This is a genomic window from Mycobacterium syngnathidarum, assembly GCF_001942625.1.
GTDB lineage: Bacteria > Actinomycetota > Actinomycetes > Mycobacteriales > Mycobacteriaceae > Mycobacterium > Mycobacterium syngnathidarum.
Genome location: NZ_MLCL01000023.1, coordinates 56,919 through 114,238, shown reverse-complemented (window position 1 = coordinate 114,238; position 57,320 = coordinate 56,919). Strand labels below are relative to the sequence as shown.

Sequence of the window (57,320 nt, the reverse complement as noted above, 5' to 3'; positions counted from 1 at the left end):
CGCTGCCGAGGCCGTCGGCCGTCACCTCGACCCGGCCTACGTGGGCCGGGTGTTCCGGGATCAGATCGACGCGACCGTGGCCGTGGAGTACGGGCTGTTCTCGCAGTGGAAGCTGGATCCGGCCGCTGCTCCGGTGAGCGCCCCCGACCTGGCTGCGTCGAGAACCACCATCGACGGGCTCAACCACACGATGGTGAACGAGATCGCCAGCCAGTGGCCGACCCTGCACTCACCGTCGTGCCCGGCCGACCTGGCGAGCGCGGTCGATGGTGTGGCCGCGGCGCGACATCTGGATCCGCTGTATCGGCGGGCGCTGGAGCACGCCACTCGGTCCTATTGCCGCTGACCAGCCACCACATCCGGGTATTGACGTTTCTGTCGACATCAGGCGGGTATCCATGGCCGCAGGAGGTCAGGAAATGCCTACATGGAGTTGGATCGTCATCGTCTTCGTTGCCGTGATCATCGTGCTCGCGGTGGTCGTGGTCGCCGCGATGATGCGTCAGAAGCGCAGTGAACGACTCAAAGAACAGTTCGGGCCGGAGTACGAGCACGCGGTCGAATCGGCAGGCGGTCAACGTGCCGCGGAGCGGGAATTGCTTGCCCGCGAACGGAAACACAACAAGCTCAAGATCAATGAGTTGACGCCGGAATCCCGGGCGCGCTACGTCGAAGCGTGGGGCCAGACCCAAGCCGGATTCGTCGACGATCCGTCGAAGTCGGTCAGCGAAGCGGATCGCCTGGTGACCGAGGTCTTGCGGGAACGCGGATATCCGGTCGACGATTTCGAGCAACGCGCGGCCGACATCTCGGTGGACCATCCCAAGGTGGTCGAGCATTACCGCGCCGCCCACATCCTGCGCCTTGCCCAGGATCAGGGCGAGATCGGTACCGAGGCGCAACGTGAGGCGATCGTGCACTATCGCGCGCTGTTCGAGCAGCTGGTCGGTGCGGTCCCCGGAACCCAGCCGGCCACCGACACCCGGGCCGCCGACACCCGGGCCGAACACGCCACTCCTGTCCAGCGTGAGGCGGGAAAGCACGAGCGAGAGGCGCGAGCATGACCTCTGGGGGGTAAACCCAAGACCTTCGCGTGGCTCTCACGCGCTACCGCGATTTCTTCCAGCGCCTGCTGTCGGTGTGAGCCTGCTGTCTACAAGCTGTCGACGATGGCGTTCTTCAGTGCCTCGGAGCTGGTGCCGAACACCGCTTGAACACTGTTGCCCACTTCGATGACACCTGCGGCACCGAGGGCCTTCAGTCGGTCCTGGTCGACCTTGCTCGTGTCGGCGACCTCCATACGGAGCCGGGTGATGCAGGCGTCGACGTTGACGAGGTTCTCCCGTCCGCCGAACGCGGCGATGAGCTGCTCCACCTGCGTGTCGGGCCGCGCAGGTGCGGTGAGGGTGCCGGTGCCGCCGGCGGTGATGGCGGTCGTGGCCTCGGCGTCCTGGCCGAGGTTGGCTTGCTCCTCGGCCTCGAACTCGGCTTCGGGTTCACGTCCAGGCGTGCGCATGTTCCATCTCGTGATCGCGACGTAGAACAACACGAAGTAGATGACGGCGAACACCGCTCCCACCGCGATCAGGAGCCAGATGTTGTGCGCAGCGGGCGCACCGCCGTAGAGCAGCAGGTCGAGGAGGCCGGCCGAGAACGAGAATCCCAGGTGGATGTCGAGCAGGTAAGCGATCGCCAGGGACAGCCCCGTCAAGAGCGCATGAATGACATAGAGCGGGAACGCCACGAACATGAAGGCGAACTCCAGCGGTTCGGTGACACCGGTCAGGAATGCCGTCAGCGCGGCCGCCGAGAGGATTCCGAACGCAACCTTGCGTTGCTTCTTTTTGGCGGCGAGGATCATCGCCAGCGCCGCGGCAGGCAATCCGAACATCAGTATGGGGTAGAACCCCGAGGTGAGGATGCCCGCGGACGGGTCGCCTGCCGCGAACCGCGTGAGTTCGCCGGTGACCACGTTGCCGTCGGCGGTCTGATAGTCGCCGTAGATGAACCACACGTATGAGTTCGGGATGTGGTGCAGGCCCAGGGGAATCAGCATGCGGTTGGCGAACCCGTAGACGAATGCGCCCAGTGCGCCACTGCCGCCGATGAACCGGCCCAGCCCGGTCAGCCCGGCATCGAAGATCGGATAGAAGTAGCTCATCAGGAAGGCGATGAACAAACTCGCCAGCGACACCACGATCGGCACGAATCGGCGCCCTCCGAAAAATCCGAGATAGGAGGGTAATTGGATGGTGTGGTACCGGTCGAACAACCACGCTGTCACCAGACCCACCACGATGCCGGCGAACACGCTGTAGTTGATCTGAGCCTGGTCGCCGGCCTTGTCCACCTCGCCGGCCAGCACGATGGGAGACATCGTCTTGAACACCGCGGACATCACCAGGTAGCCGACCACTGCGGCCAGGGCCGTCGAGCCGTCGGCCTTGCGGGCGAAGCCGATCGCGACGCCGACCGCGAAGAGCAGGGGCAGATTGGTGAACAGGGCGTCGCCGGCCGCGCTCATCGCCTTGAAGAACGGGCCGATGACGGGGGAGTCGATGCGGCCCAGCAGGTCGGGTTGGCCCAGCCGCAGCAGGATGCCCGCGGCGGGCAACACGGCGATGGGCAGCATGAGGCTCTTGCCGAGCCGTTGCAGTTGCGCGAAAGCGGGTATGCTCAGACCGGACTTCTCCTGTGTACCTTCAGTTTTCGTCGTACCGCTCATCGCCCACCGTCCTCCTGGCCACCCGGGGTGAACCGCCGTAAAGCTGTGCGGAAGCTTAGACGAGAACCTGTGAACTCGCGGCCGTCTTCCGGTCACACTCGTATTGTTGGGGACACGAACGCCCCGCGCCGGTAAGGAGCCAGCACAGTGAGCAGCACCCGAGTTCTCGCCCCCGTTGCCGGGCGCGCGGTGGCACTACAGGATGTGCCGGATCCGGTGTTCTCGGCCGGCATGGTGGGGTACGGCGCCGCCGTGGACCCGCCGCGTGGCGTGATCGACGCGATCGCCCCGGTCAGCGGCAAGTTGTTGAAGCTGATGCCGCACGCGTACGTCATCTTGACGGCCGACCGCGTGGGCGTGCTGGTTCATCTCGGGTTGGATACAGTCGCGCTCAATGGTGACGGATTCACCACGCACGTCAGTCAGGGAGATCAGGTCGATGTGGGCCAGGTGGTGATCACCTACGATGTGCCGGCGGTCGAGGCCAAGGGGCTCAATCCGATTGTGCCGGTGGTGGTCATGGACGAGCGTGAGCCCGATAACGTTGCCGTAGCCGCCGCGGTTGTCTCCGGAGTCGACATCGATTCGGGCGCAGAGCTTTTCACGGCGAGCACTTGAATGGAAGTCGTTATCCTGCCCGACGCGGCCACCATCGGCGGCACGGCCGCCGACGCCGTCGCCGCGCTGCTCGACCGTAAACCCGATGCGGTCCTCGGTCTGGCCACCGGCTCGTCGCCGCTGGCGATCTACGATGAGCTGGCTGCGCGATATGCCGCGGGGCGGATTTCCTTCCGGCAGGCCAGGGCGTTCACGCTCGACGAATACGTCGGCCTGCCCGCTGATCACCCTGAGCGCTACCGCAATGTGATCGACACCGTCTTCGTTTCCCGCGTCGATTTCGGCCCGGACACCGTGTTGGGTCCCGACGGCCTGGCGACCGACATTCCAGCGGCGTGTGCGGCATACGAGGACGCCATTCGGGCCGCCGGCGGTGTCGATCTGCAGATCGTCGGAATCGGCACCGACGGGCACATCGCGTTCAACGAGCCGGGGTCCTCGCTGGCATCACGCACCCGCATCAAGACGCTGACGCGGCAGACCCGCCTCGACAACGCCAGGTTCTTCGGGGACGACCTCGACGCGGTGCCGACGCACTGCCTGACCCAGGGCTTGGCCACCATCATGGCGGCCCGGCACGTGATCCTGGTGGCACTCGGCCGCAGCAAGGCCGAAGCTGTGCACCACCTCGTGGAGGGTGCCGTGAGTGCCATGTGGCCGGCGACCATCCTGCAGCACCACCCTCATGTCACTGTGCTGCTCGACGATGCTGCGGCACAACGACTTCAACTCATCGACTACTACCGTGAGACTTACCGGTCAAAACCGGATTGGCAGGGCTTCTGAATGCTGCTGACCGCGGATTCGGTGTGCCCCGGCGCCGATCTGTTGCAGCCCGGGTGGATTGACGTGTCAGGCGGTCTGGTGCGGGCCATGGGTGCGGGCCCGCCGCCCCGGCCCGCTGATCGTGATCTCGGTTCGGTGACGGTGGTGCCGGGTTTCGTCGACACCCATACGCATGGTGGCGGCGGTGGAAGCTTCTCGGCCGCATCGGAGGCCGACACAGCGGCCGCGGTGGCGCTACACCGTGGGCACGGCACTACCAGCATGATCGCCTCCCTGGTCACCGCGAGCCCCGACGATCTGTTGCGTCAGGTCGGCGCGCTCGCCGAGGCGGTTCGGGCCGGCCACCTCGACGGTATTCACCTCGAGGGCCCGTGGTTGTCGACCGTACGGTGCGGGGCACATCAACCTGCGCTCATGCGCGACCCGGATCCGGCAGAGATCGAGCGGTTGCTCACCGCCGCTGCGGGAACGATCCGGATGGTGACGATCGCACCCGAACGTCATGGTGCGCCGGCCGCGATCCGTCAGTTGGTGGACGCCGGTGTGGTGGTTGCCGTCGGGCATACCGAGGCGACCTATGATCAGACCCGCGCCGCGATCGCGGCCGGGGCCACGGTGGGCACCCACCTGTTCAACGCCATGCGCCCGATCGACCGGCGTGAGCCGGGCCCGGCAATCGCGCTGCTCGAAGATCCCTCTGTCACTGTCGAACTCATCACCGACGGGGTTCATATCGATCCGGCCATCTACCGGCATGTCACGCGTTCGGTCGGCCCGGATCGCGTCTCGCTGATCACCGACGCGATGGCGGCCACCGGAATGTCCGACGGGCGCTATCACCTGGGGCCGGTGCAGGTCGACGTGGTGGACGGGGTCGCGCTCGTCGGAGGCACCGACACCATCGCGGGGAGCACGGCGACCATGGACCGCGTGGTCCGGTTTGCTGTGGCCCATTGCGGTTTGTCCCGCGAGGAGGCGCTGCCGCTGGTCGTTCGTCAGGCCTCGCTCAACCCGGCGCGTGCGCTGGGTTTTCCCGGTGGCGGCCTGATCCCAGGTGCCGCAGCCGATCTCGCGGTGTTGGACGCGGATCTGGCGGTCACCGCGGTGATGCGTCGAGGTGTGTGGGAGCCGCGATCGGAGGACTAGGCCGTCCCGCGTCGCCGGTGTCCGAGAAGTGTTTTCTGACGCAACAATTCGTGTCGCGGCGGCGAGAATCGACCGTTACCAATTCTTGCACCGGCGTACCGTCAACCGGGTAAGCCCACAGAGTATCCGGGGGTCGTTCTTGTCGGACTGGCCGTTCGTCGCACGGAACGTGGAACTGCACGAAGCCGCGCAAGCGCTGCGGGTCGGTTCCCGCGGGGTGGTTCTGGCCGGCCAGACCGGAGTGGGCAAGTCGGCGCTGGCCCGGGTGCTGGCAGAGGGCCTGGAGTCAGAGGGTTGCCCGGTGCGGTTCGTCCTCGGAACCGAGACCGCTCAGGCGGTGCCGCTCGGCGCGTTTCGGCATGCGCTCACCCTCGCCGATGCGCGTGACCCCACGGTGATGCTCGGCGCGGCGCATGAGATGTTGGCCGCCGATCCCGACGTGGTCATCGTGGTGGACGACGCGCAGCATCTCGATCCGTTGTCGGCGCTGTTGATCCAGCAATTGGCGGTGCACGGCTCACCGCGACTGATCGTCACCATCGGCAACGGCGCAGTCGCCTCCGATGCGGTGACGGCGCTGTGGAAAGAACAGCTGCTTTTACGGTTGGACCTCGAACCCTTCACCCGGGAGCAGACGGCCGAGTTGGCAGCCGCGGTGTTGAGCGGTGCGGTCGACGATCGCGCGGTCGCAGAACTGCACCGGTTCTCCTCGGGTAGTCCGCTCTACCTCCGCGGTGCGCTCAACGCGGCCCTGGGCGATGCCGTGTTGGTCTGCGATCAGGGGCGATGGCGGCTGCGCGGCCGGCTGCGGGCCAGTGCCGATCTGCATGCATTGATCGGGTCCAGGTTCGACACCCTGACGCCGGATGAGCTCGATGTCGTCGAGGTGGTCTCCACCGCTGAGGTCATCGACTGGGACGTGCTGGTGGCAGCCTGCGACCTCGACGCGATCGGCCGGGTCGAGCGCCGGGGCGCGATCCAGGTGCTCAACGATGCGGCCTACACCCTCGTGCAGCCCGGCCATCCCATCATCGGGGAGGTGGCTCGCAGCCGATGCTCGAAAACCCGTTCCCGGCAGATCAATACGCAATTGGCCGTGCTGTTGGGAGAGCACCTGGCCTCGCCGAACAACGGCGGGCCGGCTGACGTGCGGGGGCGAATCCAGTTGGCTCGGTTCATGGCGGGAGGCGATGGTCCGGCGGATGCGGGCGTGATCGCCGATGCCGCGGCCAGTGCGGTCACGATGTCCAATCTGGCGCTGGGAGAGGAGCTCGCGCGATACGCCGTGAACCACGGCGCCGGGGCGCCTGCGGCGATCGTGCTGGCTGAGGCGATGAGCTGGCAGGGTCGTGGCGAGCAGGCCGAGGACCTGCTGGCCCGGACGGTGCCGCCGGAGGAGGACGAACCGACGCTCGCGCGCTGGGGTTGCCTGCGGGCCTCCAACCTGTTCTTCGGGTGTGCGCGTCCTGATGCCGCGCGTTCCGTACTTGCGATGGTCCGCAGGCAGCTGCACTGCCGCCAGACGGTGAGCCTGGTCGCGGCGATGGAGGCGGTGTTCGCGTTCTTCCTCGGCGAGACCGGAGAGGCGATCGCACTGAGCACCGAGATGCTCGGCACGGACCTGTCGTCGTCGAATGCGGCGACGGCGAAAGTGTGGGCCGCCCTGGCCTCCTCGAGCGCTTTGGCTTTGTCCGGACGCTGGGAGGAAGCCGCTGCCGTCGCGCAGACGGGCGAACGGGTTGCCGAGGATTGCGAGTCGGGTCCGCTGCGTTACTGGCTGGCCTTCGCACAGGTGTCGGCGGCCGCGGCAGCGGGAGAGCTGGCCCGGGCGCAGCGGGTGTGTGACCGCTATACCGTGCCGGCCGGGAGTTCCGCGCAGGCCGAGGCCGTCGTCACCGCGCTGAGTGGACGGGTGGCATTGGCCCGCGGCCACCTGTCATCGGCGTGTGAAGCGCTGCAGGCCGCGGTATGGGCGACACCTCCGGGACTCCCGCCCGGGTGGCTCATGGTGGTCGCGGCGTGGCTGGCCCAGGCCGAGGGGATGAGGGCGGACGGCCCCGCTGCGGGCGCCGCTCTGCGGCGCGCCGAGGCCGCCGCTGTCGGGTCCCTCGAGGTGTTCCGGTCAGAACTGGAGTTGGCGAGAGCCTGGACGGCGGCAGCCAACGGCGACACGAAGGTGGGGATCGGCCACGCTGCGCGGGCGGCAGCCTCTGCCAAGGCGCACGGGATGGACGCGGTCGAGCTCACGGCCCTGCACACCGCGCTGCGGTTCGGGAAAACTTCAGGTCACGGCAGAATCCGGCAATTGACGCGATGCCTCGGGGGCCCGATGGCCGAGGCCATCACCGCGCAGAGCATCGGTCTGGCCCGGCATGATCCCGATGAACTCGTCGCGGCCACCGACCGGTTCGAGGCGATCGGGGCGCTGGCGTTGGCGGCCGATGCGGCCGCCCATGCGGCCCGCCAGTTTGCCCAGAGTGGTTGCCGTGGTGGCGAATTGGAGTCCGTCGCCCGGGCACTGTGGTTGGCGGGTCGCAGTGGCGCGCGGACGCCGGCCTTGCGCTGCGCCGGCGATCCACTGCCGCTGACCGAGCGCGAGTGGGAGATCGCGAACCTCGTCGGGGTCGGGATGAGCAACCGCGCGATCGCCGACAAGTTGTGCCTGTCGGTGCGCACCGTCGACGGGCATCTCTACCGCATGTTCGCCAAACTCGATGTGGACGACCGTGATCATCTGGCCCGGCTGGCCCGCTTCGGCCCGGCGACTTGATCAGCCGAGGTGTGGTGGGTCCTCGCTGGAGCTGCGGGCACCCACGAAATCGAGCAGGCGCGGATCGGCTGAGGTGAACCGGTCCACTTCCTCGCCGCCGTCGCAGCGCAGCAACGCGATCGTGAGGCTGTCCGTGGTGCGGGTGAGCACGCGCCAGTGTGCGCCGGAATCCTCCCAGCGCTGCAAATCTGCCACCCGATCCACGCCCATGCCTCCTACCATGGCATGTGATGGCCGAGAAACACCGCGTGCGGCTGGCCCGGGTGTACACCGAACCCGAATCCGGCGAGGGGCAGCGAGTCCTCGTCGACCGACTCTGGCCCAGGGGCGTGAAGAAGACCGACCCGCGGGTCGGGCAGTGGCTGCCCGCGGTTGCCCCGTCGACTGAGTTGCGGCACTGGTACGACCACAAGCCGGAACGCTACGACGAGTTCGCCGCGCGCTACACCCAGGAATTGCAGTCCGGGGAGGAGGCTGCGGCCCTCGATGAACTGCGGTCCTTGGTCGATGAGGGCCCGGTCACCCTGGTGACTGCCACCCGTGACGTCGAACTCAGCCACCTGACCGTCTTGGCCGCCCTGCTGACCTGAGTTCGTACGGCGGGAGGAAGGTAAACCTACCCTCACTCGCTACGGTAGGCTCGGCGCTCAAATGAGCGATATCGATACCGACGTGACCGAACTGCCCGTACTCAAGCGCGAGCTGACCGACATCACCGATGCGGTCCGCGCCGTCGACGCTCCGCCCACCCCGATGTTGGCCGAGCCATACGACATCCGGGTGGCCGATGCCGGTGCTGACGCCGAGTTGGTGTCGGAGTGGATGAACCGCCCACATCTGGTGGAAGCCTGGGAGTACGACTGGGAGCCCGAGCGCTGGCGGCGCTACCTGCAGGCTCAGCTCGACGGTGAGTATTCACGGCCGTTCATCGCGAGCTTCCGCGGCAAGCCCGTCGGTTACATCGAACTGTACCGGGCGGCCAAGGATTCCATCGCACCGCGCTACGCCGCCGAACCGCACGACGTCGGCATGCACGCCGCGATCGCGGATCTGAGATTCGTCAACCGGGGCATGGGCCCGATCCTGCTGCCGCGCATCGTGGCCAACGTGTTCGAACTCGAACCGAACTGCCGGCGGATCATGTTCGATCCCGACCATCGCAACACCGGCGCCCGTCGGGTGTGTGAATGGGCGGGATGCGAATTCCTGGGCGAACACCAGATGTCCAACCGGAAGATGGCGCTCTACGCGCTGCCGCGCACACCCGGCGACGCCTTCGGCGCCGCCGGGTAACCGGTTCAGGCTCCGGCGAATTCGGCGTAGCCGTCGTAGTCGGGCTTCATGGCCGCAGCCACCAACTCCCACAGCACTTCGTCGGTGCCGCCACCGACACGGGCCAGCTTCATGTCGCGCCACCACTTGCCCAGCGGCGTCTCGTCGACGAGGTAGCCGGAGCCGCCGAAGATGTGCATGCACTCCGATGCCACTTCTTCGCCCAGGCGCGCGGCGGTCACCTTGAAGGCCGCGGCGGCCCGGAGATCGAGCTTGCCCGCAGCGGCCGCCCCGGCCAGCGCATAGCGCAGCAGATCGACGCGGGCCTGCAGGTCGGCGATCCGCATCCGCAGCGCCTGGTGCTCATAGAGGGTGTGGCCGAACTGGCGGCGTTTCATCATGCGCGCCAACGTGATCCCGAGGATTCGTTGGGATCCGGAGGCCACCTGTCCGGCGATCGACATCCGCTCGTGGGCCAGGCCCCAGGAGATCGCCGCCAGCCCGGTGCCGGCGCGAGCGACGAGATGATCGGCGGGAACCCAGGTGTCGATGTGCACCGCTGCGGTGGCCAGGGGCCCGTTGCCGACCTTGCGGTAGGGCGTCTGGATCTCGACTTGGGAGGTCGGGACCGCGACGACGACGACGTTGCCGTGCCTGCTGTTCGGGTCGTGGTCGACGTTGCGGGCCACCACCATGATGTGATCGGCGATCGGCGACAGCGAAACGAACTTCTTGACGCCCTTGATCTCGAATCCGTCTCGGGCCGTGCGGACTTCGGTCTCCACGATCTGTAGGTCCGAACCGCCGGATTCCTCGGAGGCCGCGATGCACAGCACGGCGTCGCCGTGGACAGCCTGCTCGCAGATGGTGCGCAGATGGTCGGACTTGCCAAAGCGGCGCAACAGGGCGATCGCCGAATCGTGCAGGCTGACACCCACTCCGATGCCCGACGAGCCGGTCCGGCCCAGCGCGAAGGCCAGCTCTACGAGCTTGGCCACGTCGGGTTGCTGTCCGTCGCCCCACTTCTCGCTGAACACCCCGTTGCGGCCGAGGTGCTCGATGAGCTGACGCGGAAAGCTCTCGGTCGCCTCGGCTTCGGTGGTCCATGCCTTGACCTGGTCGTCGAACACCCGATCCAGCAGGTCGCGGTACTCGTCGATGGTGGTGGTTGCCGGCGCCGGGGTAGGGGTGAGCGCGGTCATGACTTCGCTGTCTCCAATTGTTGTTTGACCTCCAGGCGGCGCAGCTTGCCCGACGAGGTGCGGGGGAGTGATCCCGGTGCCAGGAACACCACGTCGGCGGGCACGATGCCGCACTCGGAGGCCACCTGCTGGATCACTTGGCTGCGGGCGTCGGCCTCGTCGGCGCCACGGAACTCGGCCGCGATCACCAGGCCGGCGCGGACCGACTTCTCACCGGCACCCACGGCCACGACGGCGCCCTCACGAACGCCCTTGACCTGAGCGGCAACCCGCTCGATCTCTGTCGGGAAGATGTTGCGTCCGGCCACCGTGATCAGTTCCTTGGTGCGCCCGCAGACCACCAAACCGCCGTCGACGAAATAGCCGAGATCGCCGGTGGCGAACCAGTCGCCGGGCTCCAGAGGTGTCTGGCCCAGGTAGCCCGACATCATCGAGGTGCCGCGAATCTCGACCTCACCCACCTCGCGGCCCACGATGCCGGCGTTGTCTTCGCTGGGGCGCAGGCGCACTTCCATCCCGGGGATGGCGTCGCCGAGGACCGCGAGTTGCTGCCGATTGGACCCGGCGTCCGTCGTGACGGTGATCTCGTCGAGAACCACCCCGAGTCCCGGAACCGGAACGGTTACCGCGCACGATGATTCGGCCATGCCGTACGACGGTGAGAGTGCGCCGGGGTTGAAGCCGAACCGGGACAGTTCGGTGCCGAACCGGCTCGTGGCCTCGCAATCCACCGGCTCGCCTCCGTTGAGCGCGAACCGAACGGCCGACAGGTCCAGATCGGTCAGGCGCTTGGAGTACTTGCCGATCAAGCCGTAGGCCATGTTCGGGGCGGCGGTCAGGCTGGCGCGGCTCTCGGTCAGCCAGCGCACCCAGCTGAACGGCGAGGCCGCGAAGGCCATTGTCGAAGCCTGCCACACCTCGATACCGCCGAGCGCTCCGGCCAGCAGGAAGGTCAGTCCCATGTCGTGGTACAGCGGCAGCCACGAGCATCCGATGTCACTGGGCGACAGGCTGATTCGATCGCTGAGTCCACGCAGATTGGCCAGCACCGCGTCCGGCGTCAGCTGTGCGGTGCGGGGCGTGCCGGTTGAACCGGCGGTGCCTTGAAGTACGGCGAACTGGCCGGTTCCCAGCGGCAGGGTGGTGGAGCGTTGAGGGTGGGCGACGATGGCGTCGTCGTGGATCTTGAGGTCGGTCTGGACCGTGCGCAGCAGGTCCAGGTAGCCGCCGTTGCTGAACACCGTGCCGACGCCGATGCCGGAGAACCGGTTCACGGTGGATTGTGCCCAGGTATCGGCGTCCGCACCTCGGATCGGGCCGGGTAGAACGGACAGTGCCGCGCCGGCCAGCAGGGCGCCGAGGACCGTCGCGATGCTCTCCACGGTGGGCTCACCGACCACGCCCACCGCCGTCGAAGCGTCCTGGCCGATCTGCTCGGCGACGTTCTCGGCGCGCGCGTACACCTGCCCCCACGGATGGCGGGTCCAGGTGCCGGTCCCGGGGTCGTACACCACGAGGTCGGCGTCGGTGGTGGTCAGTGACGCCGACAGCGCCGTGGCCAGCACGCTCACTGGCTGCTCTGCGCGGCAGGTACTTTCGCCAGGATGGCCGCCTCGAGGTCGCCGACGGTGTCACAGCTGAGCAGGTCTTCCTCGGACAGGGCGACACCGAGCTTGTCCTCGATCGCCACCATGCCGACTGCGAACGCCACCGAGTCCAGTCCGACGTCGTCGATGAGTCGTGACTCACTGGTCACCCGGCGGACATCGACGTTCATGTCGTCGCGAAGGATCTCGGTGAGGGCGGCACTGACCGCTTCGGATGTAGTCGACTGCATGGGGTGGCACGGTACACGGCGGAGGAAAGATAGGCTAGCCTTACCCGGCCGGCTGTGAGGTCAGTAACTGAAGCGGGCCAGATCGGTACCGCCGTGCCGGTGCCCGGCCTCGACCACGGTTGCCGAAGGCACCAGCTCGGCGCTGACCACGCCGTGCTCCCGGGTGATCTCGTCGACGATTTCGAAGGACGCCGCGATGCGTTCAGGGGTGTCCACCACGATGGTGGTCACCGGAACGTGCCTGCCGAGCTGGAACAGCCTGTCCCCGTGTGGTTTTTGCCCGTCGCTGTAGCCCCAGACCCCGCGCAGCACGGTGGCACCGCCTGCCGCGCCGGTCTGCATCAGCCTGCGCACGATGGCCCGGTGAATGGGCACCCCGTCGTGCTGTGCGGTCTCGGAGGTGTGGACCATCAGCTTCTGCCACAGCGGGCGGCCCTGGCCGTCGGTGCCGGGCAGCTCGGCCGGCCGGGTCAGCAGTAGGCCGCCCAGCTTGCACAGCTGCGCCCGCTCGACGGTGAGCAGGGGGTTGTTCTCCAGCAATTCGGTGAGTTCCGCGCGGACGGCATTCAGCTGGGCTCCGGTCCCGAGCCCGACGATCATCAGCGGTACCTCGGTGTTTCGGCTGAAGAACGCGGCGCGGCGACGCTGGCCATGCGCGGTGCCGTCCACGCCGAGGAACACCGTCGTCGCGGCGAAGCCACGCCGGTGCAGCAGGTCGCACACCGCACGGTAGGCCGGGACGCCGCTCACCCGGTGGTGGCGGCCGACGTACACGGTGAGCTTGCAGACGTCGGTGACGGTTGGCTCCGGCGACTGGCGGCGGATCAGCTGGGCCCGCTCCAGGGTGATCAGGCCACGGGGAACCAGCTCGACAGTGTGTCGGGCCAGCGCGGAAATCTTGTCGGCCGCATCGACGGCCGCGATGGTGATCGGGGGGTCCTCCGACGCGGTCAGTGTCTCGTCGGTGCGCAGGTGATGGCGCGGGCCGAAGCTGGAGATCCCGCGCAGCATCACGCTGATCGCGATGTCGCTGCCGCCGTAGAGATCCAGGAGCGCATCGGCGACGAAACGTTGGTCGTGGCGCAGTCTCTCGGCGAAGTACGCGGTCAGCTTGAGGTAATCGGTGGTAGTCACAGTCGGCTCCCGACCGTCATCCCCAGCCACGCCGCGATCAGCCCGAGCGCCACGCTGACGACAATGTTGCCCACCGCGGGCCAGATCCGGCGCTCCTCGCCGAGGCGCTGGGTTTCCAGCATCCAGGTGGAGAACGTGGTGTACGAGCCGACGAACGCGGTGCCGGCCAGCAGCGCGGCGTGACGGTCCAGGGCCAGGCCGCCGAGGAAGCCCAGCAGAAACGCGCCGCTGAGGTTGACCGCCAGGGTGCCGAACGGGAAGCCACGGGTGTGGCGGGCGGACACCGCGCGGTCGAGGAGTAACCGGCAGACCGCCCCGATGCCGCCGAGCAGCATCACACCGGTCCACACCAGGGCGGTCATCGGCGCGCTCATCCGCGCACCGCGGCCCGTCGGACCAGCCCGGTCGCGATCGCGACCGCGACCACGCCTGCGGCGATGCTGGCCGCGGTGTAGCCGGCGGCCAGCGCCCAGTGACCGTGCTCGATCATGGTGATCGTCTCGACCTGCATTGTGGAGAAGGTGGTCAGCCCGCCGCACAACCCGGTACCCCACAGCGGACGGCGGTAATTGGAGACCGGCAGCCGTTCCAGCAGTCGCGTGGTGAAGTACCCCAGCAGGAAGGCGCCGACGATGTTCACGATGAACGTCGGCCAAGGCCATTGATGCGGATTGTGGGCCCCGAGCACCGCCAGACCGGCGCGCGCCAGCGTGCCGAGGGCGCCGCCGACGAATACTGCGGCCAATTCTCGGGGGTCATGGCCAAACATGAAGTAAAAGTATGGCGTCTGGCGGGCGAGTGCCGGGCACCGACATCCGATCGGGAGCACAATCGGATCCATGGCTGCCAATCCCCGCGCCGGGCAACCGGCTCAACCCGAGGATCTGATCGACATCGCCGAGGTGGTGACCGCTTACTACACCGGCCAGCCCGATCCCGATGACATTGCGCAGCAGGTGGTGTTCGGTACCTCCGGGCACCGGGGTTCCAGCCTGGACACCGCGTTCAACGAGGGCCACATCCTGGCCACCACGCAGGCCATCGTCGAATACCGCGCCGCGCAGGGCACCACCGGTCCGCTGTTCCTCGGCCGTGACACCCATGCCTTGTCCGAACCGGCCTGGACATCAGCGCTCGAGGTGCTGGCCGCCAATGATGTTGTGGCGATGATCGATTCAGCCGACCGCTACACCCCGACGCCCGCGGTCAGCCACGCCATCCTGACCTTCAACCAGGGCCGGGATGCGGACCTGGCCGACGGTATCGTCGTCACCCCGTCGCACAACCCGCCGCGCGACGGTGGTTTCAAGTACAACCCGCCCAACGGCGGCCCGGCCGACACCGACGCCACCGGGTGGATTGCCAAGCGCGCCAACGAGATTTTGCGTGACGGGTTCAGGGACGTGAAACGCATGCCGCTGTCCCGGGCGCTGCAGACGGCGCAGCGTCACGATTACCTCGACGCCTATGTCTGCGATCTGGCCAATGTGGTGGACCTGCACGCGATCCGGGCCGAGGGCATCCGCATCGGTGCCGATCCGCTCGGCGGGGCCAGCGTGGACTACTGGGGCGCGATCGCCGAGCGCTACAACCTGGATCTCACCGTGGTGAATCCGCTGGTGGATGCGACGTGGCGGTTCATGACGCTGGATACCGACGGCAAGATCCGGATGGACTGCAGCTCGCCGAATGCGATGGCCTCGCTGATTGCCAATCGCGACGAGTACCAGATCGCGACCGGCAACGACGCCGACTCGGACCGGCACGGCATCGTCACCCTGGACGGCGGGCTGATGAATCCCAATCACTATCTGGCCGTGGCCATCGACTACCTCTACACCCACCGGCCGAACTGGCCGACGGCCACCGCGGTCGGCAAGACCGCGGTGAGCAGTTCGATCATCGACCGGGTGGTGGCCGGGCTGGATCGCAAGCTGGTCGAGGTGCCGGTCGGGTTCAAGTGGTTCGTCGACGGGCTGATCGGTGGCGGCATCGGTTTCGGTGGCGAGGAGAGCGCGGGGGCGTCGTTCCTGCGCACCGACGGATCGACCTGGACCACTGACAAGGACGGCATCATCCTGGCGCTGCTGGCCTCGGAGATCCTGGCGGTCACCGGGACGACGCCGTCGCAGCGGTATGCCGAACTGGCAGAACGCTACGGCTCGCCTACCTATGCGCGCATCGACGCCCCGGCCGATCGCGAGCAGAAATCCCGACTGGCCAAACTGTCGCCCGAGCAGGTCAGCGCCACCGAACTGGCCGGTGAGCCCATCACCGCCAAACTGACCTCCGCACCGGGCAACGGCGCCGCGTTGGGCGGGCTCAAGGTCACGACGGAGAACGCCTGGTTCGCCGCCCGGCCGTCGGGCACCGAGGACGTCTACAAGATCTACGCCGAGTCTTTCCTCGGCCCCGATCATCTGGCGGAGGTGCAGGAGGCCGCCAAGGATGTGGTGAATACAGTCATCGGGTGACTGTCAAGACCACGCAGAGCCTGCCCCGCGAGGTCTGGCTGCTGGTTTGCGCGAACGTGGTGGTCGCACTCGGTTACGGCGTCGTAGCGCCGGTACTTCCGAATTACGCCCGCCATTTCGGGGTCAGTATCGCCGCGGCCACTTTCGTGATCACCGCTTTCGCGGCGATGCGTCTGGTGGGCGCGCCGCCCGCAGGGGCCCTGGTGCAACGGCTGGGGGAGCGGCGGGTCTACATCAGTGGGCTGCTGATCGTCGCGGTGTCCACCGGGGCCTGCGCGTTCGCCCAGACCTATACCCAACTCTTGCTGTTCCGCTCGCTCGGCGGACTGGGCTCGGCGATGTTCACCGTGTCCTCACTGGGCCTGATGATCCGGATCTCGCCGCCGGACGCCCGCGGCCGCGTTGCCGGGCTGTTCGCCTCCGGATTTCTGGTCGGCTCGGTCGGCGGTCCGGTACTGGGTAGCTTGACCGCCGGCTTCGGACTGTCGGCACCGTTCTTGATCTACGGCGCGGCGCTGATGGTGGCGGCCGCGGTGGTGTTCGTCAGCCTGCGGCACTCGGAGTTGGCCGCCCCGGCCGTCGACGAGTTGCCCAAGGTATCGATGCGGGCGGTGCTGCGGCATCGTGCCTATCGTGCGGCGCTGTTCTCCAACTTCGCCTCCGGTTGGTCCTCGGTCGGACTGCGCATCGCATTGGTACCGCTGTTCGTGGTCGACGTGCTGGGGCGCAGCGCGGGTGCGGCGGGCCTGGCGCTGGCGACATTCGCGATCGGCAACGTCTCGGCGGTGGTGCCCAGCGGCTACCTCTCCGACCGGGTCGGGCGGCGGATGTTGGTGATCGTGGGGCTGACGGTCTCGGCTGCGGCGACGGTGGCGGTCGGCTTCAGCAACTCGCTGCCGCTGTTTCTGGTGTGCGCCTATGTGACCGGTGCGGCGACGGGGATGTTCGTCTCGCCCCAGCAGGCCGCGGTGGCCGACGTCGTCGGCAACAAGGCGCGGGGCGGGACGGCGGTCGCCACCTTCCAGATGATGTCGGACCTGGGCGCGATCGTCGGGTCCTTCGCCGTGGGCCAGATCGCCCTGCACGTCAGCTTCGCGGTCGCGTTCGTCACCACGGGGGTCATCATGTTGGCCGCGGCGGTCGGGTGGGTCTTCGCCCCGGAGACCCGTCCGACGGCTTCGCACGAGCACACCCCGGCCCGTCCGCTCGGACCCGATTCCGCCGATGAACTGCCCTGAGCTGCCGTTTTGGGTTAGACGGCCACTGTGGTGTAACTTCGTTGAGCACGACAACGGGGCTATGGCGCAGCTGGTAGCGCACCACACTGGCAGTGTGGGGGTCAGGGGTTCGAGTCCCCTTAGCTCCACGTTTGAGAAATCCGTTCCGACCACGAGGTTGGGGCGGGTTTTTTCGTTTGCTGTCGGGTCCGCGTTGTCGCGCTTGCCGGGCGCCGATCCGTCGGGGGCTCAGACGATGCACCCCTGCGCCAGGGACACGCCAGAGCGAGTTGGTGGGTGTTGGGAGGAACGGTCAGTCGCTGACGTTACCGTCACCGGTGAAGCACGGCATCACATGTCCCTTCACGATCGTGAGGGGACATGTGATCGTGTTCGTCGCCAGCATGTCGAGAGCCGCAACCGAAGGACGTGACCGTTGCCGAACAGCTCCATAAACCATTCTCGGATCGTCGCCCTCATTTGGGGCATCGCCGACGACGTTCTCCGCGATGTCTACGTGCGTAGCAAATACCGGGATGTGATTCTGCCCTTCACCGTGCTGCGTCGCCTCGACAGCGTGCTGGAGCCCACCCGCGACGCGGTAAAACAGATGAAGGAAACCCTCGACGGTGCGAACATCGCCAACCAGGACGGTCCGCTGCGGCAGGCGGCCGGGCAGGATTTCTACAACCACTCCGGCTTCACACTGAAAGATCTCCGCAATACGGCGAACTCGACCCGGTTGCGCCAGAACTTCGAGGCATACCTCGACGGCTTCTCGCCGAACGTGCAGGAGATCATCGACAATTTTGAGTTGCGACACCAACTTCCACGACTTACCAAGGCTGACGCCCTTGGCGCGCTGATCGAGAAGTTCCTTCAGCCCGACCTCGACCTCTCCCCGGCCGGTCTGGACAACCACGGCATGGGCACGGTGTTCGAGGAGCTGGTGCGCCGTTTCAACGAGGAGAACAACGAGGAGGCCGGTGAGCACTGGACCCCTCGCGATGCTGTGCGCTTGATGACCCGGTTGATGTTCGAGCCGATCGCCGATGCGATCCCGTCGGGCACCTATCGCTTGTACGACGGAGCGATGGGCACCGGTGGCATGCTCACCGTTGCCGAAGAGACCCTCAAAGACCTCACTGAGCCTGCTGGCAAGAAGATCTCCACCCACCTGTACGGCCAGGAGATCAATGCCGAGACCTACGCGATCGCCAAAGCTGACCTGATCCTCAAGGGCGAGGGCTCGGCCGCCGACAACATCAAAGGCGGCCCGGAGTATTCGACCCTGTCGAACGACGCCTTCGCCGGGCAGGAGTTCGACTTCATGCTCTCCAACCCGCCCTTCCGTAGAATGTCGGTGTGTTGTGGCAGGTTCTGTTGCTGTGGAACAACACGACGACGACTCCCGCTGGAGGTTGTGTTGGGCGCGGCAGCCTAACCGGCCGTACACCGCGAGGTCCGATGTCCTTGCAGACTTCCCCGATCTAGCCGAGCGTGAGGCTGCGCTCGGAATCCGCCCGGGGCAGCCGTTTCTCCTGATGCCCGATGGTCGACCGGACGTTGAGGCCCTGGAATTCTTCCGCTCGGCAGCGTTCCAATCGTTGGCGGCCGGGTCGCAGGAGGCCTACGCCCCGGACATCCAGCTGTTTCTCTCCTTCCTGTCCGTTCAAGGCATCGACTGGAGAACGGCGACGTTCGAGCATCTTGCCGACTATGAGTTCTGGCGGCGACGCGACCAGAAGAACCCGTATCGTGTTGGTGCGGCCACGTTTTCACGGGATCTGGCCGCAATCAAGAAGTTCTACGACTGGCAGCAGTGGCGCGGCAACGTGGCTGTTTCTCCTGTAGCCCTGCACAAGCCCAACTCGACCGGGGACTCGGACTTCACGCGGCTGCACCCGAGTGCTGTCCGCTCGGTCCAATTGAAGTGGCTGACGCCCCGGGCATACAAGCGCTGGCGCGACGTCGGCCTCGGCGGCTACCGCGGCGACGGGCGGCGGGATGCGACGTGGCGAGGACGCAACGACGGCCGTAATCTGGCGTTCGCCGAAGTGCTGTGGTCGAGCGGACTGCGACTGCGTGAAGCCGGAACACTCGTCCTGGGAGAAATCCCCAACGCTGACAGCCAAGTGCGTTACGCCAAGGCCCGAGTCGGCCAAGCCGTCGCGAAAGGTCGCGGCCGCGATTTCTGGATCAGCACCGCAGCACTGAAACACATTGACAACTACCGGATTTCAACCCGAGCCGCGGCAGTTCACCGAGCCCGCTCCGAAGGTCGTTACGACGCACTGACCGACATCAAAATCGTCGACACGGTGGACCATCACCGCCGTGTCCACTTCACCAACCGGGACGGCAGTAAGGGGACAGTACCGCTGGACAGTCTCGACGCGAATGATCGACTCAACTTCTACATCACCACTGATCACGGGAATGAACCCTGGATGGTCTGGCTGTCCGAAGCCGGCCTGCCGTTGCCCTACCGCACCTGGGAGGCGATCTTCTCCACGGCCAACGATCGGTGTCAGACCCTTGGGGTAGACATCCATTGTCACCCGCATATGCTGCGCCACTCGTTCGCCCTGAGGATGTTGGTCATATTGATCTACGCACACGAACGCAAGATGGGCATCACCCCTGCCGAACGGCGCGAGTATCGCCACATCTTCGGGGACCCTTGGGTTTTGGTTCAAACATTACTTGGCCACGCGAACCTGGAAACTACGCGGGACTGCTATCTCGAACCGGTGTCGGGCCTGCAGGTCGACCTGTTCCTCAATGACGACATGGCCGACGACGCATCGATCGCCGACTTCATCACACACATCGCGACGGCGGCTCCCGGCATCGTCGACACCGAGGAGCAGTGAGCGGTGGCCTCGCGTAGGACAGCGGCACTCCCCACCGGCAAGTACGCCCGACCCGCAGCAGTGGACCCTGAGCTTCGAGAGCTCTGCTTCACCGACGAGGCGGGACGCACGAAGACATTCTCATTCGATGACGTCCACGGGCCCGCTGAACTGATCGACGACCTCGTCACCGCGCTGGCAAACGGGTCCCAATCCGGTGGCCGTTGGCGCACAATGGCGACCGTCGACGCGGCGGTGGGCGCCGCGCGGCAACTGATCACCTACCTGGGGACGGAGTTCCCCGACGTCCACTCGATCGCCGATTTCGGGCCCGAGGTGTGGTGGGCGTGGCGGACTGTCAAGGAAAGCCAGGCCCGTTGGCCGGGGCAAGTGAATCTCATGCGGGCCGTGCTGTCGGAGTCCCCACGACTTTCCGAAACCACACGGAAGGCGATGCGCGCGAAGGCTGTGAAGCCTCGGAAACGCCTACCGGAGAATGATTCCTACAGTCGCGACGAGTTCGGGCGGATCCGCAGTGCCGCCAAGGGCGAGGTACGCCAAGCGCTCCGCAGAATCCGGACCAACACCGAGAGGCTGTACCAGTACCGCGCGGTTGGTGATGTCGGTGACGGAATCACGTTCAAGGTCGGCGGGGAGCGGTGGAGCACAGGATCCCTGCTGGAGTATCTGTCGCGAAACGGGATGCTTCCTACTCAGTACCTCGCCAACCGGGTGGTCCTCAAGGGCTGCTTCGATCTGGCCGGTGTGTCCAATCCGGCGCAGGCACTGTTCCCGTCGATACGGGAAATCTATTGCTTGATGGTACTTCTCGTGTGCGAGCGAGGGTTCAACCTCTCCGTCATGGACAACCTCACCGTGACGTCGTTCAGGGCATCCGACGGTGCCGGTGAAGACTCGGTATACACCGTCAACACCGACAAACCGAGAAGAGGAACCAAGCGCTACAGCGCCGAAATCCTCGCCGGCGAGGCCGGAAAGCTCTGGGAGAACGCTCTCCGCTTGACCGAGCCATGCCGCACCGCACTTGCACAGCTCGGAACCCCGTCGGAGAAGTTGCTCATCGCCCACCGGCACAAGAACCTCACCGACGATGGCCCGTTCCGGCAGGAATGGTTGACCGCGGGAATCGGCGATCACTACATGGCCGATGCCGGCCTGCTGGCAGACGACGGCACACCGTTGCGGGTGAGTCTGCGACGGCTGCGATTGTCCGAGCAGGTGTTGAACCAACATGCCCGGCAGAACAGCGAATCCGTCAGCGAAGACACCTACCGCAGCCCCGACCCGGCCACTGCAGACGAGGCTGCCGACACCATCATTGACGGACAGGCCGATGCTGTGGCTCACGCCAGAGCCACGGTCGCGATCCGCTCGCTGAGTGCCGCCGAGGTGATTGCCGCCCGCAGAGATCCGGACACCGCCGCGACACAGCTGGGTATCCCGGTGCCGACACTGAAGCTACTGCTTGCGGGACACCTCGACACCGCCACCACCGCGTGCACCGACTTCTTGAACAGCCCGTTCGCGGCCACCGCGGGCGAACCGTGCCCGGCCTCATTCTTCGCCTGCTTTACCTGCACGAACGCGGTTATCACCCCCGATCATCTGCCGCGTCTGGTCACGCTGCTTGATGCCCTCGACAACGTGGCCACCCTCGTTGCCCCGGCCCGATGGGAGACGGACTACCGAGACCACTACGCCCGACTGCAAGCGATTCTCGAACAGAACGCGACCAACGCCGAGATCGGCGATGCCCGCCGCCATGTCACCGACGCTGATCGCGAAGTCGTCACTGCGCTCATCGGAAGGAATCTCGACGCGTGAGCACCGCAGCAGCCAACTCGTGGTCACCACAGACTGGTCAGCTCGAACTTGACGACGCCGAACCTGTTATCGCCGACATTGAGCGCGTGCCTGAAGCACTGCGAGGAAATCTCTCCACCGTGGGCGCCAACCGATGGGATCTCACACCGTTGGTGCAGAAACAGACCGTGTCGGGCAAGTTGAGCATCGCCTTCGACACCTTCCCGCCGAACTATGTCGCCACGGCCAAGCGATTGATCTGGGCGAGCATCAACAAGCCGACACCGGTCGAGGATCTGGAGCGCTCCTCGGCGGCGCGTAGTCAACTCGCGCCGGTAACCGTTTGCACGTTCGCGCGATTCCTGCGGCAGTGGATGACGTGGCTGGCAGAGAAGGACATTCACGAGTTCAGCGCGGTCACCGATGCCATCTACGACGAATATGCGGAGCATCTCAAACGACACCGCGGCTCACGAGAGAACGTGGGCAACATACTCTTCGCCGTCACCCGTGCCTGGCTCTACGCTCCCTACCTCCCCGAAGCCGACCGTCTCGCACGCCCACCATGGGAGAACAGCCATATCGGACGCACCTCGGTGCTCGGCCCCGCCAACTGGTCCAGTGAGAACAAGACCGCCCCCATCCACCCGCAGACGATGGCCGGCCTTCTGGTCTGGGCGCTGCGCTTCGTCACCGACTTCAGCGACGACATCCTGACCGCAATGGCACTGAAAGCGACACCTTGCGATGTTCCGGCGAGCCTCCAGGCTCTGACGCCCTATCAACGGTTTCGCGCGTATGTTGAAGAGCGGCGTCGGGATTCACAGACGGTGCCTGGGTGGGTAGCTTCCAATCGGCCGCACATGCGTTCTCTGGCAAAGGGATTCATCGGCTGGCAGTTGGGCCTGTCTCCCGAAGAGACACAGGTGATGAATTCGCACTGGCCGATAGCCGGCCTGAGCGCCAGCGACGAAGCGCATCTGCCCATGCCGATCACCGCCTCCGTCGACGGAATGGACTGGACCCCGTCGATCAACTTCTACGAGGTCGAGGAGCTATGCCGCCATCTGGCCACCGCCGCGTTCGTGGTCATCGCCTACCTGACCGGGATGCGGGGCGAGGAGTGCCGCGCACTGGAGCGCGGCGGCTGCCGAACCCACACCGATCCCGCGACCGGGCAACTCCATTACCGTCTTCACGGCAGAACCTTCAAAGGTGCACTTGATAAGTCGGGCAACGCAATACCCGCCGGCGTCGAACGGGAACAACCCTGGCTGGCCATCGCGCCGGTGGCGAAAGCCGTTGCCGTGATGGAAGCACTGAACCCCACTTCTCAACTTCTGTTTCCGATCGACGCGTTCTCGCTATGGCCCTGCGGTGTCAACGCGGGGAAAGCCGTGCACGCCCGCATGGTCCGGGACCGAATCCAGGACTTGATCGATTGGAGCAATCGCGCCGCCGTGAGGCTCGAACGTCCCCACGAGGTGATCCCCGCCGATCCCGAGGAAGCCGTGACCGTCAAGCGGTTCAGGCGCACGCTGGCCTGGTTCATCTACCGCAAGCCAGGCGGCCGAGTGGCCCTCGGCGTGCAGTACGGGCACCTACGCGGCTACACCACCGATGGCTACGGATCACGGGTCGCCAGCGGTCTCAGAGACGTCTTTCCGATGGAGGAGGCCCTCGCCCGAGCCGACTACCTCGAAGACGCACATCAACGCCTCGAAAGCGGTGAGCAGGTCAGCGGCCCAGCCGCCGGCCGATACACCCAGGCCATCCACACCTTCGACCGGCAATTCCGCGGCCGTTACATGAGCAACAAGCAGGCAGCTGCCCTGCGCGCCAATCCCCAGCTGCGCATCTACGACAACCCGCAACAGTTCGTCACCTGCTGCTACGACCAGTCCAAGGCTCTGTGCCACCCCGACCGGCAGATCACGGCAAGCCAGCACCGATCACCTGATGTCTCGCACTGTCAACCCGGATGCGGCAATATCGCCCGAACCGACCAGAACATCGCCCAGATCGTCGACGCAGTCACTCGGCACCAGGCCGAGATCGCCTCGCCCACAACGCCGATACCGCTGCGCGGCCGGCTCGAACAACGCATCATCGCCCTTCAAGCCCTCGTCGACGAGCATCAGAACGATGGGAAGCCGCGATGACCGAGCAGGCTGATGAACAGGTCCGCCGCGCGATCCGCGACGCGATGGACCGGCTTATCGCCGACAGCCCACTGCACTCCGACGGCAAACTCACCGTGAAGTCACTCGCCGTCGAGGCTTGCGTCAAGCGCTGGTTGCTCACCCACCGGCACACCGACCTCCAGGACGAGTTCCGTGCCCGGATCGCCAGCACCAACACCGAGCCCCCAATCCTGGAGGCACTCCGCGAGGAGAAGACCGACGCTCAGAAGCGCGTGAAAGAACTCACCGCCGAGGTCACGGCGCTCACCTCGACCATTCATCAGCTGGAGCGGATCATCCAGGTCCTGGCGCTGGAAAACCAGCAACTCCGGTCAAGCGACCCGGGCCTGCGCAAAGTCGTACCGCTGCGAACCGGCGGCGGCTCATGACGCCATGTCCAGCGGTATGCGGGGCGCGCGTGGCCCGACTTGCCCAGAAATGGTCTTGATGCTGACAGACTTGTCGGGCCGGGGCGGGTACGCATCAGACCCCGAGCACCGGCCGAGATCGCAGGAAAAGGAGCGCACCAGGTGGCGTTGAAGAAGTCGGATCTCTACTCATCGCTGTGGGCGAGCTGTGATCAACTGCGCGGTGGCATGGACGCCAGCCAGTACAAGGATTACATCCTGACGCTGCTGTTCGTGAAGTACGTCTCCGACAAGGCCAAGACGGACGCCAACAGCCTCATCGAGGTACCTGCGGGCGGGTCGTTCGACGACATGCTCGCCGCTAAGGGCGACAAGGAGATCGGCGACCGCTTCAACAAGATCATCGCCCGGCTGGCCGAAGCCAACGATCTGCGCAACGTCATCGACCAGGCTGACTTCAACGACAAGGAGAAGCTCGGCAACGGCAAGGAAATGCAAGACCGTCTCTCCAAGCTGGTCACCATCTTCAACGATCTGGACTTCCGCGGTTCCCGCGCCGAAGGCGACGATCTGCTCGGCGACGCATACGAGTACCTGATGCGCCACTTCGCCACCGAATCAGGCAAGAGCAAGGGTCAGTTCTACACGCCCGCTGAGGTCTCCCGCATACTCGCCAAAGTGGTCGGGATCGGGCCGAACACCCGCCAAGACCAGACTGTCTACGACCCCGCTTGCGGTTCCGGTTCACTACTCCTCAAGGCTGCCGCCGAAGCGCCACGCGGCATGACGATCTACGGCCAGGAGAAGGACAATGCCACTTGGGCGCTGTCCAAGATGAACATGATCCTGCACGGTAACGAGATCGCCGATATCGAAAAGGGCGACTCCATCACCAGTCCGAAGTTCACCAAGGGTGACCACCTGCGAACGTTCGACTACATCGTCATGAATCCGCCATTCTCGGTGAAGTCGTGGAACAACGGCCTGGAGAACGATTACGGCCGCTTCGAATACGGCCGCCCACCGGAGAAGAACGGGGACTACGCCTTCCTGCTCCACGCCCTCACCTCGCTCAAGAGCACCGGCAAGGCCGCGATTATCTTGCCGCACGGCGTGTTGTTCCGCGGCAACGCCGAAGCCACCATCCGCGCCCGTCTACTCAAGCAAGGCTTCATCAAGGGGGTCATCGGTTTGCCGGCAAACCTGTTCTACGGCACCGGCATCCCGGCCTGCGTGGTGATCCTCGACAAGGAGAACGCGGTAGGACGCACGGGCGTCTTCATGATCGACGCATCCAAGGGCTTCATGAAGGACGGCAACAAGAACCGCCTCCGTAGCCAGGATATCCACAAGGTCGTTGACACCTTCAACAAGCAGATCGAGATCGACCGTTACTCACGTATGGTGCCGATGAGCGAGATCGCCGACCCCAAGAACGACTACAACCTCAACATCCCGCGCTACATCGACTCATCCGAACCTGAGGATCTGCAAGACCTGTCCGCCCACCTGCACGGCGGCATCCCCGACCGCGACCTCGATGCCCTGCAAAGCTATTGGGACGCCTTCCCGCAGCTCCGTAGTCAGATCTTCACCCCGAACCGCCCCGGCTACAGCGACCTCGCCATCGACGTCAGCGCCGTGCAGCAGGCCATCTTCGACGCACCCGGCTTCCACAAGCTCCGTGACGAAGCCACCGGAATCGTCGCGGATTGGCTCACCACGTACCGCGACACTCTGGCCGGCATCACCCCTAACACCACGCCGAACGAGCTCATCGCCACTATCAGCGACGACCTGCTGGCACGCTTCAAGCCAATGCCGCTACTCAACGAGTACGACGTCTACGAACAGCTCATGACCTACTGGCACGGCACCATGCACGACGACGTCTACCTGATCATGGCCGACGGCTGGCAGGATGCCGCCAAGCCGCGAAAGACCATCGAAGACAAGGAGCGCAAGCTCACCGAAACCCCAGACCTCGTGGTCGGTTCCGGACGTAGCGCCACCAAGTACAAGATGGACCTCATTCCACCCACACTGATCGTTGCGCGCTACTTCGCCAACGAGCAGGCCAAGGTCGACGACCTCGCTGCTGCAGCCGAGGAGGCTACCCGCGCCGTCGAGGAATACGTCGAGGTACACGGCGTCGAAGACGGGCTGCTCGCCGATGCCATGGAGGAAGACAAGATCTCCAAGGTGCTCGTTGCTGCGCGACTGAAGGCGATCAAATCCGGCGGCGATCCGGACGAGATCAAGGCCCTGCAGCATGCCACCAAGCTTTTCAACGCCGAAGCGGCCGCCAAGAAGGCGGTCAAGGACGCCCAGACCAAACTCGACCTGGCCACCCTCAAGAAGTACGGCGAGCTGACCGAAGTCGAGATCAAGACACTCGTGCTCGATGACAAATGGCAGGCAACCGTTGTGCGACGTGTCGCGGGTGAAGTCGAAGCGCTCACGCTCGACCTTGTTGCGCGCATCCAGCTACTAGGCGAACGCTACGCATCGACCGTTGGTGCACTCGAATCCGAACTAGCCGATCTTGAGGCGAAGGTGGCGGGTCATTTGACCGATATGGGGGTCAAATGAGTAAGTCCCTATTGCCGAAGGATTGGAGTGAGGCCACTCTCACTGAGCTTGGTGCTTTCAAGAACGGGATCAACAAGGGTTCAGACTCGTTCGGCCATGGCTTCCCGTTCGTGAATCTTATGGACGTGTTCGGAGTCGCCGCGATAGGTGAAGCGACTACGCTGGGGTTGATCGATTCGTCGAAGGCCGAGCGCCGAACTTATGGTCTTCGCGAAGGTGACGTTCTGTTCGTCCGCTCGTCGGTAAAGCCGAGTGGGGTCGGCCTCGCCACTTTGGTCACCAGCTCATTGCCCGACACCGTATTCAGCGGGTTTCTGTTGCGCTTTCGCAGCGATGGCCGGTTGGCCAACTCATTTAAGGCATATCTGTTCTCTGAGGCGGGATTTCGTACTCGGGTTATCAGTGCGAGCACGGTGAGCGCCAATACGAACATTAATCAGCGCTCACTCGGATCCCTGACCGTTCACTTTCCACGGTCGAAAGCTGAGCAAGAGTCCATCGCACAAGCGCTTGCTGATGCCGACGGCCTAATCGCCTCCCTCGAACGCCTCATCGCCAAGAAGCAGGCGATCAAGCAGGGCATGATGCAGCAGCTCCTGACTGGCCGCACGCGCCTGCCAGGGTTTGAGGACGACTGGAGAGAATCTACCCTTGGAGGTCTTGCACGAGTGACGGGTGGTGGGACTCCCTCGACCGGTATCAATGCATACTGGGGTGGGCGCATCCCGTGGTTTACCCCTGCGGAGATTCGCTCAAATGGTTCGGGTCTTGTGTCTCACTCGGCACGAACCATCACTGCAGAAGGACTTGCCTGCTCTGCAGCGTCCTTGCTGCCCGCGGGAACCGTATTGGTGACTTCACGTGCAAGCATCGGCAACTGTGCCGTTGCGGCGGTGCCGGTGACGACAAACCAGGGTTTCGCATCGATGATCCCGAAAGACCCGCGCTCAACTTGGTTTCTTTACTACTGGACTCAGCAGAACAGATCAGAATTTGAGTCTCGCGCAGCTGGCAGTACGTTCCTTGAGATCAGTGCCAGCAAGGTCTCGGCGATTCCATTGGATCAGCCAAGCCTCGAAGAGCAGGCTGCGATCGGTGTGGCAATTCGGGACGTAGATGATGAACTTGACGCACTCGATAGGCGACTCGCCAAGGCGCGCGCCATCAAAGACGGCATGATGCAGCAGCTTCTGACTGGCCGCGTCCGCCTGCCTTTGGAGGCAGCGTCATGAACACCGAATGGGCTATCGAGCAACTCGACGAATTCATCAGGGCCACGACCGTGACTTATGTCCCTTCTCCGCCGAACTCGATCGGCTTCCATAGCTATAAGACAGCGATCCCTGAGGACGAAGTCGTCAAACGTGCCCAGGTTATTGAGCAGATTCTTGATCGAGTTGTTCCGGGTTGGCGAAGCGAGATCAAGAAGAAGGATCGTCAGAAGTGGTCAGTCCACTACGAGGCCTCGATTCGAGCTCGTGAGGAGCTTGTTCGCGCTGAGGAAGTCCGGGAGAACCTCGGTGAGAACGCGCCAGAACTTTCTGCGGCGGAGCTTCATGCGTGGATTTGGGAAGGCGCCAAGTCGCTTTGGCAGTCTGGCCACTATCGCGAAGCGGTCGGTGGCGCGATTCGAAAGCTCAACGCCGAGACGCAGAACAAGGTCGGTCGCCGTGATGTGAGCGAGACTGACCTGTTCAAACAAGTGTTCTCCTTGGACGAGCCAAAACCTGGAAAGTCACGTCTGCGTCGAGTCAAAGATGATGGCAGCGACACCTACAAATCGGTGCAGCGTGGCGCGATGAGCCTGGCCGAAGGCATCTTCGCTGGTATCCGCAATCCACTGAGTCATGAGGTCGACCAGGAACTGAGCGAGCAGGAGGCGCTGGAGTACCTCGCGGCACTTAGTGTGCTGGGTCGCTGGGTCGATCAGTCTGACGTGGAGGCCGTTCCATGAGCGACGTCGGCCAAGTCGAGCGCAAAGCCCAAAACCGCATAGTCGCGCTGTTCCGCGACCAGCTCGGCTACGATTACCTCGGCAATTGGGGGTACCGCGAGGGTAACGCGAACGTCGAGACTGAGCTGCTGGTGCAGAACCTGCGCGCTCGCGGCTACGACGACAACCTGATCAACCGCGCCCTCGATCAACTCGGTAAAGCTGCCTCTGTCGGCGCCGGCCACGACCTCTACGAGGCCAACAGGGACGTCTACGGCCTGCTGCGCTACGGCGTGAAGGTCAAGCCCGGCGTGGGCGAACAGAGCCAGACGGTCTGGCTGATTGACTGGAAGAACCCGGACGCCAACCACTTCGCCGTGGTCGAAGAAGTTACGGTGCTCGGCCACCACACCAAGCGCCCCGATGTGGTGCTGTACGTCAACGGACTGGCGCTCGCGACGCTGGAACTTAAACGCTCCAAAGTTGCTCTGTCCGAAGGTATCCGACAGACCATCGGCAATCAGAAGCCGGAGTTCATCCGCTCGTTCTTCTCGACCGTGCAGTTCGTCTTCGCCGGCAACGACGTCGAAGGGTTACGCTACGGCGTCATCGACACACCGGAGAAGTACTGGCTGGAATGGAAAGAACCGTCCGACGTCGAGGATCCACTCGACCGAGCGCTGCTCCAGATGTGTAGCAAACCGCGTCTGCTCGAATTGATCCACGATTTTGTCGTCTTCGACGCGGGTGTCAAGAAGTGCCCGCGTCACAATCAGTATTTCGGCGTAAAGGCGGCGCAGGAGCGCATAGCCAAGCGTGAGGGTGGCATCATTTGGCACACCCAGGGTTCGGGCAAGAGCTTGACGATGGTGTGGCTGGCCAAGTGGATTCGTGAGAACCAGCCCGATGCGCGGGTGCTGTTGATCACTGACCGCACGGAGCTCGATGAACAGATCGAGAGGGTGTTTGGTGGCGTCAACGAGCAGATCTACCGCACCACGAGCGGCGCCGACCTGATCGGCACACTCAACGCCAGCGAGGAATGGCTGGTCTGTTCGCTAGTGCACAAGTTCCGCGCCGCCGACGGCGATACGGATGACGACGAGGCGACCGCCGAGTTCATCAAGCAGCTGCAGGCCACGGTCCCGAAGGATTTCAAGGCCAAGGGCAACATCTTCGTGTTTGTTGACGAGGCCCACCGCACCCAGTCCGGCAAGATGCACACCGCCATGAAGGCGTTGCTGCCCGAGGCAATGTTCATCGGCTTCACTGGCACCCCGCTACTCAAGGCCGACAAAGCCACCAGCATCGAGACCTTCGGCACGTTCATCCACACGTACAAGTTGAATGAAGCCGTCCCCGACGGTGTCGTGCTCGACTTGCAGTACGAGGCCCGCGACATCGATCAGGATCTGATGTCACCTGAGCTGGTGGACAAGTGGTTCGAAGTCAAGACCAAGGGCATGACCGATCTGTCTAAGGCTGAGCTCAAAAAGCGTTGGGGCACCATGAAGAAGGTCGTCTCCAGTGAGCCACGCGCCAAGCAGATCGTCAACGACATCCTGCTCGACATGGAGACCAAGCCCCGCCTGATGGACAGGCGCGGCAACGCTATGCTCGTCGGCTCATCCATCTACCAGGCCTGCAAGTTCTACGAGCTGTTCTGCAACGCCGGCTTCAAGGGCAAGTGCGCCATCGTCACCAGCTACATCCCCAACGCCAGTGACATTGCCAAAGAAGACTCCGGCGAAGGCAAGACCGAGAAGATTCGCCAGTACGACATCTACCGCAAGATGCTGGGCGACTACTTCGACGAACCCGAAGATGCCGCCGTCGGCAAGGTCGAAGAGTTCGAGAAAGCAGTCAAGAAGCAGTTCATCGAGAACCCCGGCCAGATGCGCCTGCTGATCGTGGTCGACAAGCTGCTGACCGGCTTTGACGCCCCGAGTGCCACCTACCTCTACATCGACAAGAAGATGCGCGATCACGGCCTCTTCCAAGCCATCTGCCGCGTCAATCGGCTCGACGGCGACGACAAGGACTATGGCTACATCGTCGACTACCAGGATCTGTTCAACTCGCTCAAAGCCGCGATCTCCGACTACACCTCCGGTGCACTGGACGGCTACGAGAAGAAAGACATCGAGGGACTGCTCTCCGACCGCATCGAGAAGGCCCGCGAAAACCTCGATGAAGCGCTCGAACATATCCGCGCCCTGGTCGAACCCGTTGCGCCACCGAAAAGCACGCTGCAGTACCAGCAGTACTTCTGCGCCGTCGAGCAGGGCAACACCGAACAGTTGAAGGCCAACGAGCCCAAGCGTGTCGAGCTGTACAAAGCCGTTGCCGCCGTCACCCGCGCCTACGCCAACCTCGCCAACGACATGACCACCGCTGGTTACAGCGCGGCCGAGGCAGAAGCGATCAAGTCCGAGATCGCACACTACGTCGACGTGCGCGCTGAGGTGAAACTCGGTGCGGGCGAAGACGTCGACTTCAAGCAGTACGAAGCCGGCATGCGGTTCCTGCTCGACACCTACATCCAGGCCGGCGCGTCGGAAGTCGTCTCCGACTTCGAAGACACCGGACTGATCGACTTCATCGTCGAACTCGGCGCCGGGGCGATCGACAAGCTCCCCACCGGGATCAAGAACGACCCCGAGGCGGTCGCCGCGACCATCACCAACAACATGCGCAAGGTGATCATCGACGAGCACGCGATGAACCCGAAGTACTACGACAAGATGAGCGAACTGCTAGACGCCATTATCGAACAGCGCCGCCAGCAGGCCATCGACTACCGGGAGTACCTGGCCAAGCTGCTCGACGCCGCCCAGAAGCTCGGCAGTAAGGAATCCGACACTAAATACCCCAACTGGGCCGACAACGGCGCACGCCGCGCTCTGATCGACTTCGGATGGCCTGACCCGACGATGCCGATCCAAGTGGACACCGCGATCCTGACGAGCAAGCCGCACGACTGGGTTGGCAACACGATGAAGGAGAAAGTCGTCAAGCGGGCGATCAGCCGCACACTGCCCGACGACTTCGACCGACTCGATGAACTGTTTGAACTGGTAAAGGCACGCGATGAGTACCGCTAACGCCTACCTCACCATCCGTGGCATCGACGTCGACGTGATCTACAAGGACATCAAGAACCTGCACATCGGCGTCTATCCACCGATGGGCCGCGTGCGGGTGGCCGCGCCGACGCGACTCGGCGACGACCAAGTGCGTCTCGCTGTCATCCAACGACTGCCGTGGATCAAACGCCAACGCGCGCAACTCCGTTCGACCGACCGGCAGTCTGAGCGCGAGATGGTTACCGGAGAATCGCACTACGTCTGGGGTGTGCGTCGCCGGCTCAAAGTCGTTGAACGGCCGGGCCGTGCCCACGTGGAGGTCGATGGTGACCGACTGATCCTGTACGTGTCGTCTGACCGTGACGCCGAGCAGCGCCGCACGGTCCTCGACACCTGGTACCGGACGCAGTTGCGCGAGGCCATCCCCGGTTTGATCTCAACCTGGGAGTCAAAGCTCGACACCCGGGTACCGGACTGGATCATCCGTCGCATGCGCACCAAATGGGGAACCTGCAACCGAGAAACCCGGCGGCTGACGTTCAATGTCGAACTCGCCAAGAAACATCCGGATTGCTTGGAGTACATCGTCGTTCACGAGATGATGCACTACTTCGAGCGCAACCACGGCGACCAATTCACCAAGCTCATGGATGACGCGATGCCCGACTGGCGAACCCGACGCGATCGACTCAACGATGCTCCGCTGGCCGATGAGAAGTGGGGGTAGTGGGCGGGGTGAGCGAGGCAAGTCCAGGGCGCAGGATTGCCGCGCTATTACGAAACATGACATCGCATGGCCAGTAATGATTTTCCCGCACAGACAGCGAGTTCGCTTGGTCAGTTCTGGTTACCTGACCTCAGTGATTCACGTGTGACTGGAATGCTTGAGGTGGACGGTACCGAAGTACGCCTTGAGGTGAGCCCCGAACTGACACCACGGTTTTCGATAGAAGAGACCGGGCCCGGCAGCGCAGCGATGAAGGTGCGTGACGATCCTGACGACATGGTCATCTTCGGATCCATCCCACTACGCCCGAGCAAGATAACCCTATGGGACGCGTACACAACCCATCGCAGGTCAGTCGGCGGGCTCTTCTTTGGTAGGCCTAACACCGACCCTTCCATGCAACGGCTTGCGGCCACGTGGTGCGTCGTCGGCGAACACCTACCCGATCCTGACGTCCTCGTGCAGGGAATCCGCCCTGATGTCACGAACCTCGGTGAATGGGCCGCCATCCCCTCCCTTTCAACAACGATTCATCTCGATGATCGGCTGAAGCTCGACTGGCACATGGACCTGCGAGGCAAGTCGCTGGATGCTGAACTCGACGGTGGCGCAGGCTATGTCACGCTTGGTCCTTCCGTGACGCACCGGCCCCCTGACATTCGAGGCTTCCATGTCAAGGCCACCAGCCAGCTGGAGTTCGAACTCTTCCGCGGTTGGAGCATTACTGACGTGGGGGTACGTGTCCTGAATCCGCTCGCCGACCTTATGACCCTAATCTCAGGCAAACCATGCTCCATACGGTCGCTAGACGTTTGGGCAGGCAAATGGTGTTCGGTGCATGGCTACCGCATCGACCCCTCTGCCCCTGAGACGGCAGGCGAGCTACTTTTCACGCGGCTGGAGGTGGGCCTCGAGTTTCTTCCTCGATGGCTTGAGATACATCGTCGTACAACGCCGGTGCCGCAGATTCTTGCCGCCGTGATCCGAAACGAATTCCCTACAGTTGAGTCCGATGCGCTATCCCTAGCCACTGCCGTCGAGGCGCTCCACCGGACCCTCCACTGCGACGCTCGCCGATTCAGCACCGAACAAATCGACGCATCGCTGTCGGCGGTAGCTTCATCAGATATACCCTCTGAGATCGCCGACAGCTTCTCGTCGGCACTACGCAACTATTGGCACGAGTGCAGCTACCCACAGCGGGTAGCGGCGCTGGCCGCCCCGGTTGTCCAAGCTGTTCCAGCCTGCGTTGGACGTCTGGGACGATGGAAGAAAGAAGTTGTCGATCAGCGCATCGCCTTAGCCCACGGGCTCGGGCAGAATGGCCTCAGCGTCGAAAGACTCCGCCAAATGCTCGCCCTCAACCAGTCGCTGCATTGGATGCTGACACTTCGTCTGTTGATCGAGGCGGGAGTGCAGGATTCTGTGCTCGCGGCCGCGACCGGACAGTCGGAACGCTTCAGCAATCAGTGTGCAAATTGGACACACGAATGGCCACGGATTTTCGCAGGTTAAGGCGCGCCTCGACGATGGTCAGCCTTCCGCTCCGTAGCGCCCCGTTCGGTGTCGAGAGTCGCTTTGCCCAGCATCGCCGCGGTGGTCGGCTAGTCCACTGAGGAATCTTCCCGATCCTGCTTCACGATTTCGTCGATCTGATCAACGAACCAAACGAATCCAAGGTCGGACTCGTCGCTTGTTCGTCCCGAGTACACACCAACAAGTTCAGAATGATTCCCGGTGCTCAGACCCGGTTTCCCGTCCTTGGCTATCACAAACTGTCGCATCGGGACATGCCGGATTACCGGTGATCCTGACTGGCCTTTGCGCGTACGCGCGTCGACGAGCATCAGTGGCAGGATCTCACCGTTGCGCATATGGCCGAATGTCGGTTCGGATGCGATCGTTCCGCGAATCCACAGTGGGAGGAACGGCCCAGTGGAAATGCGATACGGGAATCCGACGATGAAAACGTCAGCACCGGCGCTCAAACGAGGCCATTCGATCTCTTGCGACATGTCAACGCCGGTGCGAGGTTCATTCCACCTCGACAACACCGTTCGTGCGGGGAGACGCGCAAGCGACAGCGCGACAACGTCCATGCTCTTTCCGAGTGCCGGGTGCTCTAGCCAAGCGGGACTCCAATCCTCACGTAGCAACGGCAGCAGATACTGACTGATCGGCATCTGTACCTGCGCCGTGGTCGGGTTGCCCGGCGATGCCGTGAGCTGCCAGCCTGCCTCAGTCGGAGGAGGCGCCAGGAATGTCAGCCTGAAATGGGTTGGCGATACAGCGTACTCCCCGAGGTACTCACCAGTTTCCGGGTGCTTACCGGTCACGTTGTGCCAGGCCGTGATGAGGTAGTTGGCCCCGTCAGATTCATAGAAGAACGCGGTCCCTGTGGCAAGTTCACGGAGTTCGCTTCCTTTGGTAGCAACGGGGCCGTCGGGGCAGTACACCATGTCGATGTAGACCGAGCGGACCGACTCTCGCGGGAGCATCGCAGCAACGGTTCGCTCGCTGGCCGGGACGCTCACGTCGGGAGTTTCGGACATGACAGAACGCTACGACTACTCGACAGCCTTGCGCGGGTGATCCATCGATTATTCATCACTACAACGGATTCAAACTTGAGGGGCGTCACTACCAAGGCTTCCTCACACCGGATTTTGCAACACGCCGAAACCCTGTACGGAACCGCCCTACGGCAAGAGCTGGAAGGCCGACCAAGACCGGCTCGGTGGCGCGAAGAAAATCATCGACCCGCGCTTCGTCGTCACGCACGACGGCGACAGCGAATACTCGCTCGTCACCCGCAGCAGCGACGGCCAACTGATGTTCCTGGCGAACCTGATCTCGAAGATGAAGCGGGACACCCCGCGCGGCTCGCGGATCGCCTCGGTGCACAACGGCTCTTCGCTGTTCACCGGTGATGCGGGTCAGGGCGAGAGCAACATGCGCCGCTGGATCATCGAAAACGACTGGCTCGAGGCGATTGTCGCGTTGCCGCTGAAGATGTTTTACAACACCGGCATCGCTACCTATGTATGGGTGCTCACCAACCGGAAGGAGGAGCGCCGCAAGGGCAAAGTGCAACTCATCGACGCCACCGGATGGTCCACCCCACTTCGGAAAAACCTCGGGGAGAAGGGTGTTGAGATTAGTCCTACCGACGCCAACAAGGTCCTCGAGGCATTTACGGCGTTCGATGAGTATGAAGACCCCGACCACTCGAAGGTATTAGACGGTATCGAATTCGGCTATTCGAAGATCACGGTCGAGCGTCCACTGCGGATCCGCGGTGTCGACCCGAACAAGGTATACACCGCCAAGGAGATCAAGGCGCTCAAGGAAGATGGTATTCGCGACGAGTCCGCGTCTCCCATCATCAAGAAGGCACTGCCGCATGCTGCGAAACCCGATCCGTTGCATGGCCGCTACGAGTCCGTGATCGACGGACGCACCCGCGTAGTCGAGTACGAGCCTGACACCGAACTGCGGGACACGGAGCAGGTGCCGCTCACCGAAGCACCCGGTGAGTACGCCGACGGCATCGAGGCGTTCTTCCGTCGCGAGGTCACGCCCTACGCCGCGGACGCCTGGATCGATGAGTCGAAGACCAAGATCGGCTACGAAATCTCTTTCACCCGGCACTTCTACAAGCCCGCACCGATGCGGACTCTCGCCGAGATCCAGGCCGACATCCGGGCTCTGGAAGTCGAGACCGAAGATCTGATCGCTGAGATCGCAGGTGAGGACTGATGTTTCGAGATCTGCCGCGCTACGAGGCCTATGCGCCCGCAGGTAATTGGGTAACTCAAGTCCCCGCCAATTGGAGCTGGAAGCCGGCACGGACGATTTTTGCCGAACGGAAGCAAGCTGGTTTCGTAGACGAGGAAATGCTGTCAGTCACAATTGGCCGAGGAGTCATCCGTCAAGCTGATCTGCTTTCGACAACTGCAAAGAAGGACTCATCGAACGCGGACAAGTCCAAGTACAAGCTCGTTGAACCCGGTGATGTCGTCTACAACAAGATGCGCGCATGGCAGGGCGCCGCGGGTAGGTCGGCTTATCGGGGAATCGTCAGTCCGGCATACGTCGTAATGACGCCGAGGTCGGGCCTGAGCGACTATTTCCATCATGTCGTCCGAACGCCGATGTTCGCGAAGGAGGCTGAGCGTTGGTCGTACGGGATCACCTCGGACCAGTGGAGTCTTCGGCCGGAACACTTCAAGATGGTCCGCTTTCCGGTCCCACCGGCCGAAGAGCAGGCAGCGATCGTGAAGTATCTCGCGCACGCGAACGCCCGCATCGACAAGGCCATCGCCGCCAAACGTCGTCTCGTCGGACTCCTAAATGAGCAGAAGCGCAGCGTTGCAAATGCGATCGTGACTCAAGGAGTTGGGCAGTCGGAACTCGTTGCATCCGGGGTCCCGTGGCTCGGAGACGTTCCACGCGGCTGGGATGTCGCGCCGCTTAAACGGTACTGGTCTGTCACCGACTGCAAGCACCTCACCGTGCCCTTTGTGGATGAGGGGATCCCACTGGCGAGTGTCTCGCAGGCGCAGCGCTTTCTGCTTGACCTCTCAGACGCAAAGAGAACGGATAAGGCAAGCTTCGAAAGCCTGATCGAGGGTGGCCGCGAGCCGCGACGTGGCGATCTTATCTATTGCAGGAATGTTGGCGTTGGTGCAGCCGCGGTAGTGGATACAGACGAAACTTTCGCGATGGGACAGGATGTTTGCCTCTTGCGTTCGAAGGACCAGAACCCGTACTTCCTGAACCACTACCTGCAATCGAATGCTATGAGAGCACAGCTTGAGCTTATCCTCGTAGGATCAACATTTCGCAGGATCAATGTTGAGGACGTCCGGTCACTTGTGATACTCGTTCCACCTCTACTACGGCAATCCCAGCTCGTCAAAGCGATCGAAGAAGAGATCACTCCTTCTGATGCCGCTATAGCGCAGGCACAGAGTGAAATTGCTCTGCTCCAAGAATTCCGCACCTGCCTCGTCGCCGACGTGGTGACTGGTCAGGTCGACGTGCGGGCGATCGCCGCGACATTGCCGGATGCCGGCGAGGCGGTCGTCGCCGTTGCCGCGGATTCCGATGACGAGCTGGATGAGGTGGCTGAGGGCGGCGATGAGTGATCTTTCGTGCTCGCCGCCGACGGGCATTAGTGTTACGATTTAGGTAACACTATGGAGCTGCGTTATGCGGACAATGAGCTCGAGCGTCGATGCACTGACGAACGTTATATGCAGCGCAAGCTGGGTGCGCAGATGGCGAAGGCGCTCCGTTTGCGCATCAATGAGCTGCGTCAGGTGTCCGAGATGGGCGACTTGCTGTTCCTCGCTGGCAGATGGGAAGCGATGTCCGCTGACCGCATCGGACAGTGGTCGGGCAGGCTGACCGGGAATTGGCGGCTCATAGTCGAACCTGTCGACGAAGCCATCACGGTTCTCGTCGTCGAGATCGTTGACTACCACAAGCGCTGACAACCACGACAATGCACGAAGGGAGCCGACCATGACCGCTCTACCGAATTACGCCGTTGCTCCCGGTGAGCACATCGAGGAGTGGCTTGACGAGCACGGCATCAACGCCGCCGAGCTCGCACGTCGGCTCGACGTCACCCCCAAGCATGTCTCCGAACTGCTGTCCGGCAAGGCTCCGCTGTCTGCGACTGTCGCGCTCGGGTTGGAGCGGGTCACTGGTATCCCGGCGAGGATCTGGAATCGTTTCGAGGCCGGGTATCGCGAAGATCTGGCCCGCCTCGCAGAAGAAGACAAACTCGCCGCCCAGTACGAGCAAGCGAAGGGCTTTCCGCTGGCATACCTGCGCAAGTGGAAGTTCATCACCGCGTCCGCCCGGGACAAGGCAGGCACGGTCCGCGAACTCCTACCGATCCTCGGCATAGGGCACCTCGACGCGTTCAATGCGACCTGGGTGCACGCCAAAGTCGCCTACCGCAAGGCCGCCCTCGAAAATGACAAGACCTACGAGCGTGCAACGTGGCTCGCGCTCGGGGAGCGGCTCGTCAAGATCGACGATCTGCCTGATTTCAACAAGGCTGCACTCGAAGCGCTGGTCCCGCAATTGCGTTCGCTAACGGCGCAGTCAAACCCGGTCGCGGCGATCGCCGAGGCTGAAAGGCTGCTGCATGAAGCTGGTGTTGCGCTGTGCCTTATACCTCCGATCCCAGGATTCGGCGTGCACGGTGCGACCCGATGGATTGCCGGCCATCCGGTCGTGCAGCTTTCCGTGCGTGGCAAGAAGGATGATCAGCTCTGGTTCACCCTGTTCCACGAACTCGGGCACGTTTTGTTGCATGGTCACAAGACGGTCTTTCTGCAGGGCAAAGATGGCACGCACAATGCGGCCGAAGACGAAGCCGACGAATTTGCGTCACGGACTCTAGTCCCCGAGGCCTACTGTGACCGGCTGCCGACGGACCGCAACATCATGGCGATACGCGAACTCGCCAGTGAACTCGGCATTGCGCCGAGCATCGTGCTCGGCCAGGCGCAACGTCTTACAGGTGATTTCAAATGGGGGCATGAACTCAAGATCACCCTGGAGTGGGACGCAGGTAAGAAGGGGGAGTGACGTGCGGAGACTCAACGAGGAGAGCCTGGAAACGCTCATCGTCGACCAGATGACCAACGGCGGCTGGAGCGAGGGTCGGCCTGCCGACTTCAACGCCTCATATGCCCTCGACATCGGCGCGCTGGCGTCCTTCGTTGCGGCAACTCAGCCCTACCTCGTTGAGGCACTTGGGCTTACAGAAGACTCGTCGGCTCATCATAAGTTCCTGGCCCGGCTCCAAGGCGAGATCACCAAACGTGGCGTCGTGCATCTGCTCCGCAACGGCGTCGACCACCTTGGTCACCACCTCGACCTCTACTACCCGACACCGACCGGCGGGAACGTGAAGGCCGCAGAACTGTTCGCGGCCAACCGATTCGTCATCACCCGGCAGGTGCACCACAGTGTCAGCAACCCGGGTGACGCGGTCGACCTGGTCGCCTTCGTCAACGGACTGCCGATCTTTACCTTCGAGCTGAAGAACAACATCACCAAGCAGACTGTGGAGGACGCTGTCCAGCAGTATCAGCGCCACCGTGATTCGCGCGACCCACTATTCGGATTCGGGCGCACCATCGCCCATTTCGCTGTCGACGACCAACGGGTGAAGTTCTGCACCGAACTCAAGGGCAAGTCGTCGTGGTTCCTGCCCTTCGACCAGGGCTACAAAGATGGCGCAGGCAACCCACCGAACCCCGATGGCCTCAAGACGGACTACCTGTGGCGACGCGTCCTCGCGCCGGACCGCCTCGCCGGGATCATCGAGAACTATGCGCACATCGTTGAGGAGAAGGACCCGAAAACCGGCAGGAAAGCGCGGAAGGCGATCTTTCCGCGCTTCCACCAACTCGACGTCGTCCGCAGCCTTCTCGCCGACGTTGCGACTCATGGTGCGGGGCGCCGATATTTGATCCAGCACTCGGCGGGCAGCGGCAAGTCAAACTCCATCGCCTGGCTCACCCACCAGCTCACCGAAGCTACATACGCCAACAAGGTGGCATTCGACTCGATCATAGTTGTGACCGATCGAATCATCCTCGACAGCCAACTCACCCAGACCATCAAGTCATTCCTGCAGGTCGGTTCGACCGTGGTGCATGCCGACCGCTCCGGTGATCTGCGCCGCGCGATCACCGCCGGGAAAAAGATCATCATCACCACGGTGCAGAAGTTCCCGTACATCCTCGACGACATTGGGGCCGGGCACCGCGACCGGAACTTCGCCATCATCATTGACGAGGCGCATTCTTCGCAGGGCTCCAAGACCTCGGCGGCGGTGTCACGGGCGCTCGCCGGGGTGCGGAGTTCCGACGACGATGATGAGATCACCTTCGAAGACCAGATCAACGCGATCATCGACAGCAAGAAGATGCTGCCCAACGCAAGCTACTTCGCCTTCACTGCCACGCCCAAGAACAAGACACTCGAGATGTTCGGCGAGCCCGTTCAGAACCCAGATGGCACCGTCGGCCACAAACCCTTCCACTCGTACACGATGAAACAAGCCATCCAAGAGGGCTTCATCGTGGACGTGCTGGCTAACTACACCCCGGTCGGTAGCTACTACAAGTTGATGAAGACCGTCGACGACGACCCAGAATTCGACACCAAGCGTGCCTCCAAAAAACTCCGAGCGTACGTCGAGGGCAACAAGCATGCGATAGCGCAGAAGGCGCAGATCATGGTCGAGCACTTCCTCGATCAGGTGATCGCCAAGCAGAAAGTCGGTGGCCAAGCACGCGCCATGATCGTGACCTCGTCGATTGAGCGTTGCATCGAGTACTTCCACGCGATCCGCGCTGCGTTGGCCGCCCGTAGGAGCCCGTATCAGGCCATCGTCGCCTTCTCCGGCGAACATGACTACTTGGGCGAGAAGGCCACTGAATCCAGTCTGAACGGCTTCCCCTCAGCCGCTATTGCCGGGAAGATCAAAGAAGATCCGTACCGAATCCTTGTCGTCGCCAACAAGTTTCAGACGGGTTATGACGAGCCGCTGATGCACACGATGTACGTCGACAAGACGCTGTCGGGAGTGCTTGCCGTGCAGACGCTTTCGCGTCTGAACCGAGCACACCCCGCGAAGCGCGACACCTTCGTTTTCGATTTCGCGAACGACGCCGAGATCATCAAGAGTTCCTTTGACCCGTACTACCGGACCACTGTGCTCGCGGAAGAGACCGACCCCAATAAGCTTCACGACCTCGTCAACGACCTCGACAGCTTCGCCGTGTATACATCCGAGCACGTCGACACATTCGTTGCCCGTTATCTCGACGGCGCGGGGCGCGACGAACTTGACCCAATCCTCGACCAGTGCGTAGCCGAGTACATCGAACTTCTGGATGAAGACGACCAGGTGAAGTTCAAGGGTGACGCTAAGGCGTTCCTGCGCACATACAACTTCCTGTCGGCGGTCCTGCCGTATGGCAGTGTCGAGTGGGAAAAGCGTGCGATCTTCCTCGACAATCTCGTGCCGAAGATCCCAGCGCCGGCCGAAGACGACCTTGCCGCGGGGATTCTAGAGAACATTGACCTGGAGTCGTACCGCGCAGAAAAACAGATTGCGATGAAAATCGTGCTCGAGGACGAGGACGGTTCCCTCGAACCTGCTCCCAGCGCCGGCGGGGGGCACAAAGCTGAACCTGAGCTGGAGAAGCTGTCGGAGATTGTGAAGAGCTTCAACGACCACTTCGGCAGCATCGCGTGGGAAGACAAGGACCGCATTCAGCGCCGCATTACCGAAGAGATCCCGCGGATCGTTGCCGAGGATGAGGCCTACCGGCACGCACAGGCCAATGATGACCCGGTGAACGCTCGCGTCGAGATGAATCGGGCGCTCAGCAATGCCATGTTTGGCTTGATCTCCGACGAGACCCAGTTGTTCAAGGCGTTCCAGGACAATGACAGCTTCAAACGCTGGCTCGAAGAGGCTGTCTTCAAAGCCACGTACCAGAAGAAGGCGGGCTGATGAACCGCCCCGAGTTCGGTGCCGATGCCGTTTGCGATGACGTTGTTGCAGGCCAGGGCGTTGTCCGGTGCAACCACATTACCTGGGCACGCTGACAACGCAAGCTACTGGCGAGTCCCCGTTACTGAGTCCACCCGGTTTCAGAGTCGGGTTTGTTGATCCGGATTCAGTTGATCTGGCAGGCCATCGGGGTGTGGGTGTGCCTGCATGCCGCAGCGTACTCGGCCGGGGTCATGTAGCCCAGGGCTGAGTGGCGGTGGCGGTGGTTGTGGTCGTGCTTGAAGTCGCCGATGACCACTCGGGCTTCGAGCAGGGTGTTCCAGTGGTTGCGGTTGAGGCACTCCTTGCGTAGTCGGTTGTTGAACGATTCGATGTGGCCGTTGTTCCACGGCGTGCCCGGCGGGATGTAGACCATGCCGACCCTGTTTTCGCAGAACTGTTGCAGCGCTTGGGAAATGAACTCTGGTCCGTTGTCCATCCGCAGCACTTTCGGCGGCCCGACGGCCGCCGCGAACACGGCTTCGAGTTCGTCGACGAGCCGGTCGGCGGTGATCGAGCGTTCCACCACATTCAGCAGCGAAACGCGGGTGTGTTCGTCGATCATCGACGCGATCTTGATCGCCTTGCCGTCGACGGTGGAGTCGTACTGGAAATCGATCGCCCACACCACATTCGGTGCATCCGCGACGATCGGCGGGATCGAGGACACCCCGGCCCGCTTGCGCGGGCTGTGCACCCGCACCTGCAGGCCCTCTTCGCGCCACAGCCGGTGGATCCTCTTCTTGTTGACCTCACGACGCTCGTCGTAGCGCAACGCCGCCCACGCACGGCGGAACCCATGGCAGGGATGTTTGGTGGCATAGGCGCGCAGCCAGGCCCTCATGCCGGCGTCAGGATCCTCTGGGGTCTGAGCCAGCGGGAGCCGGCGGTAGGTGGAGCGGGCCAGCCCAACGGCCTTGCACGCCAACCGCTCCGACATGCCCAAAACGTCCTTGAGCATGTCCACAGCGCGGCGCTTGGCAGCTGGGCTCAGAATTTTCCCTTGGCGACCTCCCGCAGCGCGTCCTTTTCCAACTCGGCCTCGGCCAACAGCTTCTTGAGGCGCGCGTTCTGCTCGCGCAGCTCCTTGAGCTCCTTGGCGGCGTCGGTGTCCATCCCGCCGTAGGTGCGGCGCCAGTTGTAGAGCGTGGCCGGCGACACCTCCAGCTCGGCGGCGATCTCCTCACCGGTCTTACCCTCGGCAGCGAGCTCATCGGCGCGGCGCAGCTTGCGCACGATGTCCTCCGCGGAATGCCGCTTGCGACCAGCCATGTGTTTCATCGTCCCTTCCGGCCCGACCTCGGGGCCACAGGACTCTAAAACAAGCCGGACTCATTCAAGGGGAACACGCCACTACGGGCTCAGGGCCACAGGACCGATGAGCCATCATCGGTCGGGCAGCTAGGTTTTCTGCCACCGGACTGTTTCTGCCGGAATCATCGGAGCAGGCAACGTCTGGGTCGGATGCACGATCAGGTGACAGTTTCGGTCACGAGGCCTGACTGGCCGGTGCGCTCATGATGCTTCGAATTCCACGGGGGTCAACCGGCCAAGACCGGCTTGCGGTCGCCCAGGGCGATGAGGTCGATGTCCTCACTAAGCCGTCCATCCGGGAGATGCGTGCGGGCCAGCGCCGTCCCGCCAATGAATTGGATCCGGTCACCGAACTGTCGACTCAGGACCGCCAGCAGATGCGAGATCAAGTGATCGCGTTCGACTTGTTCGGCGGCGACACCGAATTGTGTTGCCACCGCGTCGCGTTCGTCGAGGTTCATCATCTTGCTAGTGCCCAGCCTTCGGCCCGACGCAGGGGCGCTAACCGACGCTGTTCGGTTGCCAATGTCCGTAGTCGGGTCTTATCGCTGCGTGCATACAGCGCGGTAACCGCTGCAGGAACGTCGGTTTCCGCAGCGCCGAGACCTGGGCGATGCGCTAGATCGAGCACGGTCTGCTCCGGCGTGGTCACCAATGTCGACCCAAGCTCGGTGCGAATGAGCTCGGCGTCCAGCTTGCTGGTCTGGCGTTTGACGAATCGCACGATCGCCGGCCGGTCCGCGAGGGTAATAGGCCGATGTTGTTGTGGCACTGCAATGATCGCGGTCGCCAGTGCCCGCGGAATCGCCCCGTGTAGACGCGCTGCGCTGATACCCATCACAACGACGTCGTCCGCTCCGTAAACCGCTGCGCCGATTCCGGCGGCGGCAGCTTCCAGGCCGGGCATCCACTTGTGTCCCACCATGTCTTGGGGCACCACGGCGTAGTAGCCGTCTGCGAGGCGGTGCAGCAATCCGCGCTCGGCCAGACGCGCGAGCTGGGCTCGGGGGTGTGGATACACGGCCGTAGCGGCGAGAATGATCCCGTACGGCTTCATACGATGGAGGCGCAACCACTTCACCGCGCCTACCGAGCAGTTCGTCAGGGCCCACGCTGAGCGCGGCAACCCGGTGTTTCGCTACGAACTGCAGTGGCCGTCTCCGCGTGCCGGGTTCGGGGCCTGCCACGATTCGTGTCTGCCCTTGCTGTTCGGCACCCTGGACGCCGCGCCCGCCCTGGCCGGTGCCGACGAGGCGGCCCGCCAGATGTCGGATGCAGTCCAGCAACTGTGGCTGGAGTTCGTTCGTGGAGGAGTGCCATGGGAGCACTACGACGGGGTCGGCGGGCCCACGATGCTGCTGGGCCCCGAGACTCGAATCGTCCGCCGGCACCGCGCGGAGCAACTCGCGATCTGGGAAAATCGCTATCCTGCCTACGGGTAGGCGACTTTGATCGGACGCTCCGGGCCTGCGTGTTACTCCAAGTCAGACAAAACCTTTCGGGCCGCTTCGAGCTCGGCTTCCAGCGCGGCGACCTTGGCGGCCTGCTGGGAGCGCGCCTCTTCGATCACCTCATCGATCGGAGTGGAGAGGTCCTCGTGAAGTTCCTTGGCCGCACGAGAGACGGCAGCGGCCGCGACGGCGACGTTGCGAGCCAGGTAGGTGGTGCCCTGTTTGAGCTCGGCGTGCCACTCGCCGTCGGCAGTGCCGGTGACGGTGAGGGTGAGCTCGATGGTCTTGGCCTTCTTGCCGGGGGCTTTCTTGGCCGGCGCCTTCTTGGGCTTCTCGTCGGCAGAGGCTTCGGGGGTGGCAGTGGTGCTCTCAGGTGAGGTGGCCACATCGTCGGGGGCGTCGGAGTTGATGGTCAGCGTTTCTGGTGCCTGAGCGTCTACAGTCATCGTCACGGAGAACTCCTTTTGAACATCGCTTGCACTGAGCGGGCTGGCGGTCGGAGACATTAGAACACACGTTCGACGCCTGTGGTCAAGTCGACGCGCTGTGTCGGGCTTACGTCGTCGGGTGGTCGTCCGCGTGGAGGTTGAGCGCCGATGAGGGTGGTGGGCAACCGGCGTAGCAGGTCGAGCGGATCGTCGAAAACGGCTTGCGCGCCGGCTTTTTCGAGTTCGCAGTCCGCGACTCCGCCACATCGCAGACCGATGAAGGGCACTCCGACGCGGGTTGCGGCTTCCCCGTCCCACACCGCGTCGCCGACGAAGACGGCCCGATCGGCAGCCACGCCGGCCCGCTTGAGCGCCACCTCGACGATCCCGGGGTCGGGCTTGGCCGTGTCGACGTCCTTCGATGACGTCGCTGCCGTGATGGCGTCGTCGCTGTCGAGAACCTTTCGGGTGATGGCGAGTTCGTCTTCCGGTGCGGAGCTGGCAAGCACCACCAGTGCCCCGTTCTCGGCGAGGTGGTGTAGCAGTTCGCGCGCGCCTGGCAGCCGCACGATCAGGTCTGCGCCGTCCTTGTAGAGGTCGCTGTGACGGTCCTTGAGTCGTTGTTGCACAGCATCACTCGCGTCCCCTGACAGGTTGGCCACCAGGCTGCTGCCGTCCATCCCGATGCTGCGGTGTATGCGCCAGGAGGCGACGTCGATGTTCTCCTCGCGGAACGCACGCGCCCAGGCATGCACGTGCAGATAGTTCGTATCGACGAGTGTCCCGTCCACGTCGAACAGAACCGCGGTAGCTCTCGACATAGGCATGCGCCCGGTATACCCGCCTACGTACGGGTGAAACGGCCGAGGTCAGCTGCGGTAGCGCGCGAGTTGCTCGGTCAATTCCTGCGCATAGGCCAACTGACGGGTCAGTTTGACGCAGGCTTCTTGTGCGCGGTTGTGGCATTCGGCCAGATACTCGGCCGCCTCGGCGCGCTGGGCGGCGGAGGCCCCGGGGGAGTCAAGCGTGTCGAGGGCATCGAGCAGCTCGCGCATTTCGTCGAGGCTGAAGCCCGACGGTTTCATGCGGCGGATCGCCAGTAGCCGGTTGACGTCATCGGCGGTGTAGAGCCGGAAACCGCCGGCAGACCGTGCTGACGGGGTGACCAGACCGACTTCGTCGTAGTGGCGGATCGTCTTGATGGACAGCTCGGTTCGGGCTGCGACCTCGCCGATCTGCAGATGATCCTGTTGGCTCAACGGTTCCCCCTGTGACGGTTCAGTGTGCTGCGGCCAGCTGACCGCTGAGCCGAGCATGACGCGCCGCGCTGTTCTCGTTCATCCCGACGATGCTGACGGTCTTGCCCTTGGCAGCGTATTTGGTGGTGATGGCGTCCAGGGTGGATACGGTCGACGCGTCCCAGACGTGGGCGTCGCTCATGTCGATGATCACGTTGTCGGGGTCACCGGCGTAGTCGAACTGGTAGACCAGATCATTGCTGGAGGCGAAGAACAGCTCGCCGCGAACCGCGTATACGCGAGTGTCGTCGTCGGGGTGGTCGATGTCGACCACCTCGGTGAAGTGAGCAACGCGTCGCGCGAACAGCACCATGGCCGTCAACGTGCCGACAGCGACGCCATATGCCAGGTTGCTGGTCGCCACGGTGACCGCAACAGTGGCCAACATGACGGCGGTTTCGCTCTTGGGCATGCGCCGCAACGTTTTCGGGTTGATGCTGTGCCAGTCGAGGGTTCCGACGGACACCATGATCATCACGGCCACCAGTGCGGCCATGGGGATTTGGGCCACGATGTCGCCGAGGCCGACGACCAGTCCGAGCAGGAACAAGCCGGCCAGGAACGTCGAGATCCGGGTGCGGGCACCGCACGACTTCACGTTGATCATGGTCTGGCCGATCATGGCGCAGCCACCCATGCCGCCGAAGAATCCGGTGACGACGTTGGCCACCCCCTGGCCGAGTGCCTCACGGGACTTGTCGGAGTGGGTGTCGGTGATGTCGTCGACAAGCTTGGCCGTCATCAGCGATTCGAGCAGGCCCACGACCGCCATGGCCAGCGCGTACGGCGCGATCACTCCAAGGGTGTGCAGGGTGAACGGGACGTTGGGGATCAGCAGGGACGGCAGGCTCGACGGCAGCTGCCCTTCATCCCCGACGTTGGGGATCGACCATCCGAATACGACCGTGGCCGCGGTGAGTACCACGATGGCCACCAGCGGAGCGGGGATCGCAGTGCTCAGTTTCGGCAGCGCCACGATGACCGCGATGGCGACCGCGACCAGCGGGTAGACCAGCCACGGCACGCCGAGCAGGTGAGGCAGCTGGGCCAGGAAGATCAGGATCGCCAACGCGTTCACGAATCCGACCATCACGCTGCGCGGCACGAACCGCATCAGCTTGGCGACGCCGAGGCCGCCCAGGACCAACTGCAGCACGCCCGCCAGGATGACCGCGGCGATCAGGTAGTCCAGGCCGTGGCTGCGTACCAGCGGGGCGATCACGAGTGCGACAGCTCCGGTCGCCGCGGAGATCATTGCCGGGCGCCCGCCGACGAGCGCGATCGTCACCGCCATCGTGAACGACGCGAACAGGCCGACCCGCGGATCGACGCCGGCGATGATCGAGAACGAGATCGCTTCAGGGATCAGGGCCAGCGCCACCACGAGGCCGGCGAGCGCCTCGGTTCGTAGCCGGCGTGGCGAACGCAGCGCGGCAAGCACCGATTGCTGTTCGTGCGGTGTCGCCGCATCGGTCGATAGTTTCAACGCAACTCCGTTTCGGCGCCGTTCGGCGCGGCGAGGGCACATGTGGGCACAGTCGATACACGCGTCGTTGCGTGAAAAGTATTGCCAGAACATGGAATCGGTCGCCATCGCAGACTGGCGAGTCGGGGCGTTCAGGCCGCCATGCTCGGCTTCGTTGGGCAACTCTACCCCGAGGGGAGGGTTGCGTTCCAAATCGACAAGCGCGGATGTGCGCGACGCCACAACCGCAGCGGTCAGTCCTCGAGTCCGTATTCGTCGAACCAGTAGGCGAGTTTGCCGCGGCGGCTCACCGCGCGCAGGCGGGCCTCGGCCGCGGTGCGCGTCTTGCTCGTCGTGACGATGAGCAGCTCGTCGCCGACGGCGAGGCGGGTGTCCGGCAGCGGAACGAAGGTGCGGCCGTTGCGGATGATCAGCGTGATGACCGCCGGATCGGGAAGCCGCAGTTCCAGGATCGTGACGTTGTGCAGCCGGGAATGGGGCTGAACGGTCGTGGTCAGCAGCTCGGCGTCGAGGACGTCCAGTGGGGCGGCTTCGACCTGGATCTCGCGGGTGACGTCGCGGGTGGCCAACCGCAGCGCGTTGGCGACGAACCGGATGCTGGGTGCCTGCACCAGGGTGAAGATGACCACGAGGACGAACACGATGTTGAGCAACCGGTAGCTGTCGGGCACCCCGGCGACGATCGGGAACGTGGCCAGAACGATCGGCACCGCACCGCGGAGCCCGGCCCAGGACAGAAAAAGCTGTTCGCGCAACGAGATCCGGAACCCGGTCAGCGACAGCACCACCGACACCGGCCGGGCGATCAACAGCAGCACCAGCCCGATGGCGATCGCCGGGATGATGTCACTGGCCAGGTCGTGTGGGTTCACCAGCAACCCGAGCAGGACGAACAGCCCGATCTGGGCCAGCCAGCCCACCCCCTCGGCAAAGGAGCGGGTGGCCGACTTGTGCGGCAGGCCGGAGTTCGCCAGTACCACTGCGGACAAGTACGCGGCGATGAAACCGCTCGCATGGGCACTACCGGCGGCGGCGAATGCGATGAAACCCAGCCCGAAGGTGGCTATGGGATACAGACCCGAGGCCGGCAGCGCGATGCGGCGTAGGGCAAATGCGCCGGCGAACCCGACGGCCAGGCCCAGCAGGGCGCCGGTGACCAGTTCGTAGACCAGGTCGGTGATGGCGCCTCCGGGGTGGAACACGAACGGCACCACGCTGAACGTGAGCACGAGGATGACGGCCGGCGCGTCGTTGAAACCCGATTCCGCCTCCAGTAGGCCGGCCAGCCGACGGGGCAGCGGCAGGATCCTCAGTACCGAGAACACCGCGGCCGCGTCCGTGGAGGAGACGATGGCGCCGAGCAGAAGTGCAAGTTGCCAGTCCATGCCCAGCAGGAGGTGCGCACCGACGGCGGTGACGGCGGTGCTGACCACCACACCCAGGGTGGCCAGCGCCGAGGCAGGCGCCAGCACCCCGCGGATATCGGAGAACCGTGTGGTCAGGCCGCCTTCCACCAGCACGATCGCCAGCGCCGCGGTGCACACGTTGCGGGCCAGTTCGACATTGTCGAAGTCCAGCCCGATCCCGTCGACCCCGAGCACCATGCCGACCAGCAGGAAGAACAACAGGCTGGGGAACCCGATCCGGCTCGCCACGCGGGTGCCGATGATGCTCGCCAGCAGCACGATGCCGCCGGTGAGCAAGGTCAGGTACAGCTGGTGCAGGCTCATCGGGAATCAGTTAATCAGGACGAAGGGCCGCGAGTGTGCGGTGCGAATAGGCGAAAATGACTGAGTGGCGGAACGGAATATGCGCGTAGTGGTTGCCGGTGCGGGCAATGTCGGTCGTTCCGTTGCGTCCGAGTTGCTTGACAACGGCCACAAGGTGTTGCTGATCGAGCGGCTGTACCGCCGATACGAGCCGAGCACGGTGCCGGGCGCCGACTGGTTGCTGGCGGACGCTTGCGAACTGTCCGCCATGGAGGAGGCCGGGATCGAAACCGGCGACGTGCTGATCGCAGCGACGGGTGACGACAAGTCCAACCTCGTGGTCGGGTTGCTGGCCAAGTCGGAGTTCGGAGTGCCGCGGGTGGTGGCGCGTATCAACGACATCCGCAACCAGTGGTTGTTCGGTCAGGAGTGGGGCATCGATGTCGCGGTGTCGACACCCGGTTCCTTGGTGGCCGGCATCGAGGGCGCCATCGACGTCGGCCACATGGTGCGTTTGATGACGCTACGTGGGGGTCGGGTGGAGCTGACCAAACTGACCTTGCCGGAAGACAACCCGGTGGTCGGTCAGCGGGTGGACCGGCTGGATCTTCCCGTGGACACGGCGCTTGTCACCGTCGTCCGGGGCAAAGAGGTGCGGTTTCCCAAGCCCGACGACGTGCTCGAAGCCGGCGACGAGTTGCTGTTTACCGCCAATCGCACCTCGGAGAATTCGCTGCTGGCCGCCATCCACGGCGGGGAGTTCTTGCGGGAAGTGGTTTCCGACGACCCGTGACGCGTGCCGATCTCGCGGAGGCGGCCGCTGGGTCAGGCGGCTTGTGGTGGGGGTTCGGGTTGGAAGGGTGGGTACCACCACCAGTCGGCGCGTTCACCGGTGGGTCCCGGGCACGGTGGCACCTGGGGTGGGGGTGTGGTCGGTGGGCGGGCCAGCGATCCGCCGTGGAGGGGTTTTCCGGTGTGGTCGGTGACGACGAGTCGGTGCGCGGGCCCGGTGATGGTGATGCCGCCCTGGTGGTGTGCCCGGTGGTGATAGGGGCAGACCAGCACCAGGTTGTCCAGGTCGGTGCGGCCGCCGTCTTCCCAATGCACGATGTGGTGGGCGTGTAGGCCGCGGGTGGCGCCGCAGCCGGGCACCACACAGCAGCGGTCACGGTGCTCCAAGGCCCGACGCAGTCGGCGGCTGATGGTGCGGGTGGCGCGACCGACGCTGATGGGTTGGCCTTGGCGTTCGAGCCACACCTCACAGGTGGCATCGCACAACATGTATCGGCGTTGCTCATCGGTCAGCACCGGGCCCAGATGCAGGGCAGCGACGCGGTCGGTGACATTGAGATGCATCACCACGGTGGTGTGCTGGCCGTGGGGGCGCCGCGCGGCCTCGGTATCCCAGCCGGCCTCGACCAGACGCATGAAGGCATCGACATGGTCGGGAAACGGCGGCGCCTGCTCATCGCCTGCCTCATGGTCGCGTTTCCATTCGGCGACCAACGCGTCGTGATGGGCTTGGCACGCGGCGTCAAAAGTGGCGGCGTCCAGACGCGGCAGGGTGATCCGGTAGGTGGTGTATCCGTTGCCCTCGACCCGGGTGAACGACCGCCGGGGTTCGGGTTTCGGGTCGGGGTCGGGGCGCGGTTGCAGCTTGACCGCCGTACGCAACTGCCTGACCGTGGCGACCGAGGCCAACTCCGCATAATGCGCATCAGATCCGTCGGCGGCGTTCTCGGCGATCACCCCCACCTGATCCAGTGAGAGCCGGCCCTCACGCAGCGCTTCAGCGCAGCGCGGGAACTGCCCGAGCCGGCGGGCCACCGCCACCATCGTCTCGGCGTGGCGCGGTGCCACACCGGTCTTCCAGGCCACCAACGCGGTGATCGAGCGGGCCCCGGTGGCCCCGCACAACTCGTCGCGTTCCAGCTCAGCGACGATCTCCACGATCCGACCATCGATCGCGTTGCGCTGCCCGCACAGCTGCGACAACTCATCGCACAACACCTCCAACCGCCGCGCCGGGCCGGGCCCAGCGGCGAAAGAAGATGCCTCCGAAGACATACCACCATCATCACAAAGGGGTACGACAAGTTCCGGACCTCGCTCAACCCGGCGGCAGGGAAGCCCGTCGAACGAAGCTTTAGGCTCGTGCGCATGGAGGCCGAAGAAGTCGAGGGGACCGGAGCGCCGGAACGTCGGCTGGTGATCAGGGTCAACTCGAATGCCAAGATGTCGCGCGGCAAGGCCGCGGCGCATGCGGTGCATGCCGCGCTCAAGCTCTACGGCATCGAGTACGAGCACCCGGTCGTCGTTATCGGTGGCAAGCCCGACGAGATCCTGGCGCAGACAGTGCATGTCCGTGACGCCGGACGCACAGAGTTGGAGCCCGGTACGTTGACCGCGGGGGCGAGTTGGGAATACAAGCAGCGCGCCGAACCTGACGTGCCAGAGTAGGTCTATCTTGTTGCGGCCGTGCGTTCTTCCGCCAAGTGACGAAGTTCCTGCGCACCTCAAGCGTCCTGGGCTGGGTGCCGAACGCGCGGGTATCGGTCGCCGGCGTACGGGGGAACCCAGGCGGTAGGACGGGGAATCCACCGCGGCACGTTCCGCCGAAACTCGTCGTACTCGGTGCCGAAACGCCGGCGGAGGTGAGGTTCCTCGAAGACCGGGATGGCGATCAGGGTCAGGGTGCAGAACAGCACAAACCAGCCGAACAACCAGGGTGAGGCCATGGCGACGGCGGTGCCGAGCTGAATGCAGAACACCGCGGTCATCATCGGATTACGGACGTGCCGGTATGGGCCCTCCACCACCAGGTTGACCGGAGATCCGATGGCCAGGGCGCCTTTGCCGATGCGGTCGAACAGGATCACCGTCCACACCAGGAACCACAGGCCGAACGCGACCAGTGTTGCGCCCGCGATGGCGAGCAGGACGCCCGAAGTGGTGTTCAGGTCAGGGGCTTTCGCGCCGGTAGCCCAGATGATCAGCGCGGGGATGAAGATCGTCATCGTTGCCGGGGCGATCAACACCGAGATGGTGTGTCGCCACCAGAGTCGCCGTTGCGTCATGTCGAGCTCCTTTCTTCAACTGTTGTTGAAGAAAACGCTACGCCGCTGCCTATCCATAGGTCAACGGTTGTTGAACTAAACTTCGGGCCATGTCACAGACCGGGCGTAGTGGCCGGTGGCGTACGGGTCAGCAGAACAAGCTGCGGATCATCGACGCCGCGCGCGAGCACTTCATGCGAGAGGGCTACGAGCAGGCGACCGTGCGTGGGATCGCCGCCGCTGCCGGGGTCGACGTCGCGATGGTCTACTACCACTTCGGCAACAAGGAGGGCCTGTTCAACGCCGCGGTGCTCGACACACCGCAGCACCCCTTGCACCAATTGGCGCTGTTGCTCGACGAGGGGACCCACGACATCGGCGCGCGTTTGGTCCGCGATGTCATCGCGCGATGGGATCAGGGGGTCTCGTTCGATCCGCTGCTGACGGTGGTCCGGTCGGCAGCGGTACAGCCCTTGGCGCGCAATCTCTTACACGATTCGCTTGCCGGGACGGTGGCCCAGCGCATTGCCACCGAATACGGCGTTGACGACGCCGAGCTGAGGGTCGAGTTGGTGACGGTGCATCTGACCGGTCTGGCGTTTGCGCGCTATCAGCTCAAGATCGAGCCGATGGCGTCAGCCGACCTTGACGAGCTGGTGGCGTGGATCGGGCCGACGGTGCAGAGGTATCTGACTGACCCGAATCCGTAGGCACTCAGTTGTTTTCATGCGGCTTGTCGCCGTGCGTCCGGGGTCTCATGCAAGGCGAATTGGTGAGTTTGTCGTACCAGCGCATCGCCCAGCGGGCATCGGCCAGAGCAGTATGGCGTTGGGCGTCACTCGGCGGTTTCACGCCGCATTGCCTTGACAGCATTGTGAAATCAGGATCGGGCTGTAGCCCCTTCGACTCCACAGCGGCTTTCGCAAGTGCGATCACGTCCACAGGCCTGGCTTGCCATCGCGGTTCGAGGTCGTGACGACCCAGCATCCCGGCCAGGCACTCGGTGTCGAATCTCGGCACCACCCCTACTATCGTGGCGTCCGCCGTCCACTTTTCGACCAGCATCGCTGCCTCATCCGCACGATAGACACGCGGATAATGTCTGGGGCCGAGCCGAACTTGCGGGTGGCGTCTGTGAAATCCACTGATTTTCAAGCCGACAGGGTCTGCATGTGGCAGGTCCAGATCGTCGATGTCCACGCACAACAACAGGCGCGTTGACACATCCCCCTCGCGACGGATGATGGCGATCTCCCATGGGCGCCGAAGCCTGTGCAGTCCCGTGGTTTCCGTGTCGAGAAACGCCAATGGGCGCTCTGCGTAGGACGATTCGGTCACCATGTCGAGAACGTCGAGGTCGATGCCAGATAGTCGAGTTTGCGCCGGACCCCGGTGAGCTCGCGGCCGATGCTGCGCAGCGCGGTGCGGTCTTGCGGTGCGAGGTGCGAGAGTTCGACGCGCTCATCGACGTCAGGATCGGAGCTCCAGCGCGCCGCTCGCACCCGCCATCGGATGCTGGACCCGATGGCGTGGCATTTCGCCAGCACTCGGGCGTCGTCGGGGTCGAGGTAGCGGGTGCCCGCGGCCGCGCCGATCCGCTCGGTGGTGAGCAGCGCGTCGGACCCACAACTGAGTGCGGCCCAGCGTGCGATCCGAACCACCGGGTCGACTGCGGCGTGCTTGATGTCGACGCGGGCATCGCCGGAAGTCAGGGCCCGTAGCCGGGACGGAATGTAGGCGCGCGCGTAGGTGGCGTCCTGCAGCATCGCAGCCAGTGCCCGTGGCTGGGCCCGCGCGGCGATACCGGCCTGATCGCGTAGGTCGGGTCCGCCTCCCACGGGGAGCGCGTCAGCGAGCAGGCCGATCATCACCACGCCCCGATCGTTCGCCGGGTCCGCAGCCCACTTACCAATGCCGACCGCCCACTCCTGGGCCGTCCGGTTGAACCGCACGCGGGAGGCGACCGCGCCGTTGTCATCGGCCCGGAAACCGCAGCAGGCCAGCAGTTCGTGGACGTGCGCTGCCTGGGCCAGGGCCGACTCCGAGGTGACGTCGACGCCGCGTACGGCCAGGGTTTCCAGGTCGGATCCGGGCAGTGCGTCGCCACGGCCGACGCTGCCCGAGGCATACCAATGGATGCCAGGCGCCACCAGGCGCGCCGCGGTCGACACCGCGGCGCGGACGACCGCCGACCATGCCTCCGCCAACGACGCGGCCCCGGTCCGGGTGTCGATCACCGTATGCACCGCGTCGTGGGCTGCCGCGGTCGCGGTCACCAGATCGCTCTCGCTGGCCGCCGAGGCAATGCGCCGGTGAGCATCGTCCAATGCAGCCACTGCCATGTCGGCGATTGTGACAGCAGATGGGTCCGGTGAGGATTCGGCAACCCAATGCTTACCGCCGGCTACATGAACGAAACATGCGGGTGACAGCTCGGACACGCCGACACGCTTATCTATCAAGTGACAGTTAAGGAGCTGGCGGCATCGCCCCGAGCCTGAGAGAAAACGCCTATGACCAGCAGCGCTACCGAGAGCCAGCACGACGTGGCCGACCGTTTTGGTGACCACGACGACCTGGCGGAGTTCGGCTATGACCAGCAGTTGCACCGTCGGCTCGGCAAGTTCGAATCATTCGCCGCCGGTTTCTCGTTCGTGTCCATTCTGACCACGATCTTCCAGCTGTTCGGTCTTGGGTTCGGCTTCGGCGGCCCCGCTTTCTTCTGGACGTGGCCCGCGGTGTTCCTCGGCCAATTCCTGGTGGCGCTCTGCTTCGCCGAATTGGCGGCGCGCTATCCGATCTCGGGGGCCATCTATCAATGGTCCCGCCGGATGGGCGGAGAGGTGGTCGGCTGGTTCGGCGGCTGGTTCATGATCTTGGCCCAGATCGTCACGGCCTCGGCCGCGGCGATCGCCCTGCAGGTGGTGCTGCCGTCGATCTGGTCCGGATTCCAGGTGATCGGGGACGATCCGGCGCTGACCTCGCCGAGTGGGGCGGCCAATGCGGTACTGCTCGGCACCGTCCTGCTGGTGCTCACCACCACGATCAATTGTCTTGGCGTCAAATGGATGTCACGGGTCAACAGCGCCGGCGTGATCTGTGAGATCGTCGGTGTCATCGCCGTCATCGGTGTGTTCTTCACCCACGCCCAGCGCGGCCCCCAGGTGGTGTTCGACACTGGCCACGCCGGTGGTCAACCCGGTTATGTCTGGGCTTGGATCATGTCAGGTCTGATGGCCGCCTACGTCATGGTCGGATTCGGTTCGGCCGGTGAACTCGCCGAGGAGACCCGCAATCCGCGGCGCGTCGCGCCCCGCACCATCCGCCTGGCGCTCTCGGTCTCCGCACTCGGCGGCGGGCTGATGATCCTGGGTGCCCTGATGGCGGCCCCGAGCCTTACTGATGGACGCCTGGCCACCGAGGGCCTGCCGTACGTACTCGACACCGTCTTGTCCTCGCCGTGGGGCACGGTGCTGCTGGTCGACGTCTCGATCGCGATCACCATCTGCACCTTGGCAATCCAGACTGCCGCGTCCCGGCTGATGTTCTCGATGGCCCGCGACGGGCGGCTGCCGGCCTCGTCGGTCTTGTCTCGGGTCAACTCTCACACCGGAACCCCGATCTGGCCTTCGGTACTGATCGGCCTGCTGTGCATCGGAGTGCTTCTCGTCAACGTCGGCAACTCGGCCATCTTCGCCACCTTGGCCAGCGTCTGCATCATCCTGATCTATCTGGCCTACCTCCTGGTCACCGCGCCGCTGCTGTACCGCCGGCTCAAAGGCTGGCCCACTCAACGCAACCAGGTCGACGCCGAAGGCTTGCCGCTGTTCTCACTCGGCAAGTTCGGCATCGCGATCAACGTCCTGGCCGTCCTCTACGGTGCCGTGATGATCGTCAACCTCGGCTGGCCGCGGGCCGAGATCTTCAACCCCACAGGTGAATTGCCGATTCTGCAGTGGGCCGGACCCTTGAGCATCGCGACCGCGGTCATCCTCGGCGCACTGTGCTTCCCCCGCGGCAAGACCCATCCCAACCCCGTCACGATCGGAGCCTGAGCATGACCACCGCGACAACTGCCGGCGCCCGCGACCACGCCCGGGCCCAGGCCACCGCGTTCACCGACTCGATGCCGGTCGTACCTGCATCAGCTTGGCCGACCCCACCGCAAGGCATTGGGCCCGAGCGGTTGACGTGGGCCGAGATGGTTCCCGGCGGCCGCTACACCAGCAAGGTA

Annotated in this window: 51 protein-coding genes, 1 tRNA gene and 2 pseudogenes (2 of these 54 cut by a window edge); 33 read left to right on the top strand and 21 right to left on the bottom strand. The window is 64.0% G+C overall.

Going from position 1 to position 57,320, the window contains the following annotated elements:
- A protein-coding gene (locus BKG60_RS05770; protein WP_070184669.1) for a chorismate mutase crosses the window boundary here: on the top strand, positions 1–346 show its 3' portion. 209 nt of this gene lie to the left of the window's left edge; the window shows 346 of its 555 coding nt (coding positions 210–555); its start codon lies off the left edge, out of view; the stop codon is at positions 344–346.
- 73 nt (positions 347–419) lie between these two features.
- The gene (locus BKG60_RS05765) at positions 420–1,064 is read left to right on the top strand and encodes a hypothetical protein (RefSeq protein WP_075909391.1); all 645 of its coding nucleotides are present in this window, start codon (positions 420–422) and stop codon (positions 1,062–1,064) included.
- An 89-nt stretch (positions 1,065–1,153) separates the two neighbouring features.
- Here the strand turns inward: BKG60_RS05765 and BKG60_RS05760 are convergent, their stop codons facing one another.
- Complete coding sequence (locus BKG60_RS05760; protein WP_075909342.1) at positions 1,154–2,725, bottom strand: PTS transporter subunit EIIC; 1,572 nt, start codon at positions 2,723–2,725, stop codon at positions 1,154–1,156.
- Positions 2,726–2,872: 147 nt separating this feature from the next.
- On the opposite strand from BKG60_RS05760, the gene BKG60_RS05755 reads away from it, so the two are divergent.
- From BKG60_RS05755 to BKG60_RS05740, 4 genes are all read left to right on the top strand, one after another.
- Positions 2,873–3,343 (top strand): PTS sugar transporter subunit IIA, encoded by a 471-nt coding sequence (locus BKG60_RS05755; protein ID WP_075909341.1) that lies wholly within the window; start codon positions 2,873–2,875, stop codon positions 3,341–3,343.
- A complete protein-coding gene (gene nagB / locus BKG60_RS05750) occupies positions 3,344–4,129 on the top strand; it encodes a glucosamine-6-phosphate deaminase (protein WP_075909340.1) in 786 nt (261 codons plus the stop codon). It abuts the gene before it with no gap.
- Positions 4,130–5,275 carry an N-acetylglucosamine-6-phosphate deacetylase gene (nagA, locus tag BKG60_RS05745; RefSeq protein WP_075909339.1) on the top strand — a complete coding sequence of 382 codons (1,146 nt, stop codon included), beginning with the start codon at positions 4,130–4,132 and terminating at the stop codon, positions 5,273–5,275.
- A 169-nt stretch (positions 5,276–5,444) separates the two neighbouring features.
- A complete protein-coding gene (locus BKG60_RS05740) occupies positions 5,445–8,045 on the top strand; it encodes a helix-turn-helix domain-containing protein (RefSeq protein WP_239252456.1) in 2,601 nt (866 codons plus the stop codon).
- Here BKG60_RS05740 and BKG60_RS05735 read toward each other — a convergent pair whose 3' ends face one another.
- Complete coding sequence (locus tag BKG60_RS05735; RefSeq protein WP_070184676.1) at positions 8,046–8,255, bottom strand: hypothetical protein; 210 nt, start codon at positions 8,253–8,255, stop codon at positions 8,046–8,048.
- Between the two features lie 20 nt (positions 8,256–8,275).
- On the opposite strand from BKG60_RS05735, the gene BKG60_RS05730 reads away from it, so the two are divergent.
- Together BKG60_RS05730 and BKG60_RS05725 are read left to right on the top strand one after the other, a co-directional pair.
- On the top strand, positions 8,276–8,635 hold the full coding sequence (locus BKG60_RS05730) for a DUF488 domain-containing protein (protein ID WP_075909337.1): 360 nt from the start codon (positions 8,276–8,278) through the stop codon (positions 8,633–8,635).
- Between the two features lie 61 nt (positions 8,636–8,696).
- Positions 8,697–9,338, top strand: coding sequence for a GNAT family N-acetyltransferase (locus tag BKG60_RS05725; protein ID WP_075909336.1), 642 nt, complete (start codon positions 8,697–8,699; stop codon positions 9,336–9,338).
- 5 nt (positions 9,339–9,343) lie between these two features.
- On the opposite strand, the gene mbtN is transcribed toward BKG60_RS05725, so the two are convergent.
- From mbtN to crcB (BKG60_RS05695), 6 genes are read right to left on the bottom strand one after another with little or no spacing between them, the layout of a single operon-like run.
- Positions 9,344–10,519 carry a mycobactin biosynthesis acyl-ACP dehydrogenase MbtN gene (gene mbtN / locus BKG60_RS05720; protein ID WP_070184679.1) on the bottom strand — a complete coding sequence of 392 codons (1,176 nt, stop codon included), beginning with the start codon at positions 10,517–10,519 and terminating at the stop codon, positions 9,344–9,346.
- Positions 10,516–12,081, bottom strand: a complete 1,566-nt coding sequence (gene mbtM, locus BKG60_RS05715; protein ID WP_239252468.1) for a long-chain-fatty acid--ACP ligase MbtM — start codon at positions 12,079–12,081, stop codon at positions 10,516–10,518. Before mbtM ends, mbtN begins: the two co-directional genes overlap by 4 nt.
- Before the next feature lie 5 nt (positions 12,082–12,086).
- Complete coding sequence (locus tag BKG60_RS05710) at positions 12,087–12,356, bottom strand: acyl carrier protein (RefSeq protein ID WP_070944432.1); 270 nt, start codon at positions 12,354–12,356, stop codon at positions 12,087–12,089.
- A gap of 60 nt (positions 12,357–12,416) precedes the next feature.
- Complete coding sequence (locus BKG60_RS05705; RefSeq protein WP_070944431.1) at positions 12,417–13,490, bottom strand: DUF190 domain-containing protein; 1,074 nt, start codon at positions 13,488–13,490, stop codon at positions 12,417–12,419.
- The gene (gene crcB, locus BKG60_RS05700; RefSeq protein WP_070944520.1) at positions 13,487–13,852 is read right to left on the bottom strand and encodes a fluoride efflux transporter CrcB; all 366 of its coding nucleotides are present in this window, start codon (positions 13,850–13,852) and stop codon (positions 13,487–13,489) included. The genes BKG60_RS05705 and crcB (BKG60_RS05700) overlap by 4 nt, the downstream gene beginning before the upstream one ends.
- Positions 13,853–13,860: 8 nt before the next feature.
- Positions 13,861–14,259, bottom strand: a complete 399-nt coding sequence (crcB, locus tag BKG60_RS05695) for a fluoride efflux transporter CrcB (protein WP_070184695.1) — start codon at positions 14,257–14,259, stop codon at positions 13,861–13,863.
- 70 nt (positions 14,260–14,329) lie between these two features.
- Between crcB (BKG60_RS05695) and pgm the strand changes: the two genes are divergently transcribed.
- The 14 genes from pgm to BKG60_RS05625 all read left to right on the top strand — a co-directional run bounded on the left by pgm (position 14,330) and on the right by BKG60_RS05625 (position 34,264).
- The gene (gene pgm, locus BKG60_RS05690; RefSeq protein ID WP_070944430.1) at positions 14,330–15,964 is read left to right on the top strand and encodes a phosphoglucomutase (alpha-D-glucose-1,6-bisphosphate-dependent); all 1,635 of its coding nucleotides are present in this window, start codon (positions 14,330–14,332) and stop codon (positions 15,962–15,964) included.
- On the top strand, positions 15,961–17,202 hold the full coding sequence (locus BKG60_RS05685; protein WP_070944429.1) for an MFS transporter: 1,242 nt from the start codon (positions 15,961–15,963) through the stop codon (positions 17,200–17,202). The genes pgm and BKG60_RS05685 overlap by 4 nt, the downstream gene beginning before the upstream one ends.
- 55 nt (positions 17,203–17,257) lie before the next feature.
- Positions 17,258–17,330: transfer RNA gene (locus tag BKG60_RS05680), tRNA-Ala, on the top strand.
- A gap of 287 nt (positions 17,331–17,617) precedes the next feature.
- A complete protein-coding gene (locus BKG60_RS05675) occupies positions 17,618–18,625 on the top strand; it encodes a type I restriction-modification system subunit M (RefSeq protein ID WP_242671583.1) in 1,008 nt (335 codons plus the stop codon).
- 100 nt (positions 18,626–18,725) lie between these two features.
- Positions 18,726–20,057, top strand: coding sequence for a tyrosine-type recombinase/integrase (locus BKG60_RS05670; RefSeq protein ID WP_242671582.1), 1,332 nt, complete (start codon positions 18,726–18,728; stop codon positions 20,055–20,057).
- A gap of 3 nt (positions 20,058–20,060) precedes the next feature.
- On the top strand, positions 20,061–21,881 hold the full coding sequence (locus BKG60_RS05665; RefSeq protein ID WP_075909335.1) for a hypothetical protein: 1,821 nt from the start codon (positions 20,061–20,063) through the stop codon (positions 21,879–21,881).
- Complete coding sequence (locus BKG60_RS05660; protein ID WP_075909334.1) at positions 21,878–24,022, top strand: hypothetical protein; 2,145 nt, start codon at positions 21,878–21,880, stop codon at positions 24,020–24,022. The genes BKG60_RS05665 and BKG60_RS05660 overlap by 4 nt, the downstream gene beginning before the upstream one ends.
- Complete coding sequence (locus BKG60_RS05655; RefSeq protein ID WP_075909333.1) at positions 24,019–24,432, top strand: coiled-coil domain-containing protein; 414 nt, start codon at positions 24,019–24,021, stop codon at positions 24,430–24,432. The genes BKG60_RS05660 and BKG60_RS05655 overlap by 4 nt, the downstream gene beginning before the upstream one ends.
- Positions 24,433–24,573: 141 nt before the next feature.
- Positions 24,574–27,003 carry a type I restriction-modification system subunit M gene (locus tag BKG60_RS05650; protein ID WP_075909332.1) on the top strand — a complete coding sequence of 810 codons (2,430 nt, stop codon included), beginning with the start codon at positions 24,574–24,576 and terminating at the stop codon, positions 27,001–27,003.
- Positions 27,000–28,235 carry a restriction endonuclease subunit S gene (locus BKG60_RS05645; RefSeq protein ID WP_075909331.1) on the top strand — a complete coding sequence of 412 codons (1,236 nt, stop codon included), beginning with the start codon at positions 27,000–27,002 and terminating at the stop codon, positions 28,233–28,235. The genes BKG60_RS05650 and BKG60_RS05645 overlap by 4 nt, the downstream gene beginning before the upstream one ends.
- The gene (locus BKG60_RS05640) at positions 28,232–28,957 is read left to right on the top strand and encodes a TIGR02391 family protein (protein WP_075909330.1); all 726 of its coding nucleotides are present in this window, start codon (positions 28,232–28,234) and stop codon (positions 28,955–28,957) included. Before BKG60_RS05645 ends, BKG60_RS05640 begins: the two co-directional genes overlap by 4 nt.
- On the top strand, positions 28,954–32,040 hold the full coding sequence (locus tag BKG60_RS05635) for a type I restriction endonuclease subunit R (protein ID WP_075909329.1): 3,087 nt from the start codon (positions 28,954–28,956) through the stop codon (positions 32,038–32,040). Before BKG60_RS05640 ends, BKG60_RS05635 begins: the two co-directional genes overlap by 4 nt.
- Positions 32,027–32,749, top strand: coding sequence for a M48 family metallopeptidase (locus BKG60_RS05630; RefSeq protein ID WP_075909328.1), 723 nt, complete (start codon positions 32,027–32,029; stop codon positions 32,747–32,749). The genes BKG60_RS05635 and BKG60_RS05630 overlap by 14 nt, the downstream gene beginning before the upstream one ends.
- A 66-nt stretch (positions 32,750–32,815) precedes the next feature.
- Positions 32,816–34,264, top strand: a complete 1,449-nt coding sequence (locus tag BKG60_RS05625) for an ApeA N-terminal domain 1-containing protein (protein ID WP_165688704.1) — start codon at positions 32,816–32,818, stop codon at positions 34,262–34,264.
- 89 nt (positions 34,265–34,353) lie between these two features.
- Here BKG60_RS05625 and BKG60_RS05620 read toward each other — a convergent pair whose 3' ends face one another.
- The gene (locus tag BKG60_RS05620) at positions 34,354–35,301 is read right to left on the bottom strand and encodes a trypsin-like peptidase domain-containing protein (RefSeq protein ID WP_075909326.1); all 948 of its coding nucleotides are present in this window, start codon (positions 35,299–35,301) and stop codon (positions 34,354–34,356) included.
- Positions 35,302–35,449: 148 nt separating this feature from the next.
- Here BKG60_RS05620 and BKG60_RS05615 point away from each other — a divergent pair.
- The 5 genes and pseudogenes from BKG60_RS05615 to BKG60_RS05595 form a co-directional block, all read left to right on the top strand.
- A pseudogene (locus tag BKG60_RS05615) lies at positions 35,450–36,508 on the top strand (HsdM family class I SAM-dependent methyltransferase); the annotation flags it as partial.
- Entirely contained in the window at positions 36,508–37,899 is a 1,392-nt protein-coding gene (locus tag BKG60_RS05610; protein WP_070944427.1) for a restriction endonuclease subunit S, read from the top strand. The pseudogene BKG60_RS05615 and the gene BKG60_RS05610, both read left to right, overlap by 1 nt.
- Positions 37,900–37,950: 51 nt before the next feature.
- Positions 37,951–38,247: a type II toxin-antitoxin system RelE/ParE family toxin gene (locus BKG60_RS05605; RefSeq protein ID WP_070944426.1), complete on the top strand. Its 297-nt coding sequence runs from the start codon at positions 37,951–37,953 to the stop codon at positions 38,245–38,247.
- A gap of 31 nt (positions 38,248–38,278) precedes the next feature.
- Positions 38,279–39,358: an ImmA/IrrE family metallo-endopeptidase gene (locus BKG60_RS05600; RefSeq protein ID WP_070944425.1), complete on the top strand. Its 1,080-nt coding sequence runs from the start codon at positions 38,279–38,281 to the stop codon at positions 39,356–39,358.
- Entirely contained in the window at positions 39,309–42,305 is a 2,997-nt protein-coding gene (locus tag BKG60_RS05595) for a type I restriction endonuclease subunit R (RefSeq protein ID WP_075909325.1), read from the top strand. Before BKG60_RS05600 ends, BKG60_RS05595 begins: the two co-directional genes overlap by 50 nt.
- A 166-nt stretch (positions 42,306–42,471) precedes the next feature.
- Here BKG60_RS05595 and BKG60_RS05590 read toward each other — a convergent pair.
- From BKG60_RS05590 to BKG60_RS05575, 3 genes and pseudogenes are all read right to left on the bottom strand, one after another.
- Positions 42,472–43,616, bottom strand: a protein-coding gene (locus tag BKG60_RS05590) for an IS3 family transposase (protein WP_110765163.1) whose coding sequence is annotated in 2 segments (ribosomal slippage) — positions 42,472–43,349 and positions 43,349–43,616 — 1,146 coding nt in all. Because the reading frame shifts where the segments join, the coding sequence is not laid out codon by codon here.
- Between the two features lie 275 nt (positions 43,617–43,891).
- Positions 43,892–44,119: pseudogene (locus BKG60_RS05580) on the bottom strand (nucleotidyl transferase AbiEii/AbiGii toxin family protein); the annotation flags it as partial.
- A complete protein-coding gene (locus BKG60_RS05575) occupies positions 44,119–44,715 on the bottom strand; it encodes a type IV toxin-antitoxin system AbiEi family antitoxin domain-containing protein (protein ID WP_070944423.1) in 597 nt (198 codons plus the stop codon). The pseudogene BKG60_RS05580 and the gene BKG60_RS05575, both read right to left, overlap by 1 nt.
- On the opposite strand from BKG60_RS05575, the gene BKG60_RS05570 reads away from it, so the two are divergent.
- Positions 44,696–45,100: a carboxylesterase family protein gene (locus BKG60_RS05570; protein WP_070944422.1), complete on the top strand. Its 405-nt coding sequence runs from the start codon at positions 44,696–44,698 to the stop codon at positions 45,098–45,100. The genes BKG60_RS05575 and BKG60_RS05570 overlap by 20 nt on opposite strands.
- A 32-nt stretch (positions 45,101–45,132) precedes the next feature.
- Here the strand turns inward: BKG60_RS05570 and BKG60_RS05565 are convergent, their stop codons facing one another.
- From BKG60_RS05565 to BKG60_RS05545, 5 genes are all read right to left on the bottom strand, one after another.
- Positions 45,133–45,555 (bottom strand): DUF6319 family protein, encoded by a 423-nt coding sequence (locus BKG60_RS05565; protein ID WP_070944518.1) that lies wholly within the window; start codon positions 45,553–45,555, stop codon positions 45,133–45,135.
- Positions 45,556–45,614: 59 nt separating this feature from the next.
- Positions 45,615–46,358, bottom strand: a complete 744-nt coding sequence (locus BKG60_RS05560) for an HAD family hydrolase (RefSeq protein ID WP_083339224.1) — start codon at positions 46,356–46,358, stop codon at positions 45,615–45,617.
- A 48-nt stretch (positions 46,359–46,406) separates the two neighbouring features.
- Positions 46,407–46,853 (bottom strand): MerR family transcriptional regulator, encoded by a 447-nt coding sequence (locus tag BKG60_RS05555; RefSeq protein ID WP_070944421.1) that lies wholly within the window; start codon positions 46,851–46,853, stop codon positions 46,407–46,409.
- Positions 46,816–48,321, bottom strand: a complete 1,506-nt coding sequence (locus tag BKG60_RS05550; protein WP_239252464.1) for a SulP family inorganic anion transporter — start codon at positions 48,319–48,321, stop codon at positions 46,816–46,818. Before BKG60_RS05550 ends, BKG60_RS05555 begins: the two co-directional genes overlap by 38 nt.
- A 233-nt stretch (positions 48,322–48,554) precedes the next feature.
- Positions 48,555–50,051, bottom strand: coding sequence for a potassium/proton antiporter (locus tag BKG60_RS05545; protein ID WP_070944420.1), 1,497 nt, complete (start codon positions 50,049–50,051; stop codon positions 48,555–48,557).
- A gap of 79 nt (positions 50,052–50,130) precedes the next feature.
- Between BKG60_RS05545 and BKG60_RS05540 the strand changes: the two genes are divergently transcribed.
- Entirely contained in the window at positions 50,131–50,823 is a 693-nt protein-coding gene (locus BKG60_RS05540; RefSeq protein WP_070184693.1) for a potassium channel family protein, read from the top strand.
- Between the two features lie 32 nt (positions 50,824–50,855).
- Here the strand turns inward: BKG60_RS05540 and BKG60_RS05535 are convergent, their stop codons facing one another.
- On the bottom strand, positions 50,856–52,097 hold the full coding sequence (locus BKG60_RS05535) for an HNH endonuclease signature motif containing protein (protein ID WP_070944419.1): 1,242 nt from the start codon (positions 52,095–52,097) through the stop codon (positions 50,856–50,858).
- Positions 52,098–52,190: 93 nt separating this feature from the next.
- Here BKG60_RS05535 and BKG60_RS05530 point away from each other — a divergent pair, with 93 nt between their 5' ends.
- Positions 52,191–52,490, top strand: a complete 300-nt coding sequence (locus BKG60_RS05530) for an aminoacyl-tRNA hydrolase (protein WP_070184788.1) — start codon at positions 52,191–52,193, stop codon at positions 52,488–52,490.
- A gap of 56 nt (positions 52,491–52,546) precedes the next feature.
- Here BKG60_RS05530 and BKG60_RS05525 read toward each other — a convergent pair whose 3' ends face one another.
- The gene (locus tag BKG60_RS05525; RefSeq protein ID WP_070944418.1) at positions 52,547–53,107 is read right to left on the bottom strand and encodes a methyltransferase family protein; all 561 of its coding nucleotides are present in this window, start codon (positions 53,105–53,107) and stop codon (positions 52,547–52,549) included.
- An 89-nt stretch (positions 53,108–53,196) separates the two neighbouring features.
- On the opposite strand from BKG60_RS05525, the gene BKG60_RS05520 reads away from it, so the two are divergent.
- On the top strand, positions 53,197–53,796 hold the full coding sequence (locus tag BKG60_RS05520) for a TetR/AcrR family transcriptional regulator (RefSeq protein ID WP_070944417.1): 600 nt from the start codon (positions 53,197–53,199) through the stop codon (positions 53,794–53,796).
- Between the two features lie 4 nt (positions 53,797–53,800).
- On the opposite strand, the gene BKG60_RS05515 is transcribed toward BKG60_RS05520, so the two are convergent.
- Together BKG60_RS05515 and BKG60_RS05510 are read right to left on the bottom strand one after the other, a co-directional pair.
- Positions 53,801–54,427, bottom strand: coding sequence for a 3'-5' exonuclease family protein (locus BKG60_RS05515; RefSeq protein ID WP_070184785.1), 627 nt, complete (start codon positions 54,425–54,427; stop codon positions 53,801–53,803).
- On the bottom strand, positions 54,421–55,428 hold the full coding sequence (locus tag BKG60_RS05510) for a putative nucleotidyltransferase substrate binding domain-containing protein (RefSeq protein ID WP_070944416.1): 1,008 nt from the start codon (positions 55,426–55,428) through the stop codon (positions 54,421–54,423). Before BKG60_RS05510 ends, BKG60_RS05515 begins: the two co-directional genes overlap by 7 nt.
- Positions 55,429–55,599: 171 nt before the next feature.
- Between BKG60_RS05510 and BKG60_RS05505 the strand changes: the two genes are divergently transcribed.
- Together BKG60_RS05505 and BKG60_RS05500 are read left to right on the top strand one after the other, a co-directional pair.
- Entirely contained in the window at positions 55,600–57,141 is a 1,542-nt protein-coding gene (locus BKG60_RS05505; RefSeq protein WP_070944415.1) for an amino acid permease, read from the top strand.
- A gap of 2 nt (positions 57,142–57,143) precedes the next feature.
- Positions 57,144–57,320: the beginning of an urea amidolyase associated protein UAAP1 gene (locus BKG60_RS05500; protein ID WP_070944414.1), read on the top strand. The gene runs 651 nt beyond the window's last position; only the first 177 of its 828 coding nucleotides appear in the window; the start codon lies at positions 57,144–57,146; its stop codon lies beyond the right edge, outside the window.

Excerpts from the sequence above, each read along its gene's own strand:
- BKG60_RS05765 (WP_075909391.1), top strand. The coding sequence starts at position 420 with ATGCCTACATGGAGTTGGATCGTCATCGTCTTCGTTGCCGTGATCATC.
- BKG60_RS05760 (WP_075909342.1), bottom strand. The coding sequence starts at position 2,725 with ATGAGCGGTACGACGAAAACTGAAGGTACACAGGAGAAGTCCGGTCTG.
- nagB (WP_075909340.1), top strand. The coding sequence starts at position 3,344 with ATGGAAGTCGTTATCCTGCCCGACGCGGCCACCATCGGCGGCACGGCC.
- nagA (WP_075909339.1), top strand. The coding sequence starts at position 4,130 with ATGCTGCTGACCGCGGATTCGGTGTGCCCCGGCGCCGATCTGTTGCAG.
- BKG60_RS05735 (WP_070184676.1), bottom strand. The coding sequence starts at position 8,255 with ATGGGCGTGGATCGGGTGGCAGATTTGCAGCGCTGGGAGGATTCCGGC.
- BKG60_RS05730 (WP_075909337.1), top strand. The coding sequence starts at position 8,276 with ATGGCCGAGAAACACCGCGTGCGGCTGGCCCGGGTGTACACCGAACCC.
- BKG60_RS05725 (WP_075909336.1), top strand. The coding sequence starts at position 8,697 with ATGAGCGATATCGATACCGACGTGACCGAACTGCCCGTACTCAAGCGC.
- mbtN (WP_070184679.1), bottom strand. The coding sequence starts at position 10,519 with ATGACCGCGCTCACCCCTACCCCGGCGCCGGCAACCACCACCATCGAC.
- BKG60_RS05710 (WP_070944432.1), bottom strand. The coding sequence starts at position 12,356 with ATGCAGTCGACTACATCCGAAGCGGTCAGTGCCGCCCTCACCGAGATC.
- crcB (WP_070944520.1), bottom strand. The coding sequence starts at position 13,852 with ATGACCGCCCTGGTGTGGACCGGTGTGATGCTGCTCGGCGGCATCGGG.
- crcB (WP_070184695.1), bottom strand. The coding sequence starts at position 14,259 with ATGTTTGGCCATGACCCCCGAGAATTGGCCGCAGTATTCGTCGGCGGC.
- pgm (WP_070944430.1), top strand. The coding sequence starts at position 14,330 with ATGGCTGCCAATCCCCGCGCCGGGCAACCGGCTCAACCCGAGGATCTG.
- BKG60_RS05670 (WP_242671582.1), top strand. The coding sequence starts at position 18,726 with ATGCCCGATGGTCGACCGGACGTTGAGGCCCTGGAATTCTTCCGCTCG.
- BKG60_RS05655 (WP_075909333.1), top strand. The coding sequence starts at position 24,019 with ATGACCGAGCAGGCTGATGAACAGGTCCGCCGCGCGATCCGCGACGCG.
- BKG60_RS05645 (WP_075909331.1), top strand. The coding sequence starts at position 27,000 with ATGAGTAAGTCCCTATTGCCGAAGGATTGGAGTGAGGCCACTCTCACT.
- BKG60_RS05640 (WP_075909330.1), top strand. The coding sequence starts at position 28,232 with ATGAACACCGAATGGGCTATCGAGCAACTCGACGAATTCATCAGGGCC.
- BKG60_RS05635 (WP_075909329.1), top strand. The coding sequence starts at position 28,954 with ATGAGCGACGTCGGCCAAGTCGAGCGCAAAGCCCAAAACCGCATAGTC.
- BKG60_RS05630 (WP_075909328.1), top strand. The coding sequence starts at position 32,027 with ATGAGTACCGCTAACGCCTACCTCACCATCCGTGGCATCGACGTCGAC.
- BKG60_RS05625 (WP_165688704.1), top strand. The coding sequence starts at position 32,816 with ATGGCCAGTAATGATTTTCCCGCACAGACAGCGAGTTCGCTTGGTCAG.
- BKG60_RS05620 (WP_075909326.1), bottom strand. The coding sequence starts at position 35,301 with ATGTCCGAAACTCCCGACGTGAGCGTCCCGGCCAGCGAGCGAACCGTT.
- BKG60_RS05610 (WP_070944427.1), top strand. The coding sequence starts at position 36,508 with ATGTTTCGAGATCTGCCGCGCTACGAGGCCTATGCGCCCGCAGGTAAT.
- BKG60_RS05605 (WP_070944426.1), top strand. The coding sequence starts at position 37,951 with ATGGAGCTGCGTTATGCGGACAATGAGCTCGAGCGTCGATGCACTGAC.
- BKG60_RS05600 (WP_070944425.1), top strand. The coding sequence starts at position 38,279 with ATGACCGCTCTACCGAATTACGCCGTTGCTCCCGGTGAGCACATCGAG.
- BKG60_RS05595 (WP_075909325.1), top strand. The coding sequence starts at position 39,309 with ATGAACTCAAGATCACCCTGGAGTGGGACGCAGGTAAGAAGGGGGAGT.
- BKG60_RS05570 (WP_070944422.1), top strand. The coding sequence starts at position 44,696 with ATGATCCCGTACGGCTTCATACGATGGAGGCGCAACCACTTCACCGCG.
- BKG60_RS05575 (WP_070944423.1), bottom strand. The coding sequence starts at position 44,715 with ATGAAGCCGTACGGGATCATTCTCGCCGCTACGGCCGTGTATCCACAC.
- BKG60_RS05565 (WP_070944518.1), bottom strand. The coding sequence starts at position 45,555 with ATGACTGTAGACGCTCAGGCACCAGAAACGCTGACCATCAACTCCGAC.
- BKG60_RS05560 (WP_083339224.1), bottom strand. The coding sequence starts at position 46,358 with ATGTCGAGAGCTACCGCGGTTCTGTTCGACGTGGACGGGACACTCGTC.
- BKG60_RS05555 (WP_070944421.1), bottom strand. The coding sequence starts at position 46,853 with ATGCTCGGCTCAGCGGTCAGCTGGCCGCAGCACACTGAACCGTCACAG.
- BKG60_RS05545 (WP_070944420.1), bottom strand. The coding sequence starts at position 50,051 with ATGAGCCTGCACCAGCTGTACCTGACCTTGCTCACCGGCGGCATCGTG.
- BKG60_RS05540 (WP_070184693.1), top strand. The coding sequence starts at position 50,131 with ATGCGCGTAGTGGTTGCCGGTGCGGGCAATGTCGGTCGTTCCGTTGCG.
- BKG60_RS05535 (WP_070944419.1), bottom strand. The coding sequence starts at position 52,097 with ATGTCTTCGGAGGCATCTTCTTTCGCCGCTGGGCCCGGCCCGGCGCGG.
- BKG60_RS05530 (WP_070184788.1), top strand. The coding sequence starts at position 52,191 with ATGGAGGCCGAAGAAGTCGAGGGGACCGGAGCGCCGGAACGTCGGCTG.
- BKG60_RS05525 (WP_070944418.1), bottom strand. The coding sequence starts at position 53,107 with ATGACGCAACGGCGACTCTGGTGGCGACACACCATCTCGGTGTTGATC.
- BKG60_RS05520 (WP_070944417.1), top strand. The coding sequence starts at position 53,197 with ATGTCACAGACCGGGCGTAGTGGCCGGTGGCGTACGGGTCAGCAGAAC.
- BKG60_RS05515 (WP_070184785.1), bottom strand. The coding sequence starts at position 54,427 with ATGGTGACCGAATCGTCCTACGCAGAGCGCCCATTGGCGTTTCTCGAC.
- BKG60_RS05510 (WP_070944416.1), bottom strand. The coding sequence starts at position 55,428 with ATGGCAGTGGCTGCATTGGACGATGCTCACCGGCGCATTGCCTCGGCG.
- BKG60_RS05505 (WP_070944415.1), top strand. The coding sequence starts at position 55,600 with ATGACCAGCAGCGCTACCGAGAGCCAGCACGACGTGGCCGACCGTTTT.